This is a genomic window from Streptomyces sp. NPDC001480, assembly GCF_042894725.1.
GTDB lineage: Bacteria > Actinomycetota > Actinomycetes > Streptomycetales > Streptomycetaceae > Streptomyces.
This window is the reverse complement of sequence record NZ_JBIAVX010000024.1, coordinates 1-56421: the sequence shown is the minus strand read 5'-3', so window position 1 is coordinate 56421 and position 56421 is coordinate 1. Positions and strand designations below refer to the sequence as shown.

The window sequence follows — 56421 nt, the reverse complement described above, 5'->3', positions numbered from 1 at the left end:
TCGTCGTCGACGACAAGGGCGACGACTTCTTCCAGGATCCGGCTCCGCAGCCGACGTTCACGTCGATTCCGGTGCGGGGGCCTGGGCTGGCGTAGCCCCTTCGGGGGGCGGCGGCGACGGTTCTCGCCCCCGCCGCCCCTACCCTTCCCGTCCCCAGGGGCTCCGCCCCTTCGACCCCGCCAGGGGGCTCCGCCCCAGGACCCCACCGGGGGCTGCCGCCCAGGGGGCACCCCCAGACGGGCTGAGTAATGCCGAGCGGGCTGGGAGGACGGACGCCCGCCCCTGATTGGCGCAGGGGCGGGCGTCTCATGTCAGCGTGAGCAGAGGACCACGTTGATCGTGTAGCCCGACTTGACGATCCTCGGGGTGTGCGGGCTGACCACGAGAATCGTGTTCGGCCTGCATCCCGTGACCGGCCGCGTGGAGACCGTGCCGAGCTTCATCCGGGTCTTGGCCATGTAGGCCTTGAAGCCCTTCAGGTCCCAGCCGTAGAAGTCGATCGGGAGGGGCTTGTCGCTGCCGTCGTCGACGCCGTACAGCAGGGTGGCGGCGTCGTGGTTCTTGGCCTCGGCCGGCCTGCTCGGCGCCGAGTGCGAGCCGCCGGCGACCGAGGTGGCCAGGGCCGTGCCCCCGCCCGCCAGGATGAGGGCGGCGGCCACGGCGGCGATGCCGGCGGTCCGCCTGCGGCGGGTGCGGCGGACGATCCCGGGCGCGTCGAAGTCGGGGGCCTCGGCAGAGTCCGCGTAACGGTTCATGGCGTTCATCAGTTCCTCTTCGAACGGTGTGCAGCCGGAAGGCCGTGCGTCGTCGTACGAGGTCATCGGATTCCTTCCGTGTGCTGCCGCGGCGAAGGGCCGGAGAGCGCGGGGAACTGGCTTCTGAGCTTCTCCATCCCGCGGGCGAGCTGCGAGCGCACCGTGCTCGGCGAGATGTCCAGGTCGGCGGCTATCTCGGCGTCCGAGAGGTCGTGGAAATAGCGCAGCACCACGACCGTCCGCATCCGCATGGGCAGTTGCTGCAACGCGCGCACCAACTGGTCCCTGCTGTCGACCTGTCCGTACTCGTCGCCGGGGGCGGCCCGGTCGGGGCCGTCCGCCTGGGGCACCGTACGGCGGAAGCGGCGCCAGCGGTCGTTGGCGAGGTTCACCATGATCCGCCGCACATAGGCGTCCGGGGCGTCCTTGGCGGAGATCCTGCGCCACTTGCGGCAGGCCCGCTCCAGGGTCTCCTGGACCAGGTCCTCCGCCGCCTCCCGGTTGCCCGTGAGGACGAGGGCTCCCCGGAACAGCGCGGCCGACCGGGCGGCGACGAAGCCGTCGAAGTCCGTCTCCACACGCTCCTCCCTTCCTGTCACCCGTCCTCGACGTGACAGCCCCCGCGTCTGCTGCACGGGCGGGGTGAGACCTGGGTCACAGCGGAAGCGTGGCGGTGTGCCGCCCGGGTGGCCCAGAGCCCGGAACATCCCCGCGGTTCTGATCGCTGTAACGGGCATGAGCGACTACCGGATCGAACACGACTCCATGGGCGAGGTCCGTGTCCCCGCCCACGCCAAGTGGCGCGCCCAGACCCAGCGGGCCGTCGAGAACTTCCCCGTGTCGGGGCAGCGGATCGAGCGGGCGCACATCGAGGCGCTGGCCCGGATCAAGGGTGCGGCGGCGAAGGTGAACGCCGAGCTGGGGGTGCTGGACAAGGACGTGGCCGAGGCGATCCAGGAAGCGGCGAGGGAGGTCGCCGAGGGGAAGTGGGACGAGCACTTCCCGGTCGACGTGTTCCAGACGGGGTCGGGGACCTCGTCCAACATGAACACCAACGAGGTCGTCGCCACGCTGGCGACGGAGCGGCTGGGCCGGCCCGTGCACCCCAACGACCACGTCAACGCCTCCCAGTCGTCCAACGACGTCTTCCCGTCCTCCATCCACATCGCCGCCACGGCCGCCGTCACCCACGACCTGATCCCGGCCCTGGAGCACCTGGCGGACGCGCTCGGCCGCAAGAGCGAGGAGTTCTCGGACGTCGTGAAGTCCGGGCGGACGCATCTGATGGACGCCACCCCGGTGACGCTGGGCCAGGAGTTCGGCGGGTACGCCGCGCAGGTGCGGTACGGCGTGGAGCGGTTGAACGCCTCGCTGCCGCGCCTCGCCGAGCTGCCGCTGGGCGGGACCGCCGTCGGAACCGGCATCAACACGCCACCCGGGTTCTCCGCCGCCGTGATCGCGGAGGTCGCCCGGGTCACCGGGCTGCCGCTGACCGAGGCGCGCGACCACTTCGAGGCGCAGGGCGCCCGGGACGGGATCGTGGAGACCAGCGGGCAGCTGCGGACCATCGCGGTCGGGCTGACGAAGATCGCCAACGATCTGCGGTGGATGTCCTCGGGCCCGATGACCGGGCTCGCGGAGATCTCGCTGCCCGACCTCCAGCCCGGCTCCTCGATCATGCCGGGGAAGGTCAATCCGGTCATCCCGGAGGCGGTCCTCATGGTCGCGGCCCAGGTGATCGGCAACGACGCCACCATCGCCACCGCCGGCGCCTCCGGGAACTTCGAGCTCAACGTCATGCTCCCGGTCATCGCCAAGAACGTGCTGGAGTCCGTCCGGCTGCTCGCCAACGTCACCCGGCTGCTCGCCGACCGGACCGTGGACGGGATCACCGCGCACCGCGAACGGGCCCGCGAGTACGCCGAGTCCTCGCCCTCCGTGGTCACCCCGCTCAACAAGTACATCGGGTACGAGGAGGCCGCCAAGGTGGCCAAGAAGGCCCTCTCGGAACGCAAGACGATCCGTCAGGTCGTGCTGGAGAGCGGGTACGTCGAGCGTGGCGACCTCACCCGCGAGCAGTTGGACGAGGCGCTGGATGTCCTGCGTATGACGCACCCGTGACCGATTGTTACCTCTCGTGACCGATCCTGATCGCCGCCGATCACGGACCAGTCGGGCACCCGGCCGGAACCGTGACGCGTACCGCAGCGGCGTATGCCTGGGGCACCTAATATCTGTGCATGGCAGACGGTGAAGCGGTGAGACGCGTGGTACGCGAGGAGACTGGCGGTGCTGTGCCCTTCTGGGCGCCCGGGAGCCGGATCCTGTGGCGGTACCGGGAGAACGGCGGCGACCGCATCCACATCGCGCGCCCCGTCACCGTCGTACGGGACGACGAGGAACTGCTCGCCGTGTGGCTGGCGCCGGGCACCGAGTGCGTGAAGCCGGTGCTCGCCGACGGTACGCCCGTGCATCTGGAGCCGCTCCGGTCGCGCTACACCAAGCCCCGCTCGGTGCAGCGCGACCGGTGGACCGGGACGGGCGTGCTGAAGCTGGCCCGGCCCGGTGAGCCGTGGTCGGTGTGGCTGTTCTGGGAGCCGGGCTGGCGGTTCAAGAACTGGTACGTCAACCTCGAGGAACCGCTGGCCCGCTGGGAGGGCGGGGTCGACTCCGAGGACCATTTCCTGGACATCTCCGTGCACCCCGACCGCAGTTGGCACTGGCGGGACGAGGACGAGTTCGCGCAGGCCCAGCTGGACGGCCTGATGGACGAACGGCTCGCCGAACGGGTGCGGGCGGCGGGGCGCGCCGCGGTCGAGGTGATCCGCGCCTGGGGCCCGCCGTACTCGGACGGCTGGCAGCACTGGCGCCCGGACCCGTCCTGGGCGGTACCGTCACTGCCGGAGGACTGGGACCGTACGCCCGCGCACGTGTCCTCATGAGACCCTTGATGCGCCCCCGGTCCACAACCGTAGGATCGTCCTCCGCAAGGAGGATCAACCTACAACTCCCGGGGCATGTACCGGGCTTGACCGAACGTCACCGAGGGGCGGTAGGACGTGAGCGAGTGGTACGAGGGCACGACCACCGCGGACCGGAAACGGTCCGCCGCAGGAACGGCCTCTGACCACGCGGGAATTCCGTTCCCGGGGCACGTATTCCGGGTATCGGGATTTCGGCGGGACGAACCGCGCGCGCGGCGCGTGGCCCCGGACGGATGGATTCGACACGCGTGACGGAGCAGCCGACCTCCTACGAGCGCCCCCAGACGGGCGTCGACCCCGCGGAGCCCCGCGGGGCGCTCCTGCGTACCCCGACGCCGCTCGGCCCCGCCGCCTTACCCGCACAGGCCCGCACCGGCGAGACGCCCTCCTCACCGGGTACCACCACGCCCTGCGGCAAGGGGAAGGAGCTCCCAGTCAACGGCCCCGAGCACGCCCAGCCGTCCGCTGCCGAGCAGGACGCGCACCGTCCGCGTCCCGCGCCCGAGCAGATCCCGGTCCAGCCGGGCGCCGAGCAGGAGCACGGCCCCGGCGGCCAGGAACGCCGCACCGGACGGGGACTGCCGCCCGGCCGGCCGCTGCCGATGCGGCGGGACGGCGACCGGCTGCGCTTCGTCGGCGCCGCGACCCGGCGGATCGCCCGCGGCATCGACCTCGACGAGATCGTCATGGGCCTGTGCCGGGCCACCGTGCCGACCTTCTCGGACGCGATCCTCGTCTATCTGCGCGACCCGCTGCCGATCGGCGACGAACGCCCCACCGGTCCGGTGGTGCTGCGGCTGCGCCGTACCGACCGGATCCCGGAGGAACGGGACACCGAGGGCGGTTTCCTGCCCGCCCCGGCGCCGGAGAGCGAGCTTCCGGAGCTGTCGGCGATGACCGCCGAACTGTGCGAGGTACGGCCCGGTGGCGCGCTCAACGAGGTGCTGCGCGGGGTGCGTCCGGTGTTCGCCGACTCCCCCGCCGCCCGCGCCGCGCTGCCGGAACTCCTCGGCGAGGGCGGCGAGTCCGTGGTGCCCGAGGGGCAGCACGCGATCCTCGCCCCGCTGCGCGGCCGGCGCCGGGTGATCGGGGCCGCGCTGTTCCTGCGCCGCCCGGAGCGGATGGCGTTCGAGCCCGACGACCTGCTGGTGGCCGCCCAGCTGGCCACGCACAGCGCCCTCGGCATCGACAAGGCGGTGCTGTACGGCCGCGAGGCGTACATCGCCGACGAGCTCCAGCGCACCATGCTGCCCGAGACGCTCCCCCGCCCGACCGGTGTCCGGCTGGCCTCGCGCTATCTGCCGGCCGCCGAGACGGCGCGGGTCGGCGGCGACTGGTACGACGCGATCCCGCTGCCCGGCAGCCGGGTCGCCCTCGTCGTCGGCGATGTGATGGGCCACTCCATGACCTCGGCGGCGATCATGGGCCAGCTGCGGACGACCGCGCAGACCCTCGCCGGGCTCGACCTGCCGCCGCAGGAGGTGCTGCACCACCTGGACGAGCAGGCCCAGCGCCTGGGCACCGACCGGATGGCGACCTGCCTGTACGCCGTGTACGACCCGGTCTCGCACCGCATCACCATCGCCAACGCCGGCCATCCCCCGCCCGTGCTGCTGCACCTGGGCGGGCGGGCCGAGGTGCTGCGGGTGCCGCCGGGCGCGCCGATCGGCGTCGGCGGCGTCGACTTCGAGGCCGTCGAGCTGGACGCGCCCGCCGGGGCCACGCTGCTGCTGTACACCGACGGCCTGGTGGAGTCCCGCCTCAGGGACGTGTGGACCGGTATAGAGCAACTGCGCGAGAAGCTCGCCGCGACGGCCCAGCTGACCGGGCCCGACCATCCGCCGCCCCTCGAGGCCCTGTGCGACGAGGTGCTCGACATGCTCGGCCCGGGCGACCGGGACGACGACATCGCGCTGCTCGCCGCCCGCTTCGACGGGATCGCGCCGAGCGACGTGGCGTACTGGTTCCTGGAGCCGGAGGACGCGGCTCCCGGCCGGGCCCGTCGGCTGGCCCGGCGCGCGCTGGCCCGCTGGGGCATGGAAGAGCTCAGCGATTCGGTCGAGCTGCTGGTCAGCGAGGTCGTGACGAACGCGGTGCGCTACGCCTCCCGTCCGGTCACCCTCCGGCTGCTGCGCACCGACGTGCTCCGCTGCGAGGTCGGCGACGACGTCCCGCAGCTGCCGCGGCTGCGCCAGGCCAGGGCCACGGACGAGGGCGGTCGCGGGCTGTACCTGGTGAACCGCCTGGCCCGGCGCTGGGGCGCGACCCGGCTGAGCACCGGCAAGGTGGTGTGGTTCGAGGTCAACCTGGGAGCACCGCAGTACTGATCCCGCCCACTCGCCCGCAACGGGACCGACAGCGATGGGTCGTGTCACGCACGAGCCGCTTCGCGCTGCGGGGCGGGGCGGGGCGGTGCGGTGCGCTGCGGTGTGACGCGAATCTTCCGGTCATGAATGGATCAAACCCTTGCATGGCGTGTCCATGCCTCGTTTAAGGTGACCTCGCGCTCGGAGAACCGGACTTGACCATCCGGTCCTCACGAGCGGGCGATCCAGCGAGGGGGACACTTCTGCACGGTGCGCACTGCGCGGCCCCGCCCATGTGAGCGGCGGGTTTCGGCCGCCCACACGTCGGCGCCGATCCCGGGCACCCGCCCTTCCCCCTCCCCCACAGTCTCCTGCCCATCCCCTGTCAGCGGGAACGGGCAGGCCCGCCGCGCCTGGCCCCCAGGAGCGGTAACCAACTCAACGAGAAACGGGGAAAGTCTCTCTTGAGACCCAGAAGAGGAACACTCATATCCCTGGCCGCGGCGGTGACTTCCGCCGCGCTCGCCGGCACGGTGCTGCAAGCCGTGCCCGCCACCGCCACCCCCAGGTCGAACTCCAGTTCAAGCAAGGGCGGGCCGGCCCGGCACGGAGGCGTCAGCGACCCCGACCACAGGCTCGGCAAGGGGTGGCGAACCTCCGACGACCGGGCCGTCACCGCCGCGGCCGACAGCGACGGCTTGCACATCCTGGTCGCCGACAGCGCGAAGGCGTACACGTGGAAGGCCGCCGCGGTCCTCTCCGAGCCGGGCATGCCCGCGGACTCCTGGATCGGCAACCAGTGCCTCATGGACCGCGACCACGTCGCCGCCGTGTACGCGCCGCGCACGTTCACCAACAAGCCGGACCTGATGCAGGGCGGCGCGTTCGCCGCGATCGTGAACCTCGGCACCGGCCAGGTGACGAAGCTGTCGTTCACCGCGTCGCTGGCGTATTTCGACCCCTCGTGCGATCCGACCACGCACACCGCCGCGTTCACCGCGTTCCACGACATGAACGACGCGGCGAGGACCAGGACCCGGGTCGTGACGGTGAACACCGCCGGCAAGACCGTCGTCGAGGCCGCGACGAAGGGTGAGCTGACCGGCGCCGTCCCGGTCAAGGACGGCGCGGTCGCCGCCCTCGGCCGCCGCCTGGTCCATCTCGACCGCTCCGGAAAGGTGAAGAACCTCCTCACGACGGGCGGCGTGGCCTTCGACCTCCACCCGGTGAAGGGCGGAAAGGTCGCCTTCGTCGAGCGCGACGGCAGCACGAGGGCGCGTGCCCGGGTGTGGGGCGGGGACGGCGGGGCGACCACCACGATCGCCACCGGAAAGCTCGGCGACCTCGACCTGAAGCGCGGTGGGGCCGCGCAGGTGTTCCTCACCGGCCATCCCGTCGGCAGCGCGCACACCGCGGGCAGCGGGGTCACCCGGGTGAACGCCCCGGCCGACACGGACATCTCCAGTCAGGGGCGGCTCGCCGTCGAGCCCGTACTAACTCCCGGCGTCCGGGCCGGCATCGAGCGGATCAAGAACGCCGGCAAGGGTTTCACGAAGACCGAGCCGGCCGCGCAGGACGCTCCGGCGCAGGCCCCGGGCACGGTGACCGCGACCACCCCGGTGACGGTCGACTCCATCGCCACCGCCACCGGCTCGAAAATCAGCCAGAAGGTCGCCCCGGCCCCCAGATCCGCCACGAAGGACCGCCTGTCACCCGCGCTGACCGGCGGCAGTGCGTCCGGCTCGGCCGCGGGCAAGCACCGGCAGGGAGCGCGGACCGCGGCCGTCGTGTCGCACGACCCGACCGACCCCGACCGCTGGTGCTCCGTCTCCCGCAACGACGTGGGCGCACAGGCGCTCCAGCCCACTCCCAACCAGGTCGAGTGGGCCGTCGACATGGCCGTACGCGGCAATCTGCGCGCCAGTTACCTCCGGCAGGGCGGCTACCGCAACCAGACCGGGCTGAGCAGCATCGACCCGCAGGGTCTGTTCCCGCCGCCCACCCTGACCGGCGGCGGCCGCATCCCCGCCAACGTGATGCTCGGCATCATGGCCCAGGAATCCAACCTGTGGCAGGCCGAGTCCGGTTCCATCCCCGGCCAGATGGGCAGCCCCCTCGCGGCGGTCGACGGCTACTACGGGCACAAGATCGACCCGGGCATGCCGGAGTCGTACTGGGCCATCAACTGGGACAAGTCCGACTGCGGGTACGGCGTCGGGCAGGTCACCGACGGCATGCGCATCGCCGGTCACGAGAAGCCCGGGGAGACGAGCCTGTCGCCGGCCCTCCAGAAGGCCGTCGCCATCGACTACGCGACCAACATCGCCGCCTCGATGAAGATCCTCGCCGACAAGTGGAACGAGGTCCACAAGGACGGCCAGAAGATCACCGTCAACAACGACGACCCCTCCTACGTGGAGAACTGGTTCACCGCGGTCTGGAACTACAACCTCGGCTTCAACCCGCCCTCCGACGCCTCGAAGCACGACGGGCACTGGGGTCTCGGCTGGTACAACAACCCGGCAAACCCCATCTACAAGAAGAGCTGGAACCACCCGTTCATGGACACGGACGTGGACGGCACCGAAGCCAACCACGACGCCGCGCATCCGCAGGACTGGCCCTACGAGGAGAAGGTGATGGGCTGGGCCGCCTGGTCCATCGACACCGGGTACTCCTACGGCACCGACGGCCGCCAGGACTGGAAGGGCGAATCCGGCTTCTCCTCGGCGGGCTTCCGGCCGGCCTGGTGGAACACCACGGCCGCGCGCAGCCAGGTCTCGCCGCCGCTCAGCTCCTTCTGCAACAGCGACAACAACTGCGACCCGGCCACGCCGCCGGACTGCGGCACGGAAGCCTGTTACGCGAAGTACTGGTTCAACAAGCCCAACGTCACGTGGAAGACGACCTGCGCCACCCAGTGCGGGCACGAACTGATCAAGTACCAGACCCTGATCCCGGAACCGGGGCGTGGCTACCGCCTCAAGAACGGCATGCCCGTCTGCACCGGCCAGCCGGCCGGCGCGCACGTCGTCGCGTCGGTGCCCAACGGCACCGAGACGTGGGGCGACTGCGGACAGGCCACGTCCTCCGGCAGCTTCCAGTTCACCTTCAACCCGTCCACCACGGGCACCCACTACGAGGCGAAGGCCGACCTGCACCAGGTCGGCGGCGGCTTCGGCGGTCACTTCTGGTACACCCACACCCGCGACGAGGACCATCTCGGCGGCCCGGACGGCCTGATGAACATCAACGGCACCTGGACGCTCGGCGAGCAGATGGACCTGGCCCAGGTCTGGGCCCACATCCCCGACACGGGCGCGCAGGCCAAGCGGGTGCACTATGTCGTCGAAGGGGCCTCGGGCGGGCCTTATGACCGCTACGTCAACCAGGACGCCAGCAACGGCAAGTGGGTGTCCCTGGGCGCCTACAAGTTCACCTCCACTCCCAAGGTGACCCTGTCGAACTACACCCCCGACGGGACCGGCGACGACGACGTGGCCTTCGGCGCCATCGCCTTCCAGCCCGTCACCGGCAAGTTCGTCCGACGCACCCTGACCGCGGCCGCGATCTTCGACCCGAACCAGGAGCTCAACCAGAACTGGCCGGTGGCCAACGAGTTCGACACGCCCCTGCGTTCGATGAAGTCGCTGTACGAGTGGGCCCTGGGTCTCGCCGACGAAGGCCACCTGTGGGACAACGACGACCCGTCGGTGCGCGTGCAGGGCCTCACCTCCTGGAACCGGTGCAACCCCGTGGGACACGAGGAGTGCACCGGCCCGCAGACGTACGACGCGGCCAAGAAGTGGGGCGACGACATCAAGGCGGGCGGCTACACGCCCAACGCCGACGGCTCCGCGCCGGCGATGTCGATTCCCGTCTGGATGGGCATGTCCAACCGGCGCCCCGATCCGTCGCTGCCGGCCAGCCAGGCGTACAAGAGCGACAACAGTTACAAGATCAAGAGCGATATCGTCGTGACGTTCGTGGTCGGTGACAACGGGAAGATCATCCCCGGCAGCGAAGGATCGAGCTACCGGGTCCGGGTCGGCAACGCCCACCTCCCGTACTTCGTGACCGACATCATGAAGGCCATCGAGGCGGACTACGGCATCCCGAAGCCGGACATCGACTACACCACCCAGGACGCGCTGGAGTACGGCAACGTGCTCACCGCCCACCCCTACACCGACGGCGACACCCCCGGCCAGGCGTACTTCCCCCACTTCCGGGGCGCCCGCCTGAACTCGGACAACACCTGCGTCGACGTCCGGGCCGTCGGCGGCGGCGTGCACGGCTACCGGGCGATGATCGGCCACAAGTACATCAACGACAACGTCAAGGCCTGGGTCGACAAGATCAACAACAGCCCGGACACCAACTACTCCGTGCGTCGCTTCGCCGGGGACGTCTACTCGATGTTCTTCAAGAACGACGGCGGCAACAACATCTTCGGCAGCATGATCGGCAACGCTCCGCCGATCTGGCAGGACGTCGCCGCCGCCTTCTGCGCCGACGGCAGCGTGAAGCCGACGCACCTTCAGAACGACGGGGACGCCACCCCGTCCAACGGCATGGTCTTCCAGAGCTACATGCCCGACCTGTACGTGTACGTCGACGACAAGATGACCGACAACCTCGGCCGGCCCTCCGCCGCGCGGGTCAGGGGCGGAGACTGGAAGGACTTCTCGAACCTCCCGGCGACCGCTCCCAACGGCAACGCGTTCGGGCCCTGTGACGCCTTTCACCGCGGCAGCGGCGGGAACCCCTGGGACGTCTCGCCGCCGGTGCCCGTCATCGGAGACGGCCCCGGCAACCGGCCGTCGAGCGTCACCCACTGCGACGACTCGTCGGTGAAGTTCACCGACAACCTGACGCCCTGACGTCCTGACGTCCTGACAACAGGAAGGGCGCCCGGTTCCCAGCGGGCGCCCTTCCGCGTTCCTTCCGCGTTCCTTCCGTGTTCCTTCCGCCTACTGGCCTTCGGGCTTCAGCGGGTTGAGCGGGTCGTCCGGGTTGCCGGTCGTCGCCGAGTTCGACGGACTCGGCGGCTGCGACGACGACGGGGGCGCGGACGACGACGGCGGCGCGCTGCTGGTCGCCGGGGTCGACGGGGGCGCGGACGACGGGGAGTGAGAGCTCGGCGGGGCCGAGGACGGCGGCGCGGACGTGCTCGCGGTCGGCGGCTGGGAGAAGGTGGCGCTCTCCGTCGGCTCGACCGCCGCGCCCTGCGTGGTGTCGAGGTCGAACTTCGCCCCGTCCGTGACACCGAAGGTGTACGCCGCCCAGATCTGCGCCGGGATGGTGCCGCCGTTCACTCGGCCGCCGCCCATCGTGCCTTTCAGCGAGACATGGTCGCCCTTCTTGACCGGCTTGCCGTCGCAGCCGATGCCCCCGGCCTTGTACGCCTCGCCGAACATGCCGACCGAGGTGACCAGGTCCGGCGTGTAACCGGTGAACCAGGCCGAGCGGTTGCAGTCGGACGTGCCGGTCTTGCCCGCCACCTGCTGTCCGTCGCGGAGCGGGTTCTTCGCCACGGAGGTCTGGGCCGTACCGTCGTCGACCACCCCGGTCAGCACGGAGGTCACCGAGTCGGCGGCCTTCCGGCTGATCACGTCGCTGCCGATCGGGTCGTCCATCTCGATCGTGCTGCCCTTCTTCTCCGCGGACTTGACGATGGTCGGCGTGACCTTCTTGCCGTGGTTGTCGAAGGTGGCGTAGATCCCGGCCATCTCCAGCGGGCTGGCGCCCATGGAGCCCAGTGTCTGCGCGGGCACCGCCTGCATGCCCTCGGTGTCCATGCCGAGCTTGTCCGCCGTCTCCATGACCTGCTTCATGCCCACGTCGACGCCCATCTGCGCGAAGACGGAGTTGACGGACATGTTCATCGCCTGCTGGACGGTGATCTTCCCGTAGTCGTGATTGTCCTCGTTCGGCGGGCCGAAACCGACCTTGGCGCCGTGGTCGAGGACCTGGCGGCCGCTGGTGCCGTCGTAGACGGTGTCGGCGGTGATCGGCTTGTCGGTCTGCGTCGTGGCGTTGTCCTCCAACGCGGCGGCGAAGATGATCGGTTTGAACGTGGAGGCGGGCTGGTAGTCCCGGCGCGTGGCGTTGCTGTAGTAGTGCTTGAAGTAGTCCTGGCCGCCGTACAGGGCGACGATCTTCCCCGTCTTGGGGTCCACGGACACGGCGCCGGCCTGGACGTCGCCGTCGACCTTGTGCTTCTTCTTGTCGAGCTTGCTCGTCAGCTGGGCCTTGACGGCCTTCTCCAGCGCGGCCTGCTTCTTACTGTCGACGTTCAGGGTGATGGTCCAGCCCTGCCGTACGACCTTGGCCTCGGCGTCGGACTGGGACAGGCCCTCCTTCTTCATCAGCTGCTGCTCCAGCTGCGCGTTGGCGAGAGCGACCAGGTAGCCCTTCTGCCCGCCCATACCGGGGGCGCCCTTGGGCTCCTTGGGAGTCGGGAACGTCATGGCCCGGCGCTTGGCGGAGTCCAGCCAGTGCTCCTCGACCATGTTGTCCAGGACGTAGTTCCAGCGTGCCTTCACCAGCTTCTTGCCGGTTTTGGTGGCGACCGCCCAGTCGTACTGGCTCGGCGCCTGGAGCAGCGCGGCGAGGTAGGCGCCCTGCTCGACGCTGAGCTTCTGTGCGTCGACGCCGTAGTAGGCCTGGGCGGCGGCCTGGATGCCGTAGGCGCCGCGGCCGTAGTAGCTGGTGTTGATGTAGCCGGCGAGGATGTCGTCCTTGTGCTCCTCGCGGTCCACCTTCAACGAGATGACCAGTTCCTTCAGCTTGCGCGTGACGGTCTGGTCCTGGTCGAGGTAGTAGTTCTTGACGTACTGCTGGGTGATCGTCGAACCACCCTGCTTACCCTTGCCGGACAGGGTGTTGATCAGGCCTCGGGCGGTGCCTCGGAGGTCGACGCCGGAGTCGTGGTAGAAGCTCTTGTTCTCCGCCGCCACGAAGGTCAACTGGACCTTCCTCGGCACCTTCGACAGGTCCACGGACTCCCGGTTGATCTCGCCGTCGCGGGCCAGGATCTTGCCGTCGCTGTACTTGTAGACGTTGCTCTCGCCCTGCGCGAGCTTGTTGGCCGACGCGGGGATGTCGACGGCCAGGTACAGCGCGATGAATCCGCCGATGCACAGCAGGCAGAACCCGAAGAACGTGCCGAGGATCTTCTTCCAGGTGAACAGCCTGCGTATTCGGCCCTTCGCGGGCTTGCCGGTCGCCGCGGCGCGGGTGGTTTTGGCCGTGGGCTGGGCGTTCGCCGTGGGCTCCGAGCGGTGGCGCCTGGGCGCCGCGCGGCGGCCACCGCGCTGTCGCGCTCGTCTCTCTTCCGCTCGTCCCATGAGTACCTACGCTCCGCTTCCGTCTCAGGTCAGCTCAGAAAGCTAACACCGCTCTATATGACAAAGGAGGTTCGATCCGCTCTTTTACGGACGTGACAATCAGCACGCCGTCCCAAGGGAACCGACGGTTTGCGGGGTTGGAGGGTTGCTCGGGCGGGGTAAAGTGATATCACTTAGCTAGAACGAAGCTAGGCACTGAAGGCCGGTGCCTACGAGAACGGGGGCCCATCCATGTCCACCACGCCCACGCACGACACGTCCGCCACCGCCGATGTACCCGAGATGCCCGCCCCGCGCGTACGGGAGTTCACGGCGCACAGCATCGACGGTGGCCTGGCCCTGCTGTTCGGCCTGCTGGGACTGCTGCTCGGCGCCGGCATGATCGTCACCGCCACGGCCGTCACGGCGAGCGGCGGCAAGGCCGCGCTGATCGTCGGCGGCATCCTGGTCGGTATCGCCGCGTTCCTCGCGATGTGCGGGCTGAACACGGTGGCGCCGGGCGAGGCGCGGGTGGTCCAGCTCTTCGGGCGGTACCGGGGGACGATCCGCGAGGACGGGCTCCGCTGGGTGAACCCGTTCACCTCGCGCACGAAGATATCCACGCGGGTCCGCAACCACGAGACCGCCGTACTGAAGGTCAACGACGCCTACGGCAACCCGATCGAGCTGGCCGCGGTCGTGGTCTGGAAGGTCCAGGACACCGCCCAGGCGACCTTCGAGGTGGACGACTACACGGAGTTCGTCGCCACGCAGACCGAGACGGCCGTGCGGCACATCGCCATCGAGTACCCCTACGACGCCCACGAGGAGGACGGCCTCTCGCTGCGCGGCAACGCCGAGGAGATCACCGAGAAGCTCGCGGTGGAGCTGCACGCGCGCGTGGAGGCGGCCGGAGTGCGGATCATCGAGTCGCGGTTCACGCATCTCGCGTACGCTCCCGAGATCGCCTCGGCGATGCTCCAGCGGCAGCAGGCCGGCGCGGTGGTCTCCGCGCGGCGGCAGATCGTGGACGGGGCGGTCGGCATGGTCGAGGCGGCGCTCGCCCGGATCGCGGAGCGGGACATCGTGGAACTGGACGAGGAGCGCAAGGCGGCGATGGTGTCCAACCTCATGGTCGTACTGTGCGGTGACCGCGCGCCGCAGCCCGTACTGAACACAGGGACCCTTTACCAGTGACAGATCCCTCCGGGGGTTCGGCCCCCCAGCGTCGGCCGCAGCAGCGCAAGCAGGTGCTGCTGCGGCTGGACCCGTCGGTGTACGAGGCGCTGGCCCGCTGGGCCGGGGACGAGCTGCGGTCGGCGAACGCCCAGATCGAATTCCTCCTCCGCAAGGCACTGGCCGAGTCAGGCCGCCTACCGAAGGAAACCGGCCCCCTCCCCCGCCGCGGCCGCCCACCCACGGGCCCCGCCGCATAACCCCCCGGCGGCCGCGTCAGCACAATCGCGTACCGCTGCGGCCGACCCCGCCGGTGCACGGGGCCCGGGCTTGGCGAGTCGGGCTCGGCGGGGCGGGCGGGAGCCGAGCGGTGCCGGGCTGGGGCGGTCGCCGGGCCGCTACGTATAGCAGAACCGTGACAATCGGCTCCCACCTGCGTGGACGCACGGGCTGCCACGGGGTACACACGGCGCGTATACATGCGGCGTATACACCATGTGTAGAGTCCTCGGCATGTCCATCGGTCACACCCTTCTGGGGCTCCTGGAGTCAGGCCCGCGACACGGCTACGACCTGAAGCGGGCCTTCGACGAGAAGTTCGGTCACGACCGGCCGCTGCACTACGGCCAGGTCTACTCGACGATGTCCCGACTGCTGAGGAACGGCCTCGTCGAGGTCGACGGGATCGAGGCCGGCGACGGCCCCGAGCGCAAGCGGTACGCGATCACCGACGCCGGCGTCACCGACGTGGAGCGGTGGCTGGCGACGCCGGAGCAGCCGGAGCCGTACCTCCAGTCGACCCTGTACACCAAGGTCGTCCTCGCGCTGCTGACCCACCGGAACGCGGCCGACATCCTCGACATCCAGCGCGCCGAGCACCTGCGCAGCATGCGGATCCTGACCGACCGCAAGCGCAAGGGCGACCTGACGGACCAGCTGATCTGCGACCACGCCCTGTTCCACCTCGAGGCCGACCTGCGCTGGCTGGAGCTGACCGCCGCGCGCCTCGACAAACTCCGTGAGGCGGTTGCCCGATGACTCCTCCCCCCGGCTCCCTGCTCACCGCAGAGGACCTGCGCAAGGCCTACGGCCCCACCCTCGCGCTCGACGGCGCCGAGTTCTCCATCCACCCCGGCGAGGTCGTCGCGGTGATGGGCCCCTCGGGGTCCGGCAAATCCACGCTGCTGCACTGCCTCGCCGGCATCGTGCCGCCCGACTCGGGCTCGATCACCTACGACGGCCGGGAGCTCGCCACGATGAGCGACGCCGAGCGCAGTGCGCTCAGGCGCAGCGAGTTCGGGTTCGTGTTCCAGTTCGGCCAGCTGGTGCCCGAACTGACCTGCGTGGAGAACGTGGCGCTGCCGCTGCGGCTGAACGGCACGCCCCGCAAGCAGGCCGAGCGGGCCGCGCTCACCTGGATGGAACGGCTGGAGGTCGACGACCTCGAGGGCAAGCGGCCCGGCGAGGTCTCCGGCGGTCAGGGGCAGCGGGTCGCCGTGGCACGGGCGCTCGTCACCGGGCCCCGGGTGCTGTTCGCCGACGAGCCGACCGGCGCGCTCGACTCGCTCAACGGCGAGCGGGTGATGGAGCTGCTGACGGACGCGGCCCGGTCGACCAACGCGGCCGTCGTGCTGGTGACGCACGAGGCCCGGGTGGCCGCCTACTCCGACCGCGAGATCGTCGTACGGGACGGCAAGTCGCGGGACATGGAGCGGGCCGTATGAGCGTCGGCCAGTGGTCCAGGGATCTGGCCATGGGGGTCCGGTTCGCCGTCGTCGGCGGACGCGAGGGCTGGGTACGGATGCTGCTGACCGGCGTCGGCGTCGGGCTCGGCGTGGCGCTGCTGCTGCTGACGACGGCGATACCGAACGCGCTGTCGGTGCGGCACGAGCGCGAGGAGGCGCGGCTGGACTACACGTACAGCTCGAAGACGCTGCCCAAGGCGGACGACACCCTCGTCATCGCCGACATCGACTCCACCTTCCGGAACAGCGACGTCCGCGGGCGCCTGGTGGAGCCGGAGGGGCCGCACGCGCCGCTGCCGCCGGGCCTGGAGCGGTACCCGGCGGCCGGCGAGATGGTGGTCTCCCCGGCGCTGAAGTCGCTGCTCGGCTCCGACGACGGGAAGCTGCTGCGGCAGCGGCTGCCGTACCGGATCACCGGGACCATCGGGGAGTCCGGGCTGGTCGGCTCGCACGAACTCGCCTACTACGCGGGCGCCAAGGGGCTCGCGGCCCAGATCAACCACTCCCAGGTGGACCGCATCGACCGCTACGGCGACCCGAACCCGACGCCGGACGAGACCGACCCGGTGCTGGTCCTGCTCACCCTCGTCGTCTTCATCGTGCTGCTGACGCCGGTCGCCGTGTTCATCGCCGCGGCCGTGCGGTTCGGCGGCGAGCGGCGCGACCGCAGGCTGGCCGCGCTCCGGCTGGTCGGCTCCGACAGCCGGATGACCCGCCGGATCGCCGCGGGCGAGGCCCTCGCGGGCGCACTGCTCGGTCTGGTCCTCGGCACGGTGTTCTTCCTGATCGGCCGTGAGGCGGCGGGCTCCGTCGAGCTCCTGGACATCAGCGTCTTCCCCAGCTACCTCAACCCCTCCCCCCTGCTCGCCGTGCTGGTCGCGGTCGCGGTCCCGGCGGCGGCCGTGGCGGTCACGCTGTTCGCGATGCGCGGGGTGGTCGTCGAGCCGCTGGGCGTGGTCCGTACGGCACGGCCGGCGCGCCGGCGCCTGTGGTGGCGGCTGCTGCTGCCGCTGGCCGGGCTCGGGATGCTGTACCCGATGGTCGGCAAGGGCCGCGGGAACGGGAACTTCAACCAGTACCTGGTCTCCGGCGGTGTCCTCCTGCTGCTGATCGGTGTCACCGCGCTGCTGCCATGGGTGGTGGAGACGGTCGTCGCCCGGCTGGGATCCGGCGGTGTCGCCTGGCAACTCGCCGTACGGCGACTTCAGTTGAGCAGTGGCACGGCCGCGCGTCTGGTGAACGGCATCGCGGTCGCGGTGGCCGGCGCGATCGCCCTCCAGATGCTGTTCGCCGGGGTGGACAGCGACTACACCAAGCAGTCGAAGAACGACCTGTCGCGGGCGCAGATGGAGGTGTCCGTGCCGAGCGGGGTGCAACTGACCGCGGCGGCCGAGAAGTTCTCGGCCACCAAGGGCGTGCGCAAGGCCACCGCCCTGGCCTCCGGCGAGCTGGCGACCACGCGCAGGGATCCGGAGACCTCCAGCCTGCTCACCGTCGGCGACTGCGCCGCCCTGCGCGAGGTGGCCACGCTGCCCTCCTGCCGGGACGGTGACGTCTTCGTCGTCCATGGCGGCGAGGGCGACAGAGACACGCCGAAACTCGCGCGTCCCGGCCGAACGCTGTACTTCGACCCGACGTACTCCGGTGAGCGGGGCGTCGAGGCCGCCTGGACCGTACCCCAGGACATCAAGCAGGCCCAGTCCGTCAAGGACCCGACGAACGTGCGGCGCGGCGGCTTCCTGATGACTCCCGGCGCCGTGCCCGCGCGGGTGGCGGACACGCTGTACCGGCGCGTCTACCTGTCGCTGGACGAGTCCGTACCGGACGTGAAGGAGTACGCGCGCAACACGGCGGCGGAGCTCTCGCCGGCGTCGGACGTCATGGAGTGGTCGGCCAACACGCAGTCGAAGCAGTTCACGTCCATCCGCACCGGCCTGCTCGTCGGCGCCGCCTGCGTGCTGGTGCTGATCGGCACGAGCCTGCTGGTGTCGCAGCTGGAGCAGCTGCGCGAGCGCAGGAAGCTGCTCTCCGCCCTGGTCGCCTTCGGCACCCGGCGCCGCACGCTGGGCCTGTCGGTGCTGTGGCAGACGGCCGTCCCGATCGCCCTGGGCCTGCTCCTCGCCTCGGCGGTGGGTCTGACCCTGGGCGCGGTACTGCTCCGTATGACGGCCACACCGGTGCGCGTCGACTGGGCGAGCGTCCTGTCGATGACCGGCGTGGGCGCGGCGGTGGTCCTCACGGTGACCCTGCTCAGCCTGCCGCCCCTGCTGCGGCTGATGCGGCCGGAGGGGCTGCGGACGGAGTGAGGCGGTACTAGGCCCTGTCCAGGACCCTCACGGGCAGCGGCCGCAGTGCCTCGCGCAGTGCGGCCGCCAGCTCTTGGTACTCCGCGCCGCGGGCCGCGCCGGCGCGCATGGCGAGGGCGACGCGGCGGCAGGGCGCGGGTTCGGCGAAGTAGCCGGTGAGGAGCTGGTTGCTGCGGGTCGTCTCGACCTTGAGGGCGGTGCTCGGGAGCAGGGTGCAGCCGAGTCCCCCGGCGACGAGCTGGACCAGGGTGGACAGGCCGGCGGCCGTGGTGGTGACCGGGGCGTCCTCCCGTCCGGCCTCGCGGCAGATGTCGAGCGCCTGGTCGCGCAGGCAGTGGCCCTCGTCCAGGAGCAGCAGGTTGAGGTCCTTCAGGGCCTCGCGCGGGATGCCCTCGCGGCCGCCGAGCCAGTGGTCGGGTGGCGTGACGAGCACGAAGTCCTCGTCGAACAGGGGGAGTTCGACGACCCCGGGCACGCCGAGCGGGACGGCGAGCAGCAGCAGATCGAGGCGCCCGCTGGTCAGCCCCTCGATGAGGTTGGCGGTCTGCTCCTCGTGCACCTGGAGGTCGAGGTGCGGGTAGCGGTCGTGGACCAGGTCGATGACGGTGGGCAGCAGGTAGGGCGCGACGGTGGGGATGACCCCCAGCCGCAGCACCCCGGTGAACGGGGCCCGGACCGCCTCGGCCTCCTCCAGCAGCGCCCCGACCTCGTCCAGCACCGCCTTCGCCCGTACGGCGAGGCGCTCACCGGCGGGCGAGAGCAGCACCTTGCGGGTCGTACGCTCGAGGAGCGTGACCCCGAGGGTCTCCTCCAGGGAGGACACCGCCCCGGACAGCGCGGGCTGGCTCATGCCGATGGCGGCCGCCGCGTCCCGGAAGTGCAGGTACTCGGCGACGGCGGCGAACGCGCGCAACTGGGACAGGCTGGGCTGGCGCCGTTTGCCGCCACTCATGGTCACTGATAGCCACCTCCGATCAACCCGACCAAGTGTAGCTATTTCCCGGATCAATGCACTCTGTGCCAACATCGAGAACGTCCAACCCATGGGAAACACCGCAATACGGGTGTTTCCTCGCTGCAAGGAGAGCGTGTGCTCACTGTCGGTGACAAGTTCCCCGAGTTCGAACTGACCGCCTGCGTCTCGCTGGAGAAGGGCAAGGAGTTCGACACGATCAACCACAAGACCTACGAGGGCAAGTGGAAGATCGTCTTTGCATGGCCCAAGGACTTCACCTTCGTGTGCCCGACCGAGATCGCGGCCTTCGGCAAGCTGAACGACGAGTTCGCCGACCGTGACGCCCAGGTGCTCGGCTTCTCCGGCGACTCCGAGTTCGTGCACCACGCCTGGCGCAAGGACCACGACGACCTGCGCGACCTGCCGTTCCCGATGATGGCCGACTCCAAGCACGAGCTGATGCGGGACCTCGGCATCGAGGGCGAGGACGGCTTCGCCAAGCGCGCCGTCTTCATCGTCGACCAGAACAACGAGATCCAGTTCTCCATGGTCACGGCGGGCTCGGTCGGCCGTAACCCCAAGGAGGTCCTGCGGGTGCTGGACGCGCTCCAGACGGACGAGCTCTGCCCGTGCAACTGGAGCAAGGGCGACGAGACGCTCGACCCGGTCAAGCTGCTGGCCGGGGAGTGACCTGACATGTCGATCGACTCCCTCAAGTCCCGGGTACCGGACTACGCCAAGGACCTGAAGCTCAACCTGGGCTCGGTCATCGGCAATTCCGAGCTTCCGGCGCAGCAGCTGTGGGGCACGGTGCTGGCGACGGCGATCGCCTCCCGCTCCCCGATCGTGCTGCGCGAGCTGGAGCCCGAGGCGAAGGCGAACCTGACGCCGGAGGCGTACACGGCCGCGAAGTCGGCCGCCGCCGTCATGGCGATGAACAACGTCTTCTACCGCACCCGTCACCTGCTGTCGGACCACGAGTACGGCACCCTGCGGGCGGGTCTGCGGATGAACGTCATCGGCAACCCCGGCGTCGACAAGGTCGACTTCGAGCTGTGGTCCTTCGCGGTCTCCGCCATCAACGGCTGCGGCATGTGCCTCGACTCGCACGAGCAGGTGCTCCGCAAGGCGGGCATCGACCGCGAGGTCATCCAGGAGGCCTTCAAGATCGCGTCCGTGATCCAGGCGGTGGGCGTGACCCTGGAGGCCGAGGCGGTCATGGCCGAGGCGGCCGAGTAACCCGCTCCAGACGCGTCACGGCCCCTGCCCATCCGCTGGGCAGGGGCCGTCGTGCACCCGCCTGTGTGACATGAACCACTCATTCCGGCGGGGCCGGAAACCATGGGTGAACAAGTCATCGAACGATGTCCGATACTTCCCTCCGGGCGAGGAAGCTGCACACGCGCAGAGTCATAACGGAGTTGAGCTCTCCACTTCACCGCCGTCCGACTGATCGACAGCGTCGAAGACGATCTGATTAGCTCCCGGGGACCACATTCCTAGGGGGATCTCATGTCCATTCGAAGCCGTGTCTCGTCGAGGACCGCGCTCGCCGCCGCCGTGGCCGGCCTGGGCCTCATCGGTGTGACCGCTCCGCAGGTCGCCGCCGCCGACCAGCCGGTGCCCAGCGTCTCCGTCAAGGCCGACAAGAACACGAAGGCGATCGCGGCGGCACAGCCCACCGCTGTCGCCGCCGCCGCGACCGTCTGCGGTACGGGATACAACCTCTACAAGGCGGAACAGCTGCCCGACGCGTCGCGCAAGGGAACCCTCTTCGTCTACGTCAAGGGCAGCAACCCCGCGAGCAACGACGCTCCCACGTGCGCCATCCTCGACAACAACACGACGACCGCGAAGTGGATGAAGATCAAGCTCTGTTCGAACTACACGGCGGAGGGCTGCGCGCAGGACTCGGGCACCTTCTCCGAGTACGCGGGCCCCGTCTACCGTAACCACGGCGGCTGCGGCACGGTCACGTCGCTGATGAAGTCCTCCTCCAGCTCGAGCACCTACATCATCAACAACGTCCAGGACAGCACGAACTGCAACTAGCAGGCGCCGTACGAAGCTCGGGGGCCTGAGTATCCGTACTCAGGCCCCCGGTCGTCGCATACGGAAGGCTGCGGGGCATGACCATCCCCCGCACCGAACCAGGGGCCGCCCTGCCGCGGGTGCTGGGCGCCGCCGCCACGGGAGCGGCTCTGGCCACCGGCGCCCTCGCCTACCTCTCATGGGTCGGGCGGCGCAGCGACCGGATCTGCCGGACGACCGACGGCCCCTGCGTCACCGGATGGAACCTGACAGCCCTCCCACTCCTGTTCGCGGGCTCCCTGATCGTGCTGCTCGTCGTGTACAAGAGGCTGGGCATCGGGCCACGGCACGCCGTCGTCCCGCCGACGCTCGTGCCGGCGCCGGTTCTTCTGTCGGCCGCGCACACGACGGCCGGCTGGTGGGCCGTCGCCCTCGCGGGCGGGGCCTGGTCGTACTCGTGCGCGCTCGCGGCGTGGAGCCGCTACCGGATACCGGCCCTCGCGGCCTCGGCCGTGCTGCTACTCGCCGCCATGGTCGCCCTCTACGGCTGACGGCTCGCTGCGGTTCGCGACCGCTTCCGCCGAGTACCCGCGCAGATACCCCACCACCGTGTTCGTCACGGCCACCAGCGGTACGGCCACCACCGCGCCGCCGATGCCGGCCACCATGCCGCCGGCCGCGACCGTGAGGACGACGGCCAGCGGGTGGACGCGGACCGCGCGGCCGAGGATGAACGGCTGGAGGACGTGGCCCTCGATCTGCTGGACGGCGAGCACGACCGCCAGGGTCATGACGGCCGTGAAGACGCCCTGGGTCACCAGCGCCACGATCACCGCGAGCGCGCCGGAGGCGACGGCGCCGACGAGCGGGATGAACGAGAACAGGAAGATGAACACGGCCAGCGGGACGGCCATCGGCACGTTGAGGAAGTAGATGCCGATGCCGATGAAGATCGCGTCGATCAGGGCGACCAGGACCGTGCCGCGCACATAGGCGGTCAGGGTGCGCCAGGCGCGCGGACCGGCGCCGGCCACACCCGGGCGGGCCGCGGCGGGCACCAGCTTCAGGAACCACTCCCAGATGCGCTTGCCGTCGTAGAGGAGGAACAGGGTCGAGAAGAACACCAGCAGGATGCCGGTGAGGGCCTCGATGATGACCTGGACGCCCTCCAGGCCCGCGGACGTGATCTGGTCGGCGTTGGCGCCGATCGCCTCGCGGAGGTTCTTCGCGATCTGGTTGATCTGCTTGTCCGTGACGTGGAACGGGCTCTTCAGCAGCCAGTCGCGCAGGTCGTCGATGCCGGACTGGATCTGGGTGGAGAGCGTGTCGATGTTCTCGATGACCTGCCAGGTCACGAACCAGCCCATGAGCCCGATGACGACGAACCCGCTGATGGCGGTGAGCGCGGTGGCCGGGCCGCGCGGCACTCCGCGGCGGGTGAGCCGGGCGACCGTCGGCTGGAGCAGCGCGGTCACCAGCAGGGCGATGACGAAGGCGAACACCACCAGCTGGATAGCGCTGATGACCCGCATCAGGACCCACAGGGTGCCGGCGAGGACCAGCAGCCGCCACCCGGCTTCGGCCGCCACCCGCACTCCCCAGGGCACGGCCTCGGCGGGGTCGGGGCGGGGACCGGCCGGGGGCGCGGCCCTGCGGGCGGGCGGTGCGGGGGCCGCGTCGCGGGCGGGGGGCGCTTCGGGCGCGGGGGCCGATTCGGCGGCGGGGGCCGCGTCGACGGCGGGGCCGGCGGCGGTGGGTTCCGGCAGGGTGGCCGGGGAATCCGGGGCGTTCTCGCGCTCCACCTCGACGCGCCGCTCGTCCAGGCGCTCGCTCATCTCGGTGAGACCGGCGCCGAGCTTGCCGAGCCACCCTGGCACTCGTGACATGATGCGTCCTTTTCCCCCGCGTCCCTCGTGTCCCCGGGTGCTCTCCACCAACTCCCCCCCAGGAGTCGTTCCAATCCGACCGTACAGGGCAACAGCCCCTCCCCGTAGGACGGGGAGGGGCTGTACGAGGTTGAGAGCGGCGGCCGGCCTCAGTAGTTGCCGTTGGCCTGCCAGTACGACCAGGCGTCACAGGGACTGCCGTAGCGCTCGTTCATGTACTGGAGGCCCCACTTGATCTGGGTGGCCGGGTTGGTCTGCCAGTCGGCACCGACGGAGGACATCTTCGAGCCGGGCAGGGCCTGCACGAGACCGTAGGCGCCGGAGGAGGGGTTGACCGCCTTGTAGTTCCAGGTGGACTCGTGGTCCACGATGTTGCTGAAGCACTGGAACTGCCCGGCTCCCACGATCTGACGCGCCATCGCCTGGACCTGCGCGACGGTGTAGGAGCTCTGCACCGGGAAGCTGCTGCTGCTACCAGCGGACTCGGTGCGGACGGCGTCGCGGCTGGCCGCTTCCTTCGCCTTGGCACGGGCCTTCGCGTCCTCGGCGGCCTTCTCCGCGGCTGCCTTCTTCTGGATCGCCGTGTGGGCGGCGGCCTTGCGGGCGGCTTCCTCGGCATCCTTCTTGGCGCTCGTGTCCGCGGCGATGGCCGCGGTGTCGGCCTGCTGCGTCAGGGACGCGGTCTGCACCTGGGCCTGCTGACCCGCGGGTATGTCCGCGAGGAGCGTGGTGTCGGCAGCCGTCGGCTCGGCGTCGTTGTTCTGCGCGACGCTGCCCGAGGCAACTCCGACGACGCTTCCCACGGCGGTGACCGCGGTGGCCGAGGCCACTGCGAATCCCCGGACCGAAATCCGGCTCACACGGTTTCCTTCCAGCATCGCCCGCTTCGGTGACCCTGGCGGACGCAATCGTGCCCTTGACGCTGGCCTCCCAACTGCGGGGTCACGGGAGGCACGGGCCCGGTAGGCGACTCCCGGAGGAGAGCCGTGTGGTGCTCGGGCGGCATACGACCTTCGGTATGGAGTTGAAGGTGGTGCTCAAGTGGTGCCGTACCGCTGGGGGTACAGGTGTGTCGTATGCGGGGCCTGACAGGAGTGAGACTCTGCCGTAACCGGACGGCGGGTGGCAATTCCCAGTTGCGTGTGAAAGCTCACATCCGGTTTGGGCCTGGGGATTTCCAGAAAAGGCCACGCACGAAGGCGCCGCCCGGCTAGGCTCTCGGCCTTCGCCGGACGGCGCCAACTGATTGTCGAACCGCCCTACTTGGACACTTCGGTCAGATATGACCGTCCTCTAGCATTTCAGTCACAAGTGCGGCGATCTGGGACCTCTCGGACCGCGTCAGCGTGACGTGCGCGAAGAGCGGATGCCCCTTCAGCTTCTCCACCACGGCGACCACACCGTCGTAGCGGCCCACTCGCAGATTGTCCCTTTGTGCCACGTCATGGGTCAGAACGACCCGCGAATTGGCGCCGATTCGGGACAGAACGGTCAGCAGGACATTCCGTTCCAGCGACTGCGCCTCGTCCACGATCACGAACGCGTCGTGGAGCGAACGGCCACGGATGTGGGTGAGCGGCAGGACCTCCAGCATCCCGCGCGCGGTGACCTCCTCGATGACCTCGCGGCTGGTGACCGCGGAGAGGGTGTCGAAGACCGCCTGGGCCCAGGGGCTCATCTTCTCCGCCTCGGAGCCCGGCAGATAGCCCAACTCCTGGCCGCCGACCGCGTACAGCGGGCGGAAGACCATCACCTTCTGGTGCTGGCGGCGCTCCAGGACCGCCTCCAGGCCCGCGCACAGCGCCAGCGCCGACTTGCCCGTGCCGGCGCGGCCGCCCATCGAGACGATGCCGACGTCCGGGTCGAGGAGCAGGTCGAGCGCGATCCGCTGCTCGGCGCTGCGGCCCTTGATGCCGAACACCTCCCGGTCGCCGCGCACCAGCCGGATGTTCCCCTGGGCGGTGACCCTGCCGAGTGCCTTGCCGCGCTCCGACTGGATCGTCAGGCCGGTGTGCACCGGGAGGTCGGAGGCCTCCGGGACGTACACGTGGCCTTCCTCGAAGAGGACGTCCACCTGTTCGCCGGGCAGGGTCAGTTCGGACATCCCGGTCCAGCCGGAGGAGTCCGTGATGGCGAGTTCGGCCCGGTACTCCTCCGCGAGGAGGCCCACGGACGACGCCTTGATCCTGAGCGGCAGGTCCTTCGACACGACGGTGACGTCGTACCCCTCGGCCTGGAGGTTGCGGGCGACCGCGAGGATGCGGGAGTCGTTGTCCCCCAGGCGGTAGCCGCTGGGCAGCACACTGGGGTCCGAGTGGTTGAGCTCGACACGGACGGTTCCGCCGAGTTCCCCGATCGGGATGGGGGCGTCGAGGCGGCCATGCTTCACCCGGTAGTCGTCGAGCAGGCGCAGGGCCTGCCGGGCGAAGTAGCCGAGTTCGGGATGGTGCCGCTTGGCCTCCAGTTCCGTCACCACGACGATGGGGAGCACGACCTCGTGCTCCTCGAAGCGGGTCAGGGCGTTCGGGTCGGCCAGCAGGACGCTGGTGTCGAGAACATAGGTGCGCCGGTCTGGCTTGTGGCGCTTTGTGCTGGTCACCACGGAAGGACGTACCCCCTCGGATGAGGTCGGGGAGCGACGAGAAGGAGACTGGGCCGGGTGGGCGGGAACCAGTCGGGCCGGTGGTCGGCCCCGCGCGCGGCGGGCCGAGAACCGGCCCTCCGCGGCTGCTTCCGTGCAGGGAACGCACGGTCGGGCTGGTGCAAAGGGCCTCCCGGGCGGACGGCCCCGTGCCGTCCGCTGAGATGCGACGCCCGTGGTTCGGGTGTCGACCTGCTTGGCTTATGCCCTCGAACAAGCGGCGCCATGCAAATGCATGAGACGGCGCGCCGATGAACTCCTTGTTACACCCGCCTGAAATGGGGTATACGCGACCCTTTCCCCCAGGGGTACGTCCTGGGAGCGGGTACCCGGCTCTCAGCCGCCGTAACGCCGGTGACGTGCGGCGTAGTCGCGCAGGGCGCGCAGGAAGTCGACCTTGCGGAAGGCCGGCCAGAAGACCTCACAGAAGTAGTACTCCGAGTGGGCCGTCTGCCACAGCATGAATCCGGACAGCCGCTGCTCGCCGCTGGTACGGATCACCAGGTCGGGGTCGGGCTGGGCGCGGGTGTAGAGGTGACGGCCGATCATGTCGACGTCGACGGACTCGGCGAGGTCCTCCATGGAGACCCCCTTGCCGTGGGCGTCATGGAGCATCGAGCGGACCGCGTCGGCGATCTCCTGGCGGCCGCCGTAGCCGATGGCGACGTTGACCGTTATCCCGTCGACGACGTGCGCGGTCGCCTCCTCGGCTTCCTTCAGCGCCGTCTGCATCTGGGAGGGCAGGATGTCGGGCGTGCCGACGTGGTGCACCCGCCAGCGGCCGTCGGCGGCCAGGGTGCGCACGACGTCCTCGATGATGCCGAGGAGCGGGACGAGCTCGTCCTTGGGCCGGTCGAGGTTGTCCGTGGACAGCAGCCACAGCGTGACGACCTCGACATCCGTCTCGGTGCACCAGCCGAGGAACTCCTCGATCTTCTCGGCACCGGCCCGGTGTCCGTGGACGGTGCTGGAGCCGGCGGCCTTCGCCCAGCGGCGGTTGCCGTCCATGATGACGCCGATGTGCTTGGGCACCTGAGCGTGGTCCAGGTGGCCTTCCACCCGGCGTGCGTACAGCCTGACCAGCAGGCCGCGCAGCCTGTCGCGCAGGTTCACGTGATTGTCAGCCCCTCCGGTGTGGCGGTCCCCGCTGGCGAAGCCTACCCCTGCGGGACTTTGGCGGGGGATTCCGGGCCCGGGGCGGTCGGTTGGGCGCGGCCCCGACGGAGTACGTGGGGCCGGAAAAAAACGGGCCGGTCCGTGGGGGGGAGACGGACCGGCCCGAGGGGGGGTTTCCACCATAACCCTTCGTAAGGGCGAATGCGCGCATCAGCGCCGGAAAACTACTCTCCGGAGTCATCCGGCGACTCGGCGGTGAGCGCGGAATGCTTCATTCAAGGGGTTCCGCTGGCTGAAACACAGCGGATTCCCAGGCAAACGGGCCGTATACGGAGAGATCAAGAGGATCTATGCCCCCTTGGATGCCACCCGGCCGGCCGAGCCCCGCGTCCCTCCGATGGGCGACCCGGTCGCGAACGGCCGCTTGACGCCCATGCCGACCGCGTTCCGGCACCGCGCAGCCCCCTCCGCTGCGCGGTACCACCCGCGTGGCTTTGCTCACGCGAATTACCTTGGTCTGAACTTACGTGAGCCGTGACGCCCGCACGAGTCGCCAGGGATAACGATGCGGAAACTCCAGGGAGATGGAAGATGAACACCCCGGCGATTCATCCACTTCTGCCCGCACGGCCCGATTTGCTACTCCCCGGGCTTCCGGACGTCGAAGAGGTGCCGGGCGCTGTACGCCACGAACGGCCCCTCGGCCTCGATCAGCTCGTGCAGGTCGCGCAGCCGGGACTCGTACGCCGCCACGGTGAAACCCGGGACCATCCAGATCACCTTGCGCAGGAAGTGGACGACGGCGGCGATGTCGAAGAACTCCATCCGCAGCCGCTCGGCCCGCAGCTCGACGACCTCCAGCCCCGCCGCCTCGGCCTCGGCCCGCTCCCGTTCGGGATGCCGGCCGCTGCGCACCTCGTCCGACTGCGGCCCGAGGAAGTACTCCACCAGCTCGAAGACGCTGCTCGGCCCGACGTGCTGGGCGAAGTACGTCCCGCCCGGCCGCAGCACCCGGGCGATCTCCCGCCACTGCGGGCGCACGGGGTGCCGGCTGAGGACGAGGTCGAAGGCCCCGTCGGCGAAGGGCAGCGGCGCGTCCTCCGGCGCGGCGACCACCGCGACGCCCCGCGGCCGCAGCAGGGCGGTCGCCTTGGCCACGTTCGGCGGCCAGCCCTCGGTGGCGGCGACCAGCACCGGCCGGGCGGGAGCCGCCGTACCGAGGGCGAAGTCGAGTACTTCCCCGCCCCCGGTCTGGACGTCGAGCGCGGCCGTGGCACCGGCCAGCCGGTGACCCGCCGAGCGCGCGTACCCCCACGAGGGCCGCGCTTCGGTGGCCCGCCCCTCGAACCAGGAGAAGTCCCACCCCTCGGTGGGCACGGCGGCGCCTTCGGCGACCAGGTCCTCGAACGTGCGGTTCTCCGTCTTCTCTGCCATGCGGGGATCGTGGCAGGCGGGTGCCGGGGGGCGCCGCTGATTTTCCCGGCGTCCGGGCCGGCGTCCGGCCCGGCTGCCGATGCCTACGGCACGAGGGGCCGTACCTCCTCGGCCACGAACCGTACGAAACCCTCCGGGTCGGGCTCGTCGGCCGTCGGCTGGAGGACCACCGTGTCGGCCCCGGCATCGGCGATCCTCCGCACGGCCTCGGCGACAGCCCGCGCGTCCCCGGCGACACCGAGATCCGGGACGCCGTCGAGCCCCTCGGCGGCCAGCTCGGCACCCAGCCGCGCGGCGGCGTCGTCGCCCGTGGCGGCGAGCAGATAGACGACGACCTTGTGGGAATCGTCCCGCCCGGCCCGCTTCCGCCCCTCCTCGATGAGTTGCCGCGCCGCGCGCACACCGTCCGGCGCCGTCGCCGCGGTGAGCAGCGTCCCGTCCGCCGCCTCACCGGCCAGCCGCAGCGTACGCGGCCCGGTGGCACCGGCGAGCACCTCCACGGCCTCCTGGGGCGGCCAGTCGAGAGCGACGTCGTCCAGCTTCACGTACCGCCCCTCGGTGGTGAGCCGCTCCCCGCGCAACAGGGCCCGCAGCGCCAGCAGGTGCTCCCGCAGCAGCGTCAACGGCGACGCCGCCCGCGCCCCCACCTGCCCCATCCAGTCCTGCACCCCGTGCCCGACGACGACCGTCGCGCGCCCCGGGAACATCCGGTGCAGCGCGGCCGCCTCCATCGCCGTGACGGCGACGTTCCGCAACGGCACGGGCAGCAGCCCGATCCCGACCCGCACCCGCTCGGTCCAGGCGAGCGCGGCGGCGGCCGTGGAGATCCCGCCCTCCAGGAAGCAGTCCTCCCACAACCAGAGTTCCTCCAGACCTGTGCTGTCCGCGAGCCGTGCCACGGCCCGGAGGCGTTCCGGGGGCAGTTGGGGACGGAATACGACACCGAGTGCAGTCATGCCCTCTTCGTATCCGCCGACGGTCGGCTCTACAACTGGTTTATGGGTACGGTCGGAGGCATGGGGCGATGGCGGGACGGACGGGGCAGGCTCACTGTCCTGGGCGACGACGGGTCGACCGGGGTCGCCGTCCCCCTGGAGATCGCGGCCTCCTACCGCGCCCGCACGAAGGGCCTCCTGGGCCGGGACTCCCTCGACGGGGCCATGCTGCTCTCGCCGGCCAGCGGCGTACACACCTTCCGCATGCGGATGCCCATCGACGTCGCCTACCTCGACCGCCGGCTCCACGTCATCGCCGTACGCACCATGCGCCCCGGCCGCCTGGGCCTGCCCCGTCTCCGCGCCCGGCACGTGCTGGAGGCGGAGGCGGGGGCGATGGAGGGGTGGGGGGTGCGGGCCGGGGTGCGGGTGGGTGTGGTGGTTGCGGTCGACCACCTGCACTGAGGACTCGTCCCACTCCAGACGCACCGTGATCCGCCCACCCAGCACGGCCGCATAGGCGCGCAGCATTTCCAGACTGTCGATCTGACCGTGCTCGATCTGCGAGACGCGCGCCTGACTGACCTTGAGCCTGGCCGCCATGTCCCGCTGCGTCAGCCCTGCCGTCCGGCGCAGCTCGGCCAATTCATGCCCCCGGATACGGGCCTTGCTCTCTTCCCGGATGGCGGCGCGCTGCTCCTCGGCCTCAGCCGTGGCCAGCTCCGGATGGCGCGACAACGCCTCCGCGCGGACCTCGGACCACGAACGCCCCTTCACTGCGCACCTCCGCGTTCACGCTCTGCCAGGAAGTCTGCGTATCTCAGTTCGGCGACGGGGATGCTGTCGCGGTACCAGTCGGACCAACGGCCGGACTCGTCACCCGCCACGAGAATGATCGCCTCGCGCTCAGGGTCAAATACAAACAGCATGCGCATCTCCGTGTGACCGCTCGAACACGGGTGGCGGTGGTGGCCGAGGGTCAGCTCCTCAGGTAGGCGCGCGCCGTGGTCCGGGGCAGCACCGCCCACATGCGCGTGCCGCCACCGGGTTCGCGTGCCTCGCCGAAACCCCAGTCGCCCTCGCAGGCCCTGACCACGCAGGCGAGCACCCGCAGTGCCGCTCGGCGGCGGGTGTCGCAGGCGGCGGCGAGGCGCGGGTGGGTGTGGCGAGGATGGCCGTCATAGAGGATCACGCGGAGGGCAGCGTCGCGGTAGCGCAGGGATACGTAGATTTCGGCGGACGGTGTGAATCGGCATGCGCACGCGGTCAGTTCGCTCACCACTTGTACGGCGGGGTCCGTCAGGTCTCCGAGGTCGTGCACCTGGAGGATCGTCCGTACCGCCGTCCTGGCGATCGCGGGGGTCTGCGGGGCGGCCGGGAGGGTGAGGCTGTAGGCGAGGGTTTCGGGGGTGGGGGGCGTCGGGAGTGGGTCCGTGGAGGGCGGGGGGAGGCAGGTCGTCACGTTGGCAGGCATGGCTGCAACTCCTCTGTTGTGACTTTGGATTGACGCCTCGTTCGGTGGCCTGTCTCCCTGGCGCGGCCCGCCCCTCCCAGGGGAGGAGGTTTACGGGCAGGCTCGCGCGATGCGCTTCCGGGGTGGCGCCGGGCCGTATTCGACCTGTCACTGAATGTATGGGCACGGGAGTCACATTGTCCATCCACTTGGGGACAATTACCCCTCTCGTGAGTGGACCAGTGAGCGGCGGAACGGCAGACTGAGGCGACCACACAGCAGTGGAAGGGCTGGCATGGCAACGAGAAGCGCACCGACGGAACGACAGAAGCGGTTGGGCGCCGAGTTGCGGAGGATGCGTCTCGCGGCAGCAGCGACCACGGAGTACGCTGCCGGCCTGCTCGGCATCGACCGGACCCGGCTGTCCAACATGGAGTCGGGGATCCGCCCCTTCTCGGCCGAGCGCGTTCGCACCCTCGCCTGCAACTACGCCTGCTCCGACGAGAGTTATGTCGAGGCACTGGCCGCGATGGCGGACGAGAAGGAACGGGGTTGGTGGGAGCACTACCGAGGCACCCTCCCCGCTGGGCTGCTGGATATCGCGGAGTTGGAGTGGCGCGCCGCGCGGGTGCGAACGGCTCAGGTGATGCATGTACCCGGGTTGCTTCAGACGGAGGAGTACGCACGCGCCGTCTTCGCCGCCGTACTCCCCGCCCTGACCCGGCTGGAAGTGGAACTGCGGGTGGACCACCGCATGAAGCGTCAGCAGGTGTTCGAGCGGGCCGAGCCGCTCTCCTACGTGGCATACGTCCATGAGGCGGCACTGCGCATGCCGTACGGCGGGGTCGAGGCGACCCGACGCCAACTGGAATACCTGGCCGCCCAGTCCGAACGCGAGACCATCGACGTCCGTGTGATTCCCACCAGTGTGGGTGGTTTCCCGGGGGCGGGCCACGCCCTGCTCTATGCCAACGGAGTCGTCCCCCAACTGGACACGGTGCAGTTGGATTCCGCGCACGGTCCGGAATTCACCAGCGCCGAGGCGCAGCTCACCAAGTACCGTGCCCACTTGGATTGGATGGACGAGGCGGCGCTGTCACCGGCGGCCTCCCGCGACCTCGTCCGGACCGTCGCCCGAGAGTTCTGAGGGAGCCACCATGCCAGACATCACCTGGGAAGACGCCTTCTGCGGCGAGGGAAACAACTGCTTCCGCATAGGCACCGACCCCCAAGGCAACGCCTACATCGCCGTCGCCGGCCAGGAGGAGCGCTACGTCACCGACACCCGCGAAGCGCTCCGCACCCTCATCCTGGAGATTAAGGCCGGGAAGGCCGATCACCTGCTGTAGGCGACCGTCCGGTCAGCTCCCTGTGCGCGGGAACGTGACCTCGACCCGGCGGTTCTTCCTGCGGCCCTCCTCCGTCGAGTTGTCCGCGATCGGGTACTGCTCGCCGTAGCCCCGTACCTCGAAGGTGATGTTCGAGTCGTTCAGGTCCTGGTCCAGGACCGCCTGCACGGCGTTGGCCCGCTGCCGGGACAGGACGTCGCCGTGCGCGGAGGAGCCCAGGTTGTCCGTGAAGCCGAAGACCCTGACCTGCGTCGCGTTCTGCTTCTTGATCTCGTCCGCGATCGCGCCGATACGGGCCTTCGACTCGCCGCTCAGCTTGGCGCTGTCCTTGCTGAACAGCACCTCTGCCTGAAGGGCGAACTTCACGTCCGCGTTGGTGTCCTCGCGGCGTTCGTCCCCGCTCTGGTCCTCGACGACCGACTTGATGTCCAGCACCTTGGGGTCGGCGAGGGTGGCGCCCTCGGGGAGCTTGAGGTCCGGGTCGGTGGGGTCGATCTTCACCGGAGCGGTGGCGGAGGGTTCGGTGCCCGGGGGGACGCTGGGGTCGGTGCCGTCGGCCTGAGCGGTCGTGGTGCCGAGCAGGAGGAGGGCGGCCGTGGTTACGGCTAGGGGGAGGTGGCGGGGTTGGGTCACGGGGGCCTCACCCGGAGATCTGGATGGAGGCGGCAGCGAACGTGGGCAGTTGGAAGTCCACGTCGTTCGTACCCGCCGGGGGTGCCGGGAACTGCATGAAGACGGCCAGGGTGTCACCGGCCTTGAGGGTCGAGAAGCCCGTGGTGGTCAACGGACGGCCGTCCGTGTCCCGCAGGACGTAGTACCGCTTCTTGCCCTTGGGGTCGATCAGCGTAGCGCCCCCCAGAGACCTGCCGTTCCTGACGATCTCGGTTTCGTTGCCGCTCAGGGCGGAGGGGACGACGAGGCTCTTCGCCCCGTCGTTCTTCAAGGTGCCGTTCACGGTGACGAAGCCGCCGGAATCACGCTGAGCGGAGGTGATCTGGAGAACGAGACCGTCCGATCCCTTCAGTTCCGCCAAGGGCTCATCCGACTGTCCCTCCTGGGCACTCGGATCGGACCCTCCGCCCTTGGAGGCGGATGCCGATGTCTCCGGCTTCTTGTCATCGCCGCCGCCACCGCCACCGCAGCCGCCCGCAGCCAGGGTGAGACCGACCGTCATCGTCAGCGCGACCAACCCCCTGCGGGCCTTCGGAGTGAACCGAATGATCATCGCTCTGCTTCCTTCTTCACTCGTCGTTCGCTTGTCAGTCGGCCAGGTGGACGTCGAAGAGGTCCTGAGGCTCAGGAAGCTGGGTGAGGTCATGGGGGTCCACGTCCCATTCCCGATCCTTGCACTTGAGCTTCAGCAGCTCGTCGCCACCGCTCCCGCCGTCCCCGTCGGGGGGCTGGCACAGCGGTTCGATCACAGCCGTGGCGGTCGCCGTCGAGTACGTGTTCTCGGTGCCGGGGACGACGGAGTCCCCGACGGGCTTGGAGGTCTTGAGCTTCACCGTGAAGCTCAGTGGCCCATCAGGCGTGCAGTCGTCCACGGTGGCGTCGTTCGGCGTGGCGAGTTGATACGCCCGCCAGCACGAGGGGGCGACGTCCACATTGCCGTCGAAGATCTCCTGCCACTTGGTCGGGTCGTTCACCGCGAGTTTCCACTTGTCCGCGAGCTGGTCGCGCCTGTTCTGTGCCGCCGCGAGGGCAGCCGCGTCCGCGGCCGTCTGAGCGCCGTTCCGATTCGCCGCGGCCTGGCCGACCGCGAGGTAAGCGAACGCGAGAAAGAGCAGACCCGCCACCACCGTGATGTAGATGGGGAAGGCCTGCCCTGAGTCGCCGAATGTGCGGGGAGGCGTCAGCCGGTGACTTCGGCGATCTTCGCCGTGATCGCGTCGTAGATCGTCTGGCCGATGCTCGTGCCCGTGATCGCGAGCACGATCGCCACGACGACCGCGATGATGCCGAGGTACTCCACCGCCGTCTGGCCCTTGTCGTTGCGGGCAGCGCGGGCCTGCAAGTACATGACCGTGGTGTTGAGCCAGTTGCTCATGGTGTTCCCCTCCGGGTTCGCTACCGACCCCGGCACCGTATGGCCGAACCCCCCGCTCCCCACAGGGCCCCAGGGCCCAATCCCGCGCCATCTCAGGCCACCCCCAGCCACTTGGCGGCCGCCTGGGAGCGGCTGGTGCTGTGGAGTTTGGCGAAGATTCGGTTGATGTGGTTCTTGACCGTCTTCTCGCTGATGAAGCAGGTGGCGGCGATCTGCTGGTTGTTCATGCCGGTTGCGATGAGGTCCATGATCTCCGCCTCCCTCGTACTCAGCCGGAACCGCGACCTAGTTGACTGTCCCACATATGATTGCACTTGCGAAAGCTGTTGTGGGCCAATTTGGCTTGGGACGGCGGCGAGTTGCGTCGCAGTGTGTGCAGTTGCGTGCGGTAGGTGTGCCGGCATCGTGGCCAGCGCACCTACCGCCGTCGCCGTGAAGTGCTCCCGCCCCGCCCGGATGTCCCGTACCGCCGTGACCAGTTCCGCCACGGTGAACTCTCCGTGGACCAGATATCCGCTCGCCCCCAGCCGTACCGCCTCCCGGATCGTCTCCGACTCGTGGCTGTAGGTGAGCATGATGACCGGGGCCAGCGGGACGAGGTGGGGCAGGGCGGCGAGGCCGTCCAGTTCGGGCATGCGGACGTCCAGGAGCACGACGTCGGGGCGGTGTCGGCGGGCCGCGTCGCAGGCCTCGTGGCCGTTGGCGGCCTCGGCGACCACCGTGGTGTCCTCCCGGTCTGAGAGGAGGGCGGTCAGGCCCGCCCGGACCACCGGGTTGTCGTCGGCCACCACGATACGGAGCGGTGGGGTCGGGTTCGGCGGCATCGGGTGCCTCCTCTCATGCGGCTGGTACGGGGGTCAGGGCCGCCAGCGGGAGTTCCACGCGGACCTCCGTGCCCTGGGGGTGGTCGCCTTGGCCGATACGGAAGCCGGCGCCCACCGACTCAGCCCGCTCGGCCATGCCGATCACGCCGAAGTGGCCCGTGCGGCGGAGGTGGTCGAGGGTGGTGCCGGGCGGGAGGCCGCTGCCGTCGTCGTAGACGGTCAGGCGGAGGAGTTCGTCACAGAGGTCGACGGTGACCTCCACGCGGGTGGGAGCGCCGTGGCGGTGGGCGTTCTCCATCGCCTCCTCGGCGATCGTGAGGAGTTGGCGGGCCACCGCCGCGGGGATCGGGGGGAGTTCGTGGGCGGTGGGGGTGCGGTATGTCGTCGGGATGTTCGTGCGGGAGGTGAAGTCATGGGTTCGGGATGCCAGTTCCGTCAGGACATCCGTACCGTGTGCCGGGTCGCCCTCCCGGCGAAGGTCCGTGAGGAGTTCCCTGGCCTCCGCAGCCGCCCGGCGGGCCGAGCGGGCCACCAGTTCCGCCTGCTCGCGGAGGACGGCGGGGTCCCTGCGGTCCGCGGACGCCGAGGCCGCGAGGCCGTCCGCGGCCAGGGCCACGCCGTAGAGGGTCTTGGTCACGGAGTCGTGCATCTCGCGGGCCAGGCGCGCCCGTTCGGCGTTCACCGCCTCCGTCACCGCCAGCCGGGCCTGGACCGTCGTCAGGGCCTGGGTGGCCGTGCCGAAGCGGAGCATCAGGTTGCGCAGGGTCGAGCCCACGGCGCCCGTGATGACGCAGAGGCCGGGGAGGAGCAACGACTCGGCCAGGTCCGCTTCCTGCCTGCCCTTCAGCGTGGCGTGGACCAGGAGCAGGATCAGGGACTGGAGGGAGGCGAAGCAGGCCGCTCCGCGCCAGCTGTAGACCAGGCCGGCGAGGAGGGGGGTGCAGACGCTGACGTACGCGAGTGTGGTGTCGGGGCCGGCCGAGATCAGGAGGAGGGAGCCGAGGAGGGTGTCCGCCGCGAGTAGGGAGGGGTGGCGCAGGAGGAGGGGGCCGAAGCGTTCCCAGTCCCGGAAGAGGACGTACGACGCCATGAAGGTGACGACCACCGCCGCTCCCACCAGGCGGACGCCGATTCCGGGGGCGGCGTTGACCAGGGCCGCGGGGGCGGCCAGGGCGATCATGGCCAGGCGGAAGCCGAACACCTGGCGGCACATGGCTTGCAGGGCGCGCAGCTGGAGCTTTTCCGGTGCGGGTGGCTCCGGTGCGGGCGGCTCCTGTGGGAGTTCGTCGCCGTCGGCGGCTCGCCACCGTCGGGCCGGTCCCGCCCGCCACCTCGTCGTCGCCATCGCCATCACCCCACCCCCTCCACTACTTCCCGGTGATCGAGCCGAAGTCCACGCCGGAGCCGAGGATCAGGCCGGAGGCGAGGAGGAGCATGGTGGCCGGGACCATGAAGGTGGTGATCATCAGGGTGGCCCGGGGTACCGCGCGGGCGGCCTTGCGGCGGGCGTTCTGGGCGTCCGTGCGGCGCATGTCCTTCGCGAGGGCCACCAGGGTGTCGACGATCGGTGCGCCGAGTTCCTCGCCCTGCTGGAGTGCCGTGACGAACATCGCCACCTGCTCGGAGTCGTTGCGGCGGCGCAGTTCCTTGAAGGCCTCGCGGCGGCTCATGCCGAGGTCCATCTGGCGCAGTGTGATGCGCAGTTCGTCCGCCCAGGGGCCCTCGTACCGGGAGGCCACGCGGTCCAGGGCCTGGCGGAAGCCGAGGCCCGCGCTGACCACGACCGCGAGCACGTCCAGGAAGTCGGGCAGGGTCCGCTCGATGACGTCCTTGCGGATGCGGATCGCCGACCAGATGCCGACCTCCGTCCAGAACGCGCCGAAGGCGAGGAGGAGCAGTGCGACGAACCACTGGCCGCGGAGGAGGAAGACCAGGAAACCCACGCCGCCGAGTGCGCCGTAGACCGCGCGGCGGGCCGCGTAGCGGTCGATGGTGAGGCCGCCGGGGTTGCCCGCGAGGTCGATCCTGCGGCGGTACCTGGCGACCTGCTTGGGGCCCATCAGGCGGAGCACGGCGGGCGCGTAGCGCATGCCCATGCGGTCGATGAGGGAGTTGGCGGCGCCGGTGCGGGTCGCGCCCACTTCCAGGGCCAGCGCGAGGTCGCCGGGCAGTTTGGCGTCCGCGCGGTACATGCGGATGCCGGTGAAGGCGCCCAGGACGCTCAGGCCGATGACGAGTGCGAGGAGGAGGGCCATGTCCGCGGTCATCCCCTCAGACGTCGATTCGGCTCATGCGGCGGATCAGGACGAAGCCGATCGCGTAGAGCCCGAAGGCGATGAGCACGCAGGCCTGGCCGACCGGTGAGCCGGTCATGCGGTCCAGGGCGCCGTCCTTGACGCCGTTCATCAGGAACAGGGCTCCGATGCCGAGGACGGGGACGGCGTACGAGGTCATGGTCACCTGGGAGAGCTGGGTGCGGATCTCGCGGCGGGTCTCCTTGCGTTCCTCGAGGGTCTCGGTGAGGTTGCGCAGGGCGCTGACCACCTGTCCGCCCGCCTTGTTGGACAGGACCAGGGTGGTGACCAGGACGACCAGTTCGCGGGAGGGGAGGCGGTCGGCGAGTTCGCCGAGGGCGTCGTCCATGGAGTGGCCGATCGCCAGCTGGTCGGCGACCTTGGCGAGTTCCTCGCCCGCCGGGGCCTCCAGTTCCTCCGCGGCCATGCCGATGGCGGTGCGCAGGGCGAGGCCGGCCTGGGTGGCGTTGGCCAGGATGCGGGCGAGTTCGGGGAGTTGGTTGATGAAGCGCTCGATGCGTTTCTGGCGCTGCCAGTTGAGGAACTGCCAGGCCGCCCAGACGCCCAGCAGACCGGCGAGCGGCCCGAAGAAGGGGGCCAGCGTGGCCTGGCCGATCAGCCAGAGCGCCGCCACCGTGGCGAGCATGTACGCGAAGAACTCGCCCGGGGTGACGTCCAGGCCGGTCGCCGCCAGCCGCAGTTCCAGCTTCCGGCCCGCCGCGGTGCCGCGCAGCCGCCGGTCCAGGTTGCGGAAGCGGCGCCGTCGGCCGGTGACCGCGACCTGGCCGGTGTACGTCAGCCGGTCCACCAGCTCCGCCCGCTGGGCCCGGCCGGCCGCGTAGGCGTGCAGGCCCAGCACGGCCAGGACGCAGGTCAGCAGGGTGATGCCGGTGGTGAGGCTGACGAGGGTGTGCAGATCCATGGGGGTGGCCTACCTGGCTTCTCGGGTGGTGAGCTGGTCCAGCGTGTGGGCGACGCCGAAGGCCTGGGGTATCGGCTGGCTCGCCATGTAGAGGCGGTCGGCGGTGCGGCGCGGCAGCGGGAAGTAGTGGAAGGTGCCGTACACCCGGCCGTCGTGCGTCATCGGCTGGGCGTCGAAGCGGGCGACGGTGGCCAGCCGGTAGGGCTCTCCGCCGTGGCTGTCGAGCAGGGCGATCTCGGTGATGCGGCGGGCGCCGTCGGCGAAGCGGGTGAGCTGGACGATGACGTCGACGGCGCTGTTGATCTGGTCGTGCAGGGCGACGAAGGGGACCTCGACGTCGGACATGGAGGCGAGGGTCTGGAGGCGGGTGAGGGCGTCCTCGGCGCTGTTGGCGTGCACGGTGGCGAGGGAGCCGTCGTGGCCGGTCGACATCGCCTGGAGCATGTCGAGGGACTCGCCGCCGCGGACCTCGCCGACCACGATCCGGTCGGGGCGCATGCGCAGCGAGTTGCGGACCAGGTCGCGGATGGTGACCTGGCCCTTGCCCTCGACGTTCGGCGGGCGGGACTCCAGGCGGACCACGTGGGACTGCTGGAGCTGGAGTTCGGCGGAGTCCTCGATGGTGATGATGCGCTCGTGCGCCGGGATCAGGCCGGAGAGCGCGTTGAGCAGGGTGGTCTTCCCGGTGCCGGTGGCGCCGGAGACGATGATGTTGAACTTCGCCTGCACCAGGCCGGCCAGCAGGAACACCATGTGCTCGTCCAGCGAGCCGAGGCCGATCAGCTCCTGGAGGGTGAAGGAGCGCGGGAAGCGCCGGATGGTGAGGGTGGGGCCGGTCAGCGACAGCGGCGGGATGATGACGTTGACGCGCTCGCCGGAGGGGAGGCGGGCGTCGACCATCGGGTTCGACTCGTCGACGCGCCGGTTGACCGTGGAGACGATCCGCTCGATCGTCTGCATCAGCTGGTCCTGGGAGACGAAGCGGATCGGCAGCTGCTCGACCCGGCCGCCGCGCTCGACGAAGATGGCGTCCGGGCCGTTCACCATGATCTCCGTGATCGACGCGTCCTCGAGGAGGGGTTCGAGGATGCCGAGGCCTAGCGCCTCGTCGACGACCCGGCGGATCAGCTGGGAGCGCTCCGCCGTCGACAGGACCGGGCCCTCGCGGCTGATGATGTGCCCGAGCACCCGCTCCAGGCGCGCCCGGCGTTCGGCGGCGGCCAGCGAGCTCATCTCCGCGAGGTCGATCTCCTCCAGGAGCTTGGCCCGGTAGGAGGCGACCAGATGGCCGTCCTCACCCCGGCTGCCGTGCTCCTCGGGGGTGTTGATGCGTGCGCGGAGACTCATGGGTGGGGGGCTCCTTGGCCTCAGTGGTCGAGCGGCATGGTGGCGGTCTTGTGGGCGTCGCCGAAGTCCCAGAGGACTTTGGGGATGTGTACGGTGGCGGTGACGGTGACCGTGTCGTCCCCTTCCGAGGACTCGCACTGGACGGTGAGCCCTCCGCTGACCGCGTCAGCACAGGCCTGTCCGACGTCCTGCCGCAGCGAGGCTGCGCGCGCGCCCGCCCGGGCCGCCGTACCGGCCTGCTCGGCGGCGTACGCGACCACTCCAATCTGTATGCCCGCGAAAGCGACGATGAGCAGGATCGGGATGAAGCCCAGGTACTCGATGGCGACTTGCCCCAGGTCGCGGCGGCCTTCACGGTCGTACGGCATCTCAGCGCTTCACCTCCTCCACGGTGCCGGCGTGCCCGTGCACCGTGACGGGGAAGTCGATGGAGCCCGGGAAGAGGACCGGCACCTTCAGGTAGACGTCCGCGGTCACATAGCCGGTCCCGTCGCAGTGCGGCACTGTGGCACCCTCCTTCCACGCCGCCGACAGGTGCTTCAGCGCCGCCTGCTCGCACACGCCGTAGCGCTCCCCCGGAGGTACCGCCGTACCCGCCCGCACCCCCTCGTCCGCAGCATTCCCGGCGAGCGTGTATGCGTACCCCGTGAGCACGCACTGCCACATCAGCACCAGCGTCAGCACGATCAACGGGGTCATGCCGAGCAGTTCGATGCTGACCTGCCCCCGGTCGCCCGCCCTGCGTCTCATCCGCCCGCCTCCTTCCGGCGCCGGAATCCCCCCGCCAGCCGGTCACCCCGTGCCCGGCCGTGTCGGCCCCCGTCGGCCGCCTTGACCAGCCCCAGCTCCCCCGCGAGGGCCCACAGGGCCTGCTTCACGGTGCTCTTGCCGTCGAGTTCGTGGATCCGCCCGGCGTCCACGGCGGCCTGGAGTTCCTTGAAGTTGGCGGGTACGGCCGTGCGGGCCAGCGCGGTGCCGGTGATGCGCTGGATGAGGGGCGGCTGGATCTCCGTAGCGCGGGTGTGGCGGTTGACGACGACCGTGGTCTCCTCGGCCTTGCGGATCTGGAGCCGGTCCCACATCCGCACCGTGCGCTTGGCGGCGCGGACGGCGACCACGTCCGGGGTGGTGACCAGCAGGGCCGTGTCGGCCATCTCCACGGCGGCCGCGCCGGCGCCGCCGAGCTGGGCGCCGCAGTCGACGACGACGACCTCGTAGCGGGAGCGCAGGGCGCTGACGATCTGGCGGGCGGCCCGGTCGGTGACCTCCTCGCCGCGTTCGCCCTCGCCGGGGGCGAGCAGCAGGGCGAGGCCGCTGTCGTGGCGGAAGACGGCGTCGGCGAGGACCCGTGGGGAGATGTCGGCGATGGCCGCCAGGTCGACGACCGAGCGGCGGAACTGGATGTCCAGGTAGGAGGCGATGTCGCCGGTCTGGAGGTCCATGTCGACCAGGGCGGTGGAGCGGCCGGACGCCTGGGCGGCGAGGGCGATCTGGATGGCGGTGAGGGTGGCCCCCGTGCCCCCCTTGGCGCCGCTGACCGTGACGACGGTGCCGCCGACACCGCCGAACACGTCGGAGCCGTGGCCGAGGTGGCGTCGTACGCCGACGGACCACTGGGCGACGGCCTGGACGCGCATCGCCAGTTCCTCGTAGCCGAGGGGGAGGGTGACCAGGCCGCGGGCGCCGGAGTCCATGGCGGCGGCGAACAGGCCGGGGCCGGCGTCGGAGGTGACGAGGACGACGCCGACGGCGGGGAAGCGCAGGGCGACTTCGCGGATCAGCTCCAGGGCCGGGACGGGGCCGATGCGTTCGTGGACGACGACGACCTCGGGCAGCTCGTCCACGGACTCGGCGGCGAGCCGGGCCAGGGTGTCGACGAGCTGGGTGGAGTCGGTCACCGGCGGCACCGGTTCGGCGTCCGGGAGCTGGCTGAGCAGGGTGGTGAGGGACCGGACCGCGTCCGCGTCACCGACCGCCGGGAGAATCCTGGTGGGCATGCGGGGCGCCTCTCACTTGTCCGTCGCGAGTTCGTACGTACGGTCCTTGTCGGGGACGGTGGTCTCGCTGCCGGGGGCCACCAGGGCGAGCCGGACCCGCTGCGCGAACGACTCGGCGTACGTGATGCGCTGGGCGTCGATGGTGGACAGCGCGAAGGTGATCGGGACGGCGTCGGTGGGCTGCTGGTTCTTGTTGTCGGGCTCCAGGGAGGTGAGCTTGCCGACGTCGAGGACGCGGGCGTTGGTCACGATGATCTTCGACTGGTCGGGGTCGCTCTGCTTCTTGCCCTCGAAGGTGGCGTAGACGTTGACCCGGGAGCCGGGGGTGATCTTGCCGGCGACCCCGGTGGCCGCGTCGATCATGATGGCGACCTCCTGCTGGCCCGCCTGGAGCGCGGGCTGGTCGACGATCATGTCGGTCTGGAGGAGGGAGCCCTCGTGCAGGGTGGTCACGGCGATCTTGCCCTGGATGTCGCGGAGGCTGGTGACCGCGTTGGAGGACAGCCACCGCTTGGGCATCCGGATCTTCTCGAACTGCCCGGCGTCCAGGGCCGTGTAGGGCGCCACCTCGGACCGGATCCGGTACGCGGTGACCTCGGGGCCGACCTTGGACTTCACGTCGTCGATGACGGAGAGCACGCCGGCGAACGCGCCCAGGGCGCAGAGCACCGACAGAATCAGGAGTATCACGCCGCGGCGCTGACGGGAGTTCATGAGCCGTGCAACCTCATTGGGGGAATCGGTCGAGCGGGGTCGGGACGAGCGGAGAGGGGTGTCCGGTGCGCCGTCAGGCGGGCGTTCGCTGTTCCAGTGCCCGCGGGGCGGGCGGCTCGTAGACGGGCGGGGTGGCGGAGCAGAAGACGCAGCGGTCGCCGATGACGTCGATGCCGCACCAGTGGCAGGTGCCGCGCCGGACGGAGGTGACCAGTTGGTAGAGCACCGACAGGTCGGCGAGATGGCTGCAGAACTCGATCACCTTCCCGGTCCCCCACCAGGCCGGGGACTCGGCGGGCAGCGCGGTCTCGCGCAGGCCGTGCACGCCCCAGGACCTGGCCAGGGCTCCCCCCACCCACTCGGACTGGAGCTGCCCCTTGGCGACCAGCATCCAGGTGCTGAACTCCGGGCCGGTCAGGGCCGCGTCGGGCCCGACCCGTACGAGCTGCGGCTCGGGGTGTGCGGCCACCGCGAACTGGCTGCCGGGCACCCACGACTTCGCGTGCGCCTTCAGGCCGACCGGTACGCGGTCCAGCTTGGCGACCGAGCCGAGGACCGCGCCGGCGTGGATGTAGTGGATGAGCAGCCGGCCGGCGGAGGCGAGCACGCCCGGGCTGAGGTCGCAGGAGGCGAGCTGCCGCAACTGGCGGGCGAGGACGGCGACTCCGAGGGGCGGCAGCTCGGGGCGGAAGAGGGCGATGCGGTCGCTCTCCATGAGGGAGCGGAGGGTGTGCAGCCGCCGGGTCACCCCTTCGGGGACGGCCTGCGACGACACGACGATGACGTGCCCGTGCTGCTCGACGAGCGTCTGGAGTTCGGCCAGGGCGTCCTCGATCGGCCGCCGGTCGAGGTCCCGCAGCACGACCGCGGGCACGGTCCGCTCGTCCTGCGGCGGCAGCGCCATGTCGGCGCTGGTCACGGCAATGGCAGTTGGCACGCGCAGCTCCCCGCTCTTCACACCCGTCGGCCCCGGCTCTGTTACTCCCCAGCCCGGGACGACTTCATTGCGTGACTACGTGAGCACTGTAACCACGGCTCTGTGACCGGAGAACAGCGTTTGGGCAGCCGGACAGGAACTGCCTTCGCGCAACTGTGGTCATAACGGGGCAGGTTGCACCACCGGTCACCGCCCACCCGTCACTCCGAATTGGTCTGTACCTATTGACAGTCGTATTGGTCTGGACCAACTTGGAGCGCATGCCTCCCCACACAGGACACAGCAGACGTGTGCGCTGGGCCGCCTCCGGCACCCTCGCCCTCGCCCTCCCCCTGGCGGGCCTCACCGCCACCCCGGCGTCCGCGGCGGACGTGAACAACGTCAAGAACGCCGGATTCGAATCCGGCCTGACCAACTGGACCTGCTCCGCGAGCAGCGGTACGACGACCGGCTCCCCGGTGCACGGCGGCGCGGCCGCGCTCAAGGCGACGCCGGCCGGGCAGGACAACGCCCAGTGCACCCAGACGGTGGCGGTGAAGCCGAACTCCACGTACACCCTGAGCGGGTGGGTGCAGGGCGGTTACGCCTACCTGGGCGTGACGGGCACGGGCACCACGGACGTCTCCGACTGGACCCCCGACTCCGCGTCCTGGAAGCAGCTGTCGACTACGTTCACCACGGGCGCGTCGACGACGTCGGTCACGGTGTACACGCACGGCTGGTACGGCCAGGCCCCGTACTACGCCGACGACATCTCGGTGTACGGCCCGGACGGCGGCGGTGGCGGCGACCCGGCCCCGACGGTCCCGGCCGCGCCCGGCGGTCTGAGCGTGTCGGGCACGACGTCCTCGTCGGTGTCCCTGTCGTGGTCGGCGGTGTCGAACGCGACCGGCTACAACGTCTACCGGGGCGGCACGAAGGTGGCGTCGGCCTCGGGCACCTCGGCGACGGTGACCGGCCTGGCGGCCTCCACGTCGTACTCCTTTCAGGTCACGGCGACCAACTCGGCGGGCGAATCGGCGAAGTCTGCGGCCGTGACGGCCACGACGGCGGCCACCGGCGGCGGGGGGCGGCGGGGGTTCGCTGCCGAAGCACGCCGTGACGGGCTACTGGCAGAACTTCGACAACGGGGCCACGGTGCAGAAGCTCGCCGACGTCCCCTCCGCCTACGACATCATCGCGGTGGCCTTCGCGGACGCCACGTCGACCCCGGGCGCCGTGACCTTCAACCTCGACTCCGCCGGGCTGGGCGGCTACACCGTCGACCAGTTCAAGGCCGACATCAGGGCCAAGCAGGCGGCCGGCAAGAAGGTCATCGTCTCCGTCGGCGGCCAGAACGGCACGGTGTCGGTGAGCGACCCGACGTCGGCGGCGAACTTCGCGGGCTCGGTGTACTCGCTGATGCAGACGTACGGCTTCGACGGTGTCGACATCGACCTGGAGAACGGCCTCAACGCGACGTACATGAGCCAGGCGCTGCGCGCCCTGTCGGCGAAGGCGGGCTCGTCCCTCGTCATCACGATGGCACCGCAGACGATCGACATGCAGTCGACCTCGAACGCCTACTTCCAGACGGCCCTGAACGTGAAGGACATCCTCACGGTCGTCAACATGCAGTACTACAACAGCGGTTCCATGCTGGGCTGCGACGGCAAGGTGTACTCCCAGGGTTCGGTGGACTTCCTGACGGCCCTGGCCTGCATCCAGCTGGAGGGCGGGCTGTCCCCCTCCCAGGTCGGGCTCGGCCTGCCGGCCTCGACCCGCGCGGCGGGCAGCGGGTACGTCTCGCCCACGGTGGTGAACAACGCCCTCGACTGCCTGGCCAAGGGCACCGGCTGCGGCTCCTTCAAGCCCTCCAGGACCTACCCGGACCTGCGGGGCGCGATGACCTGGTCCACCAACTGGGACGCGGCGTCGGGGAACGCGTGGTCGAGTGCGGTGGGGGCGCATGTGCACGGGCTGCCGTAGGTGAGGAGGAGCGGGGGCCCGGTGCCCCCGCTCCTCTTTTGCGCACACTTGACCCGATCATGTCAAAGCGACACCATGAGCCCGACCTCCGCTCCACCCCACATCCGGCGACCCCGGACTCCTGGAGACCAAGGAGAGCTCATGCGACTTCGCACACGCGGTTCGAGCCTGCGGGCCGGCAGACGTGCCGCCGCCCTCGGTGCCCTGCTCACCCTCGCCCTCGCGGCGCCCGTCACGGCGACGGCCACGCACGCCACGGCGAGCAGCGCGCACAAACCGGTGCCGTCGGCGGACGACATCCGGCAGTACGAGATCCACCGGAGCACCACGCCCGTGACCCGCACCGCGATCCAGCGGGCCGGCGTGACCGTGGACGAGGCCGACGAGGAGACGGTGGTCGTCTCCGGGCGGGCCGATCAGATCAAGCGGTTACGGGAACTGGGCTACGACGTCAGCCCGTTGGGCGCCGCCCCGGACCGCTCGGCCGGCGGCAGTGGGCTGCGGCTCTACGACTTCCCCTCGGCCGACTCGAAGTACCACAACTACGCCGAGATGAACACGGAGATCGACCAGCGGCTGGCCGCCTACCCCAGCATCATGAGCAAGCGGGTGATCGGCAAGTCGTACCAGGGCCGGGACATCGTCGCCATCAAGGTGAGCGACAACGTGGGCACGGACGAGGACGAACCCGAGGTCCTCCTGACCTTCCACCAGCACGCCCGCGAGCACCTCACCGTGGAGATGGCGCTGTACCTGCTGCGCGAGCTGGGCGCCGGGTACGGGAGCGACTCCCGCACCACGAACCTCGTGAACAGCCGCGAGATCTGGATCGTGCCGGATCTCAACCCGGACGGCGGCGAGTACGACATCGCCACCGGGTCGTACCGGTCCTGGCGGAAGAACCGGCAGCCCAACTCCGGTTCCTCGTACGTCGGGACCGACCTCAACCGGAACTGGAACTACAAGTGGGGCTGCTGCGGCGGCTCCTCGGGGTCGACCTCGTCCGAGACCTACCGGGGCGCCGCCGCCGAGTCGGCGCCCGAGGTGAAGGTGGTCGCCGACTTCGTGCGCGGCCGGGTCGTCGGCGGGAAGCAGCAGATCAAGGCGGGCATCGACTTCCACACGTACAGCGAGCTGGTGCTGTGGCCGTTCGGGTGGACGTACTCCGACACGGCGACCGGGATGACGGCCGACGACGCCGCCGCCTTCAAGGCCGTCGGCCAGAAGATGGCCGCCAGCAACGGCTACACACCGGAGCAGTCCAGCGACCTCTACATCACGGACGGGTCGATCGACGACTACCTCTGGGGCACCCAGAAGATCTTCGACTACACCTTCGAGATGTACCCGACGTCCAGTTCCGGCGGGGGGTTCTACCCGCCCGACGAGGTGATCGAGCGGGAGACCTCACGCAACAAGGACGCGGTGTACCAGTTGCTTGAGAACGCGGACTGCATGTACCGGTCCATCGGGAAGGCGGCCCAGTACTGCTGACAGGGCCCGCCCGTCCGGCGGCTACTCCTCGAAGTAGGCGTCCAGCACCGCGTCCATCCGCTCGTCCCACTCCTTGAAGCTGCTCCTGGCCGGCGCCTCGATCTCGATCGGGTACCAGCGGCGGTCAGGAGTGTGCACCGTGACGGTGTACCGCTTGCCGAAGCGGGGCGACTCCGTCTCGACCGCGCCGATCTCGTCCCAGCGGAACTCGCAGGACTCCTCGTCGAGGGCGAGGCGGACGCCCTTGCGGTCGGCCACGATCCTGGCGCGGCGGTCGGAGGCCTCGAAGACGGGGCCCGCAGAAGCCTCTTCCTCTTCCTCGTCCTCTCCCTCCGCCTGGACCTGGCCGTCGTCCTCAGCGGCAGGGGCCGTCTCGTCGGCCGGCGTCTCCGTGGCCGCCTCCGCCTCCTCGGACTTGGCGTCCTCGGGCCTGGCGTCCTCGGACTCCTCCGCCGCGGGCGAGGTGAGCCCGGGGATGAAGGCCGGGTCGAATCCGGCGCCCTCCAGGGGCTGGCTGCTCGAACCTATGCGCTGCTCCACGGCAGGAAGTATGGACGACATACCTGTGCCCGAACCAGCCAGCCCGCCAATTGCCCCCCTTCGGCTACACGAACACGCTCAACACCCCCGCCACCGCGAACCCCGCCACCGACAGCACCGACTCCAGCACCGTCCACGTCTTCAGCGTGTCCCGCTCGCTGATACCGAAGTACTTGGCGACCATCCAGAAGCCTCCGTCGTTGACGTGCGAGGCGAAGATGGAGCCCGCCGAGATGGCCATGATGACGAGGGCCACGAAGGCCTGGGAGTGGTCGCCCTCGGAGAGCAGGGGGGCCACGATGCCCGCCGTCGTGACGATCGCGACCGTCGCCGAGCCCTGGGCGACGCGCAGGACGACGGAGATCAGGTAGGACAGGACGAGCACGGGCAGGCCGACGTCGTGGAAGGTGTCCGACAGGGCCTGGGCGACGCCGCTGGCCTTGAGGACCGCGCCGAAGACACCGCCCGCGCCGACCACCAGCAGGATGTTGCCGACCGGCTTCAGCGAGGCGGTCGACACCGTCTCCAGGGACTTGCGGGACCAGCCGCGCCGGATGCCGAGGAGGTAGTAGGCGAGCAGCAGGGCGATGGTGAGGGCGACGAAGGGGTGGCCGAAGAACTCGATGACCGAGCGGCCGGTGGAGGGGTCGAGCGCGACGGAGGAGAAGGTGGCGGCGAGGATCAGGATCAGCGGGGTGCCGATGATGCCGAGGACCGTGGCGAGCGGGACGGGATCCTCCCGCCGTTCGACGCCGGCGCGCTGCTGCTCCGCGACCACCGCGCGCTTGGCCTCGTCGGCGGCCTCGACCATGTCCTGCGGTACGGCGACGAAGATGCGCCTGCCGATCCACGCGGAGAACGCCCAGGCGGCGAGCACGGCGGGGATGCCGCAGACGACGCCCATGAGGATGATCCAGCCGAGCTGGACGTGCAGCAGACCGGCGGCGGCGACCGGGCCGGGGTGCGGCGGCAGGAAGGCGTGGGTCATCGACAGGCCGGCGAGCAGCGGGAGGCAGTACAGCAGGATGGACTTGCCGGAGCGTTTGGCGGCGGCGTAGACGATCGGCGCGAGGACGAAGATGCCGACGTCGAAGAAGACCGGGATGCCGAAGATCAGGCCCGTGAGGCCCATCGCGAGGGGAGCTCGTCGCTCGCCGAAGAGGTCGAGGAGCCGCGACGCCAGCACCTCCGCGCCGCCGCTGACTTCGAGGATCGCGCCGAGCATGGTGCCGAGACCGATGATGATCGCGACATGGCCGAGGATGCCGCCCATCCCGGACTCGATGGTGGAGACCGCGTCCGAGCGCTGGACGGTGCCGAAGAGTTCGGTGACCGACAGTCCGGCCAGCAGGCCGACGGCTATGGAGACGGCGAGCAGGGCCACGAAGGGCTGGAGTCTGGCCTTGATGATCAGGAAGAGCAGCAGGGCTATGCCGAGGGCGGCGACGAGCAGCAGCCCCGTGGTGCCGTCGACGAGGAGGAGCAGGCCTCCGGTGTGCGGCGGGGCGGCGGGGGCGGCCGCGGCGAGCGGTAGGGACATGGGGGTCCTTTGGATAAGTACATGGAGCTTTCGGGCAAGGGGGATCGCGGCACGGCGCCCAGGGGGTGGTGGGGCGCCGTGCCGTGACGGCGTACGGGGTGCGGGAGATGAGGGCGCGTCAGCCGAGTACGGCCAGCGCGTCGATCTCGATGAGGAGCCCGGCGGGAAGTCCGACGTAGACCGTCGTGCGCGCGGCGGGCGGCTGGGTGAGGCCCTGCTCCTCGAAGTAGGTGTTGTAGATCGCGTTCATCTCCGCGAAGTGGGCGGTGTCCGTGAGGTAGACGCGGATCATCATCACGTCGTCCCAGCCGGCGCCGCCCTCCTCCAGGATCGCCTTGACGTTGGCGAGGGTCTGGAGGGTCTGTTCGCGCAGGGTGGGGCCGGCGGGCGTCGGCGGCTTGCCCTCCTCGGCGGGGAGGAAGCCGACCTGGCCGGCGACCTGGAGGATGTTGCCCTTCCTGACGCCGTGGGAGAACTTCGCGGGCGGGGTGGTGTGGGTCTTGGGGGTGAGCGCGGTCTTCTCGGTCATCAACTGGTTTCCTTGATCGGGGTTCTGCCGGAGTACTCGCCGCTGATGGCGTCCGCCGTACGTCGCACCAGCGGGAGCAGGGTGAGGAGTTCGTCGGCGGTGACGACGACGTTGGGCGCGGAGACCGACATGGCGGCGACCACCCGGCCGTCGGCGCCCCGGATCGGTGCGGCGACGCAGTTGATGGATTCCTCGTGGCCGCCGAGGTCGGTGGCCCAGCCCTGTTCGCGGACCTTCTCCAACTCCCGTAGGAAAGCGGCGGGGTTGGGGGTGGAACGGGCCGTGTAGAGGGGGTAGTCGAGCTTGTCGGCGAGGGCGCGGCGCTCGGGTTCGGGGAGGTCGGCGAGGAGGAGTTTGGCGACGGCGGCGACGGTGATGGCCACGGGCTTCCCGATCCGCGAGTACATGCGCACGGGGTAGCGGCTGTCCACCTTGTCGATGTAGAGGACCTCGCCCTCCTCGTACACGGCGAGGTGGACGGTGTGCCCGCAGCTCTCGTTCAGCCGGGCCAGGTGGGGGTGGGCGACCTCGCGGACGTCGAGGTTCTCCATGGCCTCCTGGGCGAGGGCGAAGAGGCGGGCGCCGAGGCGGTAGCGCTGGTCGGACTGGCGGTAGACGAGGCCGTGTTCGTGGAGGGTGCGCAGGAGCCGCAGGGCCGTGGACTTGTGGACGCCGAGGCGGTCGGCGACCTGTCCGAGGTCGGCGGGGCCCTCGGCGAGCAGCGGCAGGATGCTCAGCGCGCGGTCGACGGTCTGGCTCATGGTGTGCGTACCTCCTCGTCGGCCCAGTGGGCGGCGTGTGTCCAGCCGGGGCCGAGTCGAAGTGTCCCCCACGCCTCGTCGTCGAGGGTGGCCAGCCGGTCGGCGTGGGCACGGGAGGGAGGGGTGGCGAGGTCGCCGGGGACGGTGAGGGCGGCGGCGGCCATGAGGTGGCCGTGCCGGAGCCGGTCGCGGACGGGGAGTCCGCGCAGGGTGGCGGAGAGGAAGCCTGCGGCGAAGGCGTCCCCGGCGCCGGTGGTCGCCACGACCTCGACGGTGAGGGCCGGGACGAAGGTGGCGCCGTCGGCGTGCAGGGCCGTCGCCCCGTGCGCGCCCTGCTTCACCACCAGCATTTCCGGTTCCGGGAGCGCGTCCCGGACGGCGGACGGGCCGCCCGCGATGCCCCACGCCTCCTCCGCCTCGTCCTGCCCGACGAAGACGAGGTCCGCGGCGCGGGCCAGTTCCAGCAGCACCCCGGGTCCGGCCGCGCCGCCCCACAGTCCGGGCCGGTGGTTGACGTCGAAGGAGACCAGTGGGCGGCCGGGGCGGGGGGAGGTCAGTTCGCGGGTCAGCGCCAGGCACTGGGGGGAGAGCGCCGCGGTGATCCCGGACAGGTGCAGTACACGCCCGGCGCGCACCTCCGTCAGGTCCAGCGTGTCGGCCGACATCGCGGAGGCCGCCGACCCCGACCGGTAGTACGCCACCTCGTGGGCGTCGGTGCCCCGCTCCCCGGCGGTGCGGAAGTAGACGCCGGTCGGCCGGGCCGGGTCGCGGCGGACGGCGGTGACGTCGACGCCGTGTCCGCCGATCGTCTCGAGGAGGTGGTCGCCGAAGCCGTCCGCGCCGACCCGGCTGACCCAGCGGACGGAGTGGCCGGCGGACGCCAGCACGCAGGCCACGTTGGACTCGGCGCCACCGATCGCGCGGTCGAAGGACGGTACGTCCGCGAGGCGTCCGGGCCGGGTGGGCAGGAAGGTGACCATGGACTCGCCGAGCGCGACGACGTCCACGACGCCGGGGGCCTTGCGGGGTCCGGTGGTGGTCACGATCGTCGTAGCTCCTCGGTCCGGGTGGGGTCGGCGGACGCCGTTGACCCCGGGTGGCCGAGATGTTAGACAGCGGTGAACGACATACGCAACGATCGTTGCAGAGAATGCAACGCCCGCTTTCAGGAGGCCTCATGAGCACCGAAGCGCTCGCCCGACTGGCCGGGGAACGCGTCGACCACCGCTTCAAGGGCCTTCCCCCGGACGCCGACGGCCTCACCGTCGGCGAGCTGGCCGCCCAGCGCCGCAACCTGTTCACCGACGGTTTCGCGACCCCGGTCCTCGCCCTGTCGGCGGAGCGCCTGGAGCACAACCTGAAGCTCATGGAGACGTACGCGACCCGCCACGGCCTCGCCTTCGCTCCGCACGGCAAGACCTCCATGGCGCCCCAGCTGTTCCAGCGGCAGATCGAGCACGGGGCGTGGGGCATCACGCTCGCGGTGCCGCACCAGGTGCGGGTGGCGCGGGCGTTCGGGATCGAGAGGGTGTTCCTCGCCAACGAGCTGGTCGACGCGGCGGCCCTGCGCTGGGTCTCCGCCGAGCTGGCCGCCGACCCGTCCTTCCGGTTCGTCTGTTACGTCGACTCGGTGCGCGGCGTGGAGCTGATGGACGCGGCGCTGAAGGGCGCCGCCCGCCCGGTGGACGTGGTGGTCGAGCTGGCCGCCGGGGAGGGTGCCCGGACCGGGGTGCGTACGGAGGCGGAGTGCGCGGCCGTCGCGGACGCGGTGGCGGCCGTGCCGACCCTGCGGCTGGTCGGGGTGGCCGGTTACGAGGGCGAGGTGCCGAGGGCCGATCCGGAGCGGGTGGACGCCTGGCTGCGGCGGCTGGTCGCGCTGGCCGTCGACTTCGACAAGGCAGGGCGGTTCGCGGCGGCCGGCCTCGACGAGATCGTGGTGAGCGCGGGCGGCAGCGCCTGGTTCGACGCGGTGGCCGACGTCTTCGCCGGCCTCCCGGAGCTCTCCCTGCCCGTCCTGAAGCTGCTGCGCTCGGGCGCGTACGTCTCGCACGACGACGGCCACTACCGCAAGCTCACCCCCTTCAACCGGGTGCCCGAGGAGGGCGCCCTGGAGCCCGCGTTCCGGCTGTGGGCGCAGGTGGTGTCCCGCCCGTCGGCGGAGCAGGCGTTCGTGAACGCGGGCAAGCGGGACGCGGCTCACGACCTCGACCTGCCCTTCGCCCAGGTGGTCCGCCGGGACGGCGTCGAACGGCCCGCCACGGGTGTCTCCGTCACCGCCCTGTCCGACCAGCACGCCTGGCTGCGCACCACCGCCGAGGCGGACCTGGAGGTCGGCGACTGGCTGGGCATGGGGCTGTCCCACCCGTGCACGTCCTTCGACAAGTGGCCGCTGATCCCGGTGGCCCAGGCGGACGGCACGGTCGTCGACTACATCCGCACGTTCTTCTAGAGCTTTCAACAGAGCTTTCAAGGGAGGCCGGACGTGGAAGACCTCGTCATCCGGGACGCCGACGTGGTGGACGGCAGCGGTGAGCCGTCGTACCGCGCGGACGTGGTGATCGACGACGGCAGGATCACCGCCGTCGTCAAGGAGGCCGCGGCGGCGGGCTGCCAGCGCCCGCGCGCGACGCGGGAGCTGGACGCGGAGGGCCTGGTCCTCTCCCCCGGGTTCATCGACATGCACGCGCACAGCGACCTGGCCCTGCTGCGCGACCCCGACCACGGCGCGAAGGCGGCGCAGGGTGTGACGCTGGAGGTCATCGGCCAGGACGGGCTGTCCTACGCGCCGGTCGACGACGCCACGCTCGACGCAGTGCGCCGGGCGATCACCGGCTGGAACGGGCCCGGCGACGACATCGACTTCGACTGGCGGTCGGTGGGCGAGTACCTGGACCGGCTGGATGGGGGCATCGCCGTGAACGCGGCCTATCTGATCCCGCAGGGCACGGTCCGCGCGCTCGTCGTCGGCTGGGAGGACCGCCCGGCGACAACGGACGAGCTGGGCCGGATGCGGGAGTTGGTCGCGCAGGGGATGGAGCAGGGCGCGGTCGGCATGTCGTCCGGGCTCACCTACACGCCCGGCATGTACGCCGACGACGCCGAACTCACCGAGCTGTGCCGGGTGGTGGGGTCGTACGGCGGCTACTACTGCCCGCACCACCGTTCGTACGGGGCGGGCGGGCTGGAGGCGTACGCGGAGATGGTGGAGCTGAGCCGGAAGGCGGGCTGCCCGCTCCACCTGGCCCACGCGACCATGAACTTCGGCGTGAACAAGGGCCGCGCGGCCGATCTGCTGGCCCTCCTGGACGACGCGCTCGCCGCCGGGGCCGACATCAGCCTCGACACCTACCCCTACACGCCCGGCTGCACCACCCTCGCCGCGCTGCTGCCGAGCTGGGCGAGCGCGGGCGGCCCGGAGGCGGTCCTCGCGCGGCTGGCGGACGGGGCGACGGCCGAGCGGATCCGGCACGACCTGGAGGTCACCGGCTCGGACGGCTGCCACGGCGTGCCCGTCGAGTGGGACACGATCGAGATCTCCGGCGTGGCGGACCCCGCCCTCGCCGGCCATGTGGGGCGTACGGTCCTGGAGTCGGCCCGGCTGCGCGGCGAGGCCCCCTGGGCCACCGCCCGGCGGCTGCTGGTCGAGGACCGGCTGGGCTCGACGATCCTCCAGCACGTCGGCCACGAGGAGAACGTCCGGGCGATCATGCGGCACCGCACGCACACCGGCGGCTCGGACGGCATCCTCCAGGGCGCCAAGCCGCACCCTCGGGCGTACGGTACCTTCCCGCACTACCTGGGCCGCTATGTGCGGGAGCTGGGCGTGCTGTCGCTGGAGGAGTGCGTTCACCACCTCACCGCGCGGCCCGCGGCCCGGCTGCGCCTGCCGGACCGGGGGCTCGTCCGCGAGGGGCACCGCGCCGACCTGGTCCTGTTCGACCCGGCGACGGTCGCGGCGGGGTCCACCTTCGAACAGCCGCGCGCGCTGCCCGTCGGCATCCCGTACGTCCTGGTCGACGGCCGGTTCGTGATCGAGGACGGCCGCCGGACGGACGTGCTGGCGGGACGGGCGGTCCGCCGGACTCCCCGGTGACCGCCCGCCCGTCAGGCCTCGCCCGTCAGGCCTCGCCCGTCATGCTCCTGTCACGGCTTGGGCAGGGTGCAGCCGCTGAGGGTGAGGTCCAGCTTGTTGCCGGTGGTGAAGCAGGCCGGGATGTTGTAGGTCTCCTCGGCGTAGTTGATGCCCTTGCGGACCGTCACCGTGCCGTTCGCGTCGACCTCGCACGGGTTGTTCTCGGTGCAGCGCTCGCCGTCCTCGTTGCCGGTGTTGTTTACGGCGACGACCTTGCCGGTGGAGTTGTCGATGACGGGCGAGCCCGAGGTGCCGCCGATGGTCTGGCAGGCAGAGGTGTAGCGGACGGAGTCCTTCCAGGTCCAGTCGCCCTCCTTGATGCGGTAGACGAACCCGTCGATGTTGCAGGCGTAGGTCCGCTTCCAGTAGCCGGAGACGACCGTGATGGCGGTGCCGGCCACCGGGTGCGTGTCCTGGAGCGTCAGCGCGCTGATCCCGTAGGAGCTCTTGATCTGCGCGTACGTGGTGGTCAGCTGGTAGAGCGTGACGTCGGTGTCGGTCATCGTCGAGTACACGACCTTGCTCGCGCGCAGCGTGCCGACCCGGGTGGCCGAGGAGTTGAGCAGGCCGAAGGTGCGGCTGGAGGACTGGCCGACGATGACCTCGCCGGGATCCGGGAAGCCGGTCTCCAGGCAGTGGCCGTTGGTCATGACCAGCGCCGGGTCGCTGTCCGCGGAGCTGGGGAGGCGGACGACCGAGCCCGAGCAGTTGCTGAGCGACACGGTGCCGGCGAAGTTGACGGCCTTGACCGTGGGGGCCGCGGCCTTGGCCCCGGCGGCGCTCTCGGTGGTGGCCGTGGCGGCGGCCGCCGGTGCCATGCCCGCCCCGGTGATCACCAGGGTCGCGAGCGCGGCAAGGAGAGGCTTGTTCATGTGGGGGTCCCCTCTTGAGACGTGAGCGACCGGAGATCTTCCGGCCGCCTGTCGTCTTGTCATGTGCATTGTTATGTTCAACGAGGGGTGACGGCAATAAGCCGCATGCAATGCACCGCGCGCTGCGCGAAGGTCAACCCACCACGAAACAGGGCTACTTGGGACCCTTGGTACTCCCCCTGCCGTGCCCCCTGGAGTTGCCCGGGCCGGACGGGTCCGTGGCCGTGGGGGTCGTCGACGCAGGGGTGGCGGACACGGTCGGCGTCTCACTGGAGGGGGCGGCGGACGTGGCGGCGGGGCTCGTGGAGCGCCCGGCGTCGGCCGGGGCGGCGCTGGGAGAGGCCTCGGCCGTCTCCCCCGCGGCGGCCGACCCGCCCGGCTCCGGGGTGTCCGCCCGGTACGGGGAGCCGGTCGCCGGGGCCGACCCCTGGGTGGGCGTCGAGTCCCCCACCGTCGGCGCCGAGCGGCCTTGGCGCCCGTCCGGGCCCTTCGGCGACCCGGAGGCCGACAGCCCGGCGATCACCGCGGCGAGGGACACGACACCCACTGCCCCGACGGTGACCGCGGTACGGCGCCCGCGCCGGCCACCCGGCCGCCGACGCGAACCGCGCCCGGCGCCGTGCCGCCCGGCCCGGCCTCCGACCGGCGCCTCCTCGACGGGGCCCCCCGCCGCGGGGGTCACCGGCAGCTCGCGCGTCTCGTCGTACGCGTTCTCCCAGCCGTGGGCCGCGGCCGGATCGGCGTACTCGTCGTACGACGGAGCCGCCGCGGCCGACGGGTGGTACACGTTCGGCGGCGGCAGGTGCTCGCTGTTCGGCCGGGGATCGGAAGGGCTCGCCATGGCGCGCGATTCTAGAGACGCAAGGGGTTTCTGGGACAGCTACCGGCGATAACGGAGCAAACCGCCCGTCTCACGTGTCGGAAAACACGACCCGGCAGGCGTTACCGGGCCGTAAGCTCCCAGACATGCAGGTGATCCAGTCGACGAAGCTCGCCAACGTCTGTTACGAGATCCGTGGCCCGGTGCTCGAGGAGGCGATGCGGCTGGAGGCGGCGGGACACCGCATCCTGAAGCTGAACACCGGCAACCCCGCCGCGTT

53 protein-coding genes and 3 pseudogenes (1 of these 56 only partly in view) are annotated in these 56421 nt (G+C 70.5%); 22 read left to right on the top strand and 34 right to left on the bottom strand.

The features are described from left to right. On the top strand, window positions 1-95 hold the final stretch of the coding sequence (locus ACFY01_RS40430; RefSeq protein ID WP_390740777.1) for a fumarate hydratase. Its footprint begins 1597 nt before the window's first position; the window shows 95 of its 1692 coding nt (coding positions 1598-1692); its start codon lies beyond the left edge, outside the window; the stop codon is at window positions 93-95. Between the two features lie 216 nt (window positions 96-311). Here the strand turns inward: ACFY01_RS40430 and ACFY01_RS40425 are convergent, their stop codons facing one another. Next, window positions 312-821 (bottom strand): hypothetical protein, encoded by a 510-nt coding sequence (locus ACFY01_RS40425; RefSeq protein ID WP_390740776.1) that lies wholly within the window; start codon window positions 819-821, stop codon window positions 312-314. Beyond that, window positions 818-1333, bottom strand: a complete 516-nt coding sequence (locus tag ACFY01_RS40420; RefSeq protein ID WP_390740775.1) for a SigE family RNA polymerase sigma factor — start codon at window positions 1331-1333, stop codon at window positions 818-820. The genes ACFY01_RS40425 and ACFY01_RS40420 overlap by 4 nt, the downstream gene beginning before the upstream one ends. Before the next feature lie 157 nt (window positions 1334-1490). Between ACFY01_RS40420 and ACFY01_RS40415 the strand changes: the two genes are divergently transcribed. The 4 genes from ACFY01_RS40415 to ACFY01_RS40400 all read left to right on the top strand — a co-directional run bounded on the left by ACFY01_RS40415 (window position 1491) and on the right by ACFY01_RS40400 (window position 10928). Beyond that, on the top strand, window positions 1491-2876 hold the full coding sequence (locus ACFY01_RS40415; protein WP_390740774.1) for a class II fumarate hydratase: 1386 nt from the start codon (window positions 1491-1493) through the stop codon (window positions 2874-2876). Between the two features lie 119 nt (window positions 2877-2995). After that, window positions 2996-3697 (top strand): DUF402 domain-containing protein, encoded by a 702-nt coding sequence (locus tag ACFY01_RS40410; protein WP_390740773.1) that lies wholly within the window; start codon window positions 2996-2998, stop codon window positions 3695-3697. A 275-nt stretch (window positions 3698-3972) separates the two neighbouring features. Further along, window positions 3973-6066 (top strand): SpoIIE family protein phosphatase, encoded by a 2094-nt coding sequence (locus tag ACFY01_RS40405; protein ID WP_390740772.1) that lies wholly within the window; start codon window positions 3973-3975, stop codon window positions 6064-6066. A gap of 443 nt (window positions 6067-6509) precedes the next feature. After that, entirely contained in the window at window positions 6510-10928 is a 4419-nt protein-coding gene (locus ACFY01_RS40400; protein WP_390740771.1) for a hypothetical protein, read from the top strand. Window positions 10929-11018: 90 nt separating this feature from the next. On the opposite strand, the gene ACFY01_RS40395 is transcribed toward ACFY01_RS40400, so the two are convergent. Then, the gene (locus ACFY01_RS40395) at window positions 11019-13397 is read right to left on the bottom strand and encodes a transglycosylase domain-containing protein (protein ID WP_390740770.1); all 2379 of its coding nucleotides are present in this window, start codon (window positions 13395-13397) and stop codon (window positions 11019-11021) included. A 231-nt stretch (window positions 13398-13628) separates the two neighbouring features. On the opposite strand from ACFY01_RS40395, the gene ACFY01_RS40390 reads away from it, so the two are divergent. From ACFY01_RS40390 to ACFY01_RS40370, 5 genes are all read left to right on the top strand, one after another. Beyond that, a complete protein-coding gene (locus ACFY01_RS40390; protein WP_390740769.1) occupies window positions 13629-14573 on the top strand; it encodes an SPFH domain-containing protein in 945 nt (314 codons plus the stop codon). Further along, window positions 14570-14812 (top strand): hypothetical protein, encoded by a 243-nt coding sequence (locus ACFY01_RS40385; RefSeq protein ID WP_390740768.1) that lies wholly within the window; start codon window positions 14570-14572, stop codon window positions 14810-14812. Before ACFY01_RS40390 ends, ACFY01_RS40385 begins: the two co-directional genes overlap by 4 nt. 253 nt (window positions 14813-15065) lie before the next feature. Further along, on the top strand, window positions 15066-15590 hold the full coding sequence (locus ACFY01_RS40380; RefSeq protein WP_390740767.1) for a PadR family transcriptional regulator: 525 nt from the start codon (window positions 15066-15068) through the stop codon (window positions 15588-15590). Next, window positions 15587-16276, top strand: a complete 690-nt coding sequence (locus tag ACFY01_RS40375; protein WP_390740766.1) for an ABC transporter ATP-binding protein — start codon at window positions 15587-15589, stop codon at window positions 16274-16276. The genes ACFY01_RS40380 and ACFY01_RS40375 overlap by 4 nt, the downstream gene beginning before the upstream one ends. Further along, entirely contained in the window at window positions 16273-18603 is a 2331-nt protein-coding gene (locus ACFY01_RS40370) for an ABC transporter permease (RefSeq protein WP_390740765.1), read from the top strand. Before ACFY01_RS40375 ends, ACFY01_RS40370 begins: the two co-directional genes overlap by 4 nt. Before the next feature lie 7 nt (window positions 18604-18610). On the opposite strand, the gene ACFY01_RS40365 is transcribed toward ACFY01_RS40370, so the two are convergent. Then, window positions 18611-19555 carry a LysR substrate-binding domain-containing protein gene (locus tag ACFY01_RS40365; protein WP_390740764.1) on the bottom strand — a complete coding sequence of 315 codons (945 nt, stop codon included), beginning with the start codon at window positions 19553-19555 and terminating at the stop codon, window positions 18611-18613. Between the two features lie 138 nt (window positions 19556-19693). On the opposite strand from ACFY01_RS40365, the gene ACFY01_RS40360 reads away from it, so the two are divergent. The 4 genes from ACFY01_RS40360 to ACFY01_RS40345 all read left to right on the top strand — a co-directional run bounded on the left by ACFY01_RS40360 (window position 19694) and on the right by ACFY01_RS40345 (window position 22140). Then, window positions 19694-20248, top strand: coding sequence for a peroxiredoxin (locus tag ACFY01_RS40360; RefSeq protein ID WP_390740763.1), 555 nt, complete (start codon window positions 19694-19696; stop codon window positions 20246-20248). Window positions 20249-20254: 6 nt separating this feature from the next. Then, entirely contained in the window at window positions 20255-20797 is a 543-nt protein-coding gene (locus ACFY01_RS40355) for an alkyl hydroperoxide reductase (protein WP_390740762.1), read from the top strand. Window positions 20798-21070: 273 nt separating this feature from the next. Beyond that, window positions 21071-21610, top strand: a complete 540-nt coding sequence (locus ACFY01_RS40350; RefSeq protein ID WP_390740761.1) for a hypothetical protein — start codon at window positions 21071-21073, stop codon at window positions 21608-21610. 77 nt (window positions 21611-21687) lie between these two features. Further along, window positions 21688-22140: a hypothetical protein gene (locus ACFY01_RS40345; RefSeq protein WP_390740760.1), complete on the top strand. Its 453-nt coding sequence runs from the start codon at window positions 21688-21690 to the stop codon at window positions 22138-22140. On the opposite strand, the gene ACFY01_RS40340 is transcribed toward ACFY01_RS40345, so the two are convergent. The 6 genes from ACFY01_RS40340 to ACFY01_RS40315 all read right to left on the bottom strand — a co-directional run bounded on the left by ACFY01_RS40340 (window position 22108) and on the right by ACFY01_RS40315 (window position 29622). Beyond that, window positions 22108-23475, bottom strand: coding sequence for an AI-2E family transporter (locus tag ACFY01_RS40340; RefSeq protein ID WP_390740759.1), 1368 nt, complete (start codon window positions 23473-23475; stop codon window positions 22108-22110). The genes ACFY01_RS40345 and ACFY01_RS40340 overlap by 33 nt on opposite strands. 149 nt (window positions 23476-23624) lie before the next feature. Continuing rightward, on the bottom strand, window positions 23625-24335 hold the full coding sequence (locus ACFY01_RS40335; RefSeq protein ID WP_390740758.1) for a transglycosylase SLT domain-containing protein: 711 nt from the start codon (window positions 24333-24335) through the stop codon (window positions 23625-23627). A 416-nt stretch (window positions 24336-24751) separates the two neighbouring features. After that, window positions 24752-26077 carry a PhoH family protein gene (locus tag ACFY01_RS40330; RefSeq protein WP_390740757.1) on the bottom strand — a complete coding sequence of 442 codons (1326 nt, stop codon included), beginning with the start codon at window positions 26075-26077 and terminating at the stop codon, window positions 24752-24754. A gap of 375 nt (window positions 26078-26452) precedes the next feature. Beyond that, a complete protein-coding gene (locus ACFY01_RS40325; protein ID WP_390740756.1) occupies window positions 26453-27229 on the bottom strand; it encodes an isoprenyl transferase in 777 nt (258 codons plus the stop codon). A 642-nt stretch (window positions 27230-27871) separates the two neighbouring features. Beyond that, on the bottom strand, window positions 27872-28666 hold the full coding sequence (locus tag ACFY01_RS40320; protein ID WP_390740755.1) for a class I SAM-dependent methyltransferase: 795 nt from the start codon (window positions 28664-28666) through the stop codon (window positions 27872-27874). 83 nt (window positions 28667-28749) lie between these two features. Further along, complete coding sequence (locus tag ACFY01_RS40315; protein ID WP_390740820.1) at window positions 28750-29622, bottom strand: LLM class flavin-dependent oxidoreductase; 873 nt, start codon at window positions 29620-29622, stop codon at window positions 28750-28752. A gap of 60 nt (window positions 29623-29682) precedes the next feature. Here ACFY01_RS40315 and ACFY01_RS40310 point away from each other — a divergent pair, with 60 nt between their 5' ends. Beyond that, on the top strand, window positions 29683-30066 hold the full coding sequence (locus ACFY01_RS40310; protein WP_390740819.1) for a DUF192 domain-containing protein: 384 nt from the start codon (window positions 29683-29685) through the stop codon (window positions 30064-30066). Window positions 30067-30093: 27 nt separating this feature from the next. Here the strand turns inward: ACFY01_RS40310 and ACFY01_RS40305 are convergent. The 3 genes and pseudogenes from ACFY01_RS40305 to ACFY01_RS40295 all read right to left on the bottom strand — a co-directional run. After that, window positions 30094-30378: pseudogene (locus ACFY01_RS40305) on the bottom strand (helix-turn-helix domain-containing protein); the annotation flags it as partial. Beyond that, the gene (locus ACFY01_RS40300; RefSeq protein WP_390740754.1) at window positions 30375-30530 is read right to left on the bottom strand and encodes a hypothetical protein; all 156 of its coding nucleotides are present in this window, start codon (window positions 30528-30530) and stop codon (window positions 30375-30377) included. The pseudogene ACFY01_RS40305 and the gene ACFY01_RS40300, both read right to left, overlap by 4 nt. A 50-nt stretch (window positions 30531-30580) precedes the next feature. Continuing rightward, on the bottom strand, window positions 30581-31075 hold the full coding sequence (locus tag ACFY01_RS40295; RefSeq protein ID WP_390740753.1) for an ATP-binding protein: 495 nt from the start codon (window positions 31073-31075) through the stop codon (window positions 30581-30583). Between the two features lie 274 nt (window positions 31076-31349). Between ACFY01_RS40295 and ACFY01_RS40290 the strand changes: the two genes are divergently transcribed. Then, the gene (locus tag ACFY01_RS40290) at window positions 31350-32201 is read left to right on the top strand and encodes a DUF5753 domain-containing protein (protein WP_390740752.1); all 852 of its coding nucleotides are present in this window, start codon (window positions 31350-31352) and stop codon (window positions 32199-32201) included. Window positions 32202-32211: 10 nt separating this feature from the next. After that, window positions 32212-32403, top strand: a complete 192-nt coding sequence (locus ACFY01_RS40285) for a hypothetical protein (protein ID WP_390740751.1) — start codon at window positions 32212-32214, stop codon at window positions 32401-32403. 12 nt (window positions 32404-32415) lie between these two features. Here the strand turns inward: ACFY01_RS40285 and ACFY01_RS40280 are convergent, their stop codons facing one another. The 14 genes from ACFY01_RS40280 to ACFY01_RS40215 all read right to left on the bottom strand — a co-directional run bounded on the left by ACFY01_RS40280 (window position 32416) and on the right by ACFY01_RS40215 (window position 43452). Continuing rightward, window positions 32416-33036 carry an OmpA family protein gene (locus tag ACFY01_RS40280; RefSeq protein ID WP_390740750.1) on the bottom strand — a complete coding sequence of 207 codons (621 nt, stop codon included), beginning with the start codon at window positions 33034-33036 and terminating at the stop codon, window positions 32416-32418. Window positions 33037-33043: 7 nt separating this feature from the next. After that, window positions 33044-33628 (bottom strand): hypothetical protein, encoded by a 585-nt coding sequence (locus tag ACFY01_RS40275; protein WP_390740749.1) that lies wholly within the window; start codon window positions 33626-33628, stop codon window positions 33044-33046. A 34-nt stretch (window positions 33629-33662) separates the two neighbouring features. After that, the gene (locus ACFY01_RS40270; RefSeq protein WP_390740818.1) at window positions 33663-34259 is read right to left on the bottom strand and encodes a pilus assembly protein TadG-related protein; all 597 of its coding nucleotides are present in this window, start codon (window positions 34257-34259) and stop codon (window positions 33663-33665) included. Further along, complete coding sequence (locus ACFY01_RS40265; protein ID WP_390740748.1) at window positions 34256-34450, bottom strand: hypothetical protein; 195 nt, start codon at window positions 34448-34450, stop codon at window positions 34256-34258. The genes ACFY01_RS40270 and ACFY01_RS40265 overlap by 4 nt, the downstream gene beginning before the upstream one ends. Before the next feature lie 92 nt (window positions 34451-34542). Beyond that, entirely contained in the window at window positions 34543-35274 is a 732-nt protein-coding gene (locus tag ACFY01_RS40260) for a response regulator (RefSeq protein ID WP_390740747.1), read from the bottom strand. Between the two features lie 13 nt (window positions 35275-35287). Next, window positions 35288-36619: a sensor histidine kinase gene (locus ACFY01_RS40255; RefSeq protein WP_390740746.1), complete on the bottom strand. Its 1332-nt coding sequence runs from the start codon at window positions 36617-36619 to the stop codon at window positions 35288-35290. Window positions 36620-36641: 22 nt separating this feature from the next. After that, on the bottom strand, window positions 36642-37529 hold the full coding sequence (locus tag ACFY01_RS40250; RefSeq protein WP_390740817.1) for a DUF5936 domain-containing protein: 888 nt from the start codon (window positions 37527-37529) through the stop codon (window positions 36642-36644). A 16-nt stretch (window positions 37530-37545) separates the two neighbouring features. After that, the gene (locus ACFY01_RS40245; protein ID WP_390740745.1) at window positions 37546-38490 is read right to left on the bottom strand and encodes a type II secretion system F family protein; all 945 of its coding nucleotides are present in this window, start codon (window positions 38488-38490) and stop codon (window positions 37546-37548) included. A 9-nt stretch (window positions 38491-38499) separates the two neighbouring features. Next, entirely contained in the window at window positions 38500-39837 is a 1338-nt protein-coding gene (locus tag ACFY01_RS40240; RefSeq protein WP_390740744.1) for a CpaF family protein, read from the bottom strand. 20 nt (window positions 39838-39857) lie between these two features. Then, window positions 39858-40205: a TadE/TadG family type IV pilus assembly protein gene (locus ACFY01_RS40235; protein ID WP_390740743.1), complete on the bottom strand. Its 348-nt coding sequence runs from the start codon at window positions 40203-40205 to the stop codon at window positions 39858-39860. A gap of 1 nt (window position 40206) precedes the next feature. Beyond that, on the bottom strand, window positions 40207-40587 hold the full coding sequence (locus ACFY01_RS40230; RefSeq protein WP_390740742.1) for a TadE family protein: 381 nt from the start codon (window positions 40585-40587) through the stop codon (window positions 40207-40209). Continuing rightward, window positions 40584-41834 (bottom strand): CpaE family protein, encoded by a 1251-nt coding sequence (locus ACFY01_RS40225; protein ID WP_390740741.1) that lies wholly within the window; start codon window positions 41832-41834, stop codon window positions 40584-40586. Before ACFY01_RS40225 ends, ACFY01_RS40230 begins: the two co-directional genes overlap by 4 nt. Before the next feature lie 12 nt (window positions 41835-41846). Then, the gene (gene cpaB / locus ACFY01_RS40220; protein WP_390740740.1) at window positions 41847-42548 is read right to left on the bottom strand and encodes a Flp pilus assembly protein CpaB; all 702 of its coding nucleotides are present in this window, start codon (window positions 42546-42548) and stop codon (window positions 41847-41849) included. A gap of 73 nt (window positions 42549-42621) precedes the next feature. Next, entirely contained in the window at window positions 42622-43452 is an 831-nt protein-coding gene (locus ACFY01_RS40215; RefSeq protein ID WP_390740816.1) for a hypothetical protein, read from the bottom strand. Window positions 43453-43745: 293 nt separating this feature from the next. Between ACFY01_RS40215 and ACFY01_RS40210 the strand changes: the two are divergent. Continuing rightward, window positions 43746-45453: pseudogene (locus ACFY01_RS40210) on the top strand (chitinase). 141 nt (window positions 45454-45594) lie between these two features. Further along, window positions 45595-46947: a M14 family metallopeptidase gene (locus ACFY01_RS40205; RefSeq protein WP_390740739.1), complete on the top strand. Its 1353-nt coding sequence runs from the start codon at window positions 45595-45597 to the stop codon at window positions 46945-46947. Between the two features lie 21 nt (window positions 46948-46968). On the opposite strand, the gene ACFY01_RS40200 is transcribed toward ACFY01_RS40205, so the two are convergent. From ACFY01_RS40200 to ACFY01_RS40180, 5 genes are all read right to left on the bottom strand, one after another. Then, window positions 46969-47487, bottom strand: coding sequence for a hypothetical protein (locus ACFY01_RS40200; protein ID WP_390740738.1), 519 nt, complete (start codon window positions 47485-47487; stop codon window positions 46969-46971). A 64-nt stretch (window positions 47488-47551) separates the two neighbouring features. Next, window positions 47552-49027: a GntP family permease gene (locus tag ACFY01_RS40195; RefSeq protein WP_390740737.1), complete on the bottom strand. Its 1476-nt coding sequence runs from the start codon at window positions 49025-49027 to the stop codon at window positions 47552-47554. A 118-nt stretch (window positions 49028-49145) separates the two neighbouring features. Further along, a complete protein-coding gene (locus ACFY01_RS40190; protein ID WP_390740736.1) occupies window positions 49146-49556 on the bottom strand; it encodes a RidA family protein in 411 nt (136 codons plus the stop codon). Continuing rightward, complete coding sequence (locus ACFY01_RS40185) at window positions 49556-50317, bottom strand: IclR family transcriptional regulator (RefSeq protein ID WP_390740735.1); 762 nt, start codon at window positions 50315-50317, stop codon at window positions 49556-49558. Before ACFY01_RS40185 ends, ACFY01_RS40190 begins: the two co-directional genes overlap by 1 nt. Continuing rightward, the gene (locus ACFY01_RS40180) at window positions 50314-51360 is read right to left on the bottom strand and encodes a sugar kinase (protein WP_390740734.1); all 1047 of its coding nucleotides are present in this window, start codon (window positions 51358-51360) and stop codon (window positions 50314-50316) included. The genes ACFY01_RS40185 and ACFY01_RS40180 overlap by 4 nt, the downstream gene beginning before the upstream one ends. A gap of 134 nt (window positions 51361-51494) precedes the next feature. Between ACFY01_RS40180 and ACFY01_RS40175 the strand changes: the two genes are divergently transcribed. Further along, window positions 51495-52766, top strand: coding sequence for an amino acid deaminase (locus tag ACFY01_RS40175; RefSeq protein WP_390740733.1), 1272 nt, complete (start codon window positions 51495-51497; stop codon window positions 52764-52766). Between the two features lie 33 nt (window positions 52767-52799). Next, entirely contained in the window at window positions 52800-54410 is a 1611-nt protein-coding gene (locus tag ACFY01_RS40170) for an amidohydrolase family protein (protein ID WP_390740732.1), read from the top strand. A gap of 50 nt (window positions 54411-54460) precedes the next feature. Here ACFY01_RS40170 and ACFY01_RS40165 read toward each other — a convergent pair whose 3' ends face one another. Together ACFY01_RS40165 and ACFY01_RS40160 are read right to left on the bottom strand one after the other, a co-directional pair. After that, the gene (locus ACFY01_RS40165; protein ID WP_390740731.1) at window positions 54461-55321 is read right to left on the bottom strand and encodes a serine protease; all 861 of its coding nucleotides are present in this window, start codon (window positions 55319-55321) and stop codon (window positions 54461-54463) included. 154 nt (window positions 55322-55475) lie between these two features. Next, window positions 55476-56162 carry a hypothetical protein gene (locus ACFY01_RS40160; protein WP_390740730.1) on the bottom strand — a complete coding sequence of 229 codons (687 nt, stop codon included), beginning with the start codon at window positions 56160-56162 and terminating at the stop codon, window positions 55476-55478. A gap of 125 nt (window positions 56163-56287) precedes the next feature. On the opposite strand from ACFY01_RS40160, the pseudogene ACFY01_RS40155 reads away from it, so the two are divergent. Continuing rightward, window positions 56288-56421 (top strand): annotated as a pseudogene (locus tag ACFY01_RS40155) (aminotransferase); the annotation flags it as partial.

Bases quoted from the DNA above. Each gene is read 5' to 3' on its own strand.
- ACFY01_RS40405 (WP_390740772.1), top strand. From the start codon at position 3,973: ATGGATTCGACACGCGTGACGGAGCAGCCGACCTCCTACGAGCGCCCC.
- ACFY01_RS40185 (WP_390740735.1), bottom strand. From the start codon at position 50,317: ATGAGCCAGACCGTCGACCGCGCGCTGAGCATCCTGCCGCTGCTCGCC.
- ACFY01_RS40285 (WP_390740751.1), top strand. From the start codon at position 32,212: ATGCCAGACATCACCTGGGAAGACGCCTTCTGCGGCGAGGGAAACAAC.
- ACFY01_RS40390 (WP_390740769.1), top strand. From the start codon at position 13,629: ATGTCCACCACGCCCACGCACGACACGTCCGCCACCGCCGATGTACCC.
- ACFY01_RS40340 (WP_390740759.1), bottom strand. From the start codon at position 23,475: ATGTCACGAGTGCCAGGGTGGCTCGGCAAGCTCGGCGCCGGTCTCACC.
- ACFY01_RS40255 (WP_390740746.1), bottom strand. From the start codon at position 36,619: ATGGCGACGACGAGGTGGCGGGCGGGACCGGCCCGACGGTGGCGAGCC.
- ACFY01_RS40160 (WP_390740730.1), bottom strand. From the start codon at position 56,162: ATGGCGAGCCCTTCCGATCCCCGGCCGAACAGCGAGCACCTGCCGCCG.
- ACFY01_RS40250 (WP_390740817.1), bottom strand. From the start codon at position 37,529: ATGGCCCTCCTCCTCGCACTCGTCATCGGCCTGAGCGTCCTGGGCGCC.
- ACFY01_RS40205 (WP_390740739.1), top strand. From the start codon at position 45,595: ATGCGACTTCGCACACGCGGTTCGAGCCTGCGGGCCGGCAGACGTGCC.
- ACFY01_RS40260 (WP_390740747.1), bottom strand. From the start codon at position 35,274: ATGCCGCCGAACCCGACCCCACCGCTCCGTATCGTGGTGGCCGACGAC.
- ACFY01_RS40300 (WP_390740754.1), bottom strand. From the start codon at position 30,530: ATGCTGTTTGTATTTGACCCTGAGCGCGAGGCGATCATTCTCGTGGCG.
- ACFY01_RS40235 (WP_390740743.1), bottom strand. From the start codon at position 40,205: ATGCCGTACGACCGTGAAGGCCGCCGCGACCTGGGGCAAGTCGCCATC.
- ACFY01_RS40195 (WP_390740737.1), bottom strand. From the start codon at position 49,027: ATGTCCCTACCGCTCGCCGCGGCCGCCCCCGCCGCCCCGCCGCACACC.
- ACFY01_RS40245 (WP_390740745.1), bottom strand. From the start codon at position 38,490: ATGGATCTGCACACCCTCGTCAGCCTCACCACCGGCATCACCCTGCTG.
- ACFY01_RS40290 (WP_390740752.1), top strand. From the start codon at position 31,350: ATGGCAACGAGAAGCGCACCGACGGAACGACAGAAGCGGTTGGGCGCC.
- ACFY01_RS40350 (WP_390740761.1), top strand. From the start codon at position 21,071: ATGTCCATTCGAAGCCGTGTCTCGTCGAGGACCGCGCTCGCCGCCGCC.
- ACFY01_RS40375 (WP_390740766.1), top strand. From the start codon at position 15,587: ATGACTCCTCCCCCCGGCTCCCTGCTCACCGCAGAGGACCTGCGCAAG.
- ACFY01_RS40295 (WP_390740753.1), bottom strand. From the start codon at position 31,075: ATGCCTGCCAACGTGACGACCTGCCTCCCCCCGCCCTCCACGGACCCA.
- ACFY01_RS40320 (WP_390740755.1), bottom strand. From the start codon at position 28,666: ATGGCAGAGAAGACGGAGAACCGCACGTTCGAGGACCTGGTCGCCGAA.
- ACFY01_RS40315 (WP_390740820.1), bottom strand. From the start codon at position 29,622: ATGACTGCACTCGGTGTCGTATTCCGTCCCCAACTGCCCCCGGAACGC.
- ACFY01_RS40380 (WP_390740767.1), top strand. From the start codon at position 15,066: ATGTCCATCGGTCACACCCTTCTGGGGCTCCTGGAGTCAGGCCCGCGA.
- ACFY01_RS40355 (WP_390740762.1), top strand. From the start codon at position 20,255: ATGTCGATCGACTCCCTCAAGTCCCGGGTACCGGACTACGCCAAGGAC.
- ACFY01_RS40370 (WP_390740765.1), top strand. From the start codon at position 16,273: ATGAGCGTCGGCCAGTGGTCCAGGGATCTGGCCATGGGGGTCCGGTTC.
- ACFY01_RS40425 (WP_390740776.1), bottom strand. From the start codon at position 821: ATGACCTCGTACGACGACGCACGGCCTTCCGGCTGCACACCGTTCGAA.
- ACFY01_RS40225 (WP_390740741.1), bottom strand. From the start codon at position 41,834: ATGCCCACCAGGATTCTCCCGGCGGTCGGTGACGCGGACGCGGTCCGG.
- ACFY01_RS40310 (WP_390740819.1), top strand. From the start codon at position 29,683: ATGGGGCGATGGCGGGACGGACGGGGCAGGCTCACTGTCCTGGGCGAC.
- ACFY01_RS40215 (WP_390740816.1), bottom strand. From the start codon at position 43,452: ATGGCGCTGCCGCCGCAGGACGAGCGGACCGTGCCCGCGGTCGTGCTG.
- ACFY01_RS40395 (WP_390740770.1), bottom strand. From the start codon at position 13,397: ATGGGACGAGCGGAAGAGAGACGAGCGCGACAGCGCGGTGGCCGCCGC.
- ACFY01_RS40265 (WP_390740748.1), bottom strand. From the start codon at position 34,450: ATGAGCAACTGGCTCAACACCACGGTCATGTACTTGCAGGCCCGCGCT.
- ACFY01_RS40230 (WP_390740742.1), bottom strand. From the start codon at position 40,587: ATGAGACGCAGGGCGGGCGACCGGGGGCAGGTCAGCATCGAACTGCTC.
- ACFY01_RS40240 (WP_390740744.1), bottom strand. From the start codon at position 39,837: ATGAGTCTCCGCGCACGCATCAACACCCCCGAGGAGCACGGCAGCCGG.
- ACFY01_RS40275 (WP_390740749.1), bottom strand. From the start codon at position 33,628: ATGATCATTCGGTTCACTCCGAAGGCCCGCAGGGGGTTGGTCGCGCTG.
- ACFY01_RS40365 (WP_390740764.1), bottom strand. From the start codon at position 19,555: ATGAGTGGCGGCAAACGGCGCCAGCCCAGCCTGTCCCAGTTGCGCGCG.
- ACFY01_RS40190 (WP_390740736.1), bottom strand. From the start codon at position 49,556: ATGACCGAGAAGACCGCGCTCACCCCCAAGACCCACACCACCCCGCCC.
- ACFY01_RS40410 (WP_390740773.1), top strand. From the start codon at position 2,996: ATGGCAGACGGTGAAGCGGTGAGACGCGTGGTACGCGAGGAGACTGGC.
- ACFY01_RS40165 (WP_390740731.1), bottom strand. From the start codon at position 55,321: ATGAACAAGCCTCTCCTTGCCGCGCTCGCGACCCTGGTGATCACCGGG.
- ACFY01_RS40415 (WP_390740774.1), top strand. From the start codon at position 1,491: ATGAGCGACTACCGGATCGAACACGACTCCATGGGCGAGGTCCGTGTC.
- ACFY01_RS40175 (WP_390740733.1), top strand. From the start codon at position 51,495: ATGAGCACCGAAGCGCTCGCCCGACTGGCCGGGGAACGCGTCGACCAC.
- cpaB (WP_390740740.1), bottom strand. From the start codon at position 42,548: ATGAACTCCCGTCAGCGCCGCGGCGTGATACTCCTGATTCTGTCGGTG.
- ACFY01_RS40345 (WP_390740760.1), top strand. From the start codon at position 21,688: ATGACCATCCCCCGCACCGAACCAGGGGCCGCCCTGCCGCGGGTGCTG.